Genomic DNA, 46,700 nt, shown 5'->3' on the forward strand with positions numbered 1-46,700 from the left:
CCCTTTCCGGGAGCGCCCGGGCCCGCGGCGGCCGCCCCACGGTGTCCCGTCCGGATATCGCTCCCGCGGCGCCTGCGTGATGATGTCCGTATGGCCGACGACCTCAGAGACGTCCAGGAGTTCTTCGCCGCCCGCGCGGCCGACTGGGACAGCCGCTTCCCCGATGACGGCCCCGCCTTCGCCGCCGCCGCGGACGCGCTCGCGCTGCGGCCGGGCGACGCGGTGCTCGACGCCGGCTGCGGCACGGGACGGGCGCTGCCCGCCCTGCGCGCGGCCGTCGGGTCACGGGGCACGGTGCTGGGCGCGGACGTGACCCCGGCGATACTGGAGGAGGCAGTACGTGCCGGGCGCGACCGCGAGGGGATTCTGCTGCTCGCCGACGTCGCGCGGCTGCCTCTGGGGCCCGGCGTGCTCGACGCGGTCCTTGCGTCCGGCCTGATCTCCCACCTCTCCCGCCCCGGCCCCGATCTGGCGGAGCTCGCCAGGGTGGTACGGCCGGGCGGGCTGCTGGCACTCTTCCATCCGATCGGGCGGGCCGCTCTCGCGGCGCGCCACGGCCGCCGCGTCACCGACGACGATCTGCGGGCCGAGCCCAACCTCCGGCCGCTTCTCGCGCGTGCGGGCTGGCGGCTCGACGCGTACACCGACGAGGACGACGGCTTCCTCGCCCTCGCCGTACGGGCGCCCTGAGCCCGCCCGGCACACGCGCGGTCACTCCGCCGGGGCTCCGGACCCGCGATGGTGCGGGACCGGGCAACCACCGACGCCGGGGCGGGGGAACGTACCCAGCCCGGAGACCTCGTGGCCGTTCGGATAGCCCTTGATCTCCGGGTTCTGCCGGGCGTAGTGCGCGGTGGTGCGCGGCGGCAGAAGCCGCACCGCCCTGGCCCTGAGCCGCAGGGCGCCGCCGGTCAGACGCCGGGCCGTGGCGCCGGGGCGCGGGTAGCGGAAGGCCCGGAGCAGGGAGTCGTCGAGCAGGGCGAGGGCGGCCCTGCGGGCGACGGGGGCCAGCGGTCGCGGATACCAGGAGCCCATCAGGTCCAAGGTGGCGTCGGAGACCCGGCGCGCCCCTTCGTCCCAGCCGAAGTGTTCCGCCTCGTAGTCGTCGAGGGTGCGCTCGAAGTCCTGGTAGGTCGTCGGCAGGTCCTTGATCCCCATGTGCTCGCCCAGGGCCCGGTAGTAGGCGGCGCAGGCCCGCAGCTCGTGATTGGAGAGCCGACGCCAGCCGTAGTCGTCGAGCCAGCGCTTCGGGGTCACGACGAAGGTGCACAGCACATAGCGCATGTCGTCGTTGCTGATGTCGTAGCTGCGGTGCATCTGGTTGATCCGGCGCAGCGCCGAGCGGCCCGATCCGCTGTCGAAGCCGTGCTCCAGGACCGCGTCGAGAAGCAGCGCGGTATCGTCGTAGCGCTTCTGCGAACGATCCGTCAGTTCGGCGGTCTCCGCGAGGAGGCGGCCGATGCTGGGCACGGCATAGGTGCGGTAGAGGGCCAGTTCCAGCGCGCGGGCGATGTCCCAGGGGAACTCGTAGGTCGCCGTGATCCGGTAGATGCGCAGGAAGTCGCGCTCCGGGTCCAGGCTCTGAATCTCCCTCAGCCGGTCGTACCGCTTCACCGTGCTGCCCCCTTTCGTCGGCCGGAGGTCCAACTCTACGTCGGTGGGGAAGACCACAGGAGGGCATGGAAATGCCGCGCCCGCACAGTTGCACGGAATGACGGAAGGCGGTCCTCATGATCGACATAATCGGCGGCCTGCGCCGGGCGGTCACCTTCGAACGCAAGGAGGACCGGCCCGCGCCGCCCGCCAAGGAGGCTCGGCGCAGACAGCCCAATCTCTTCGAGGCGGCCGCCGTCTTCGTCGCGGCGTCCGCGACGGAGGACCAGGCGCGGGCCGAGGAGGCGAGCGGCTGGGTGTCGCCCGAGGCCCTGTCCTTCGGGGTCAGCGAGCTGGCCTGCCGGGCCGTCGTCGCGCTGGCCCGCGAGCGTGGCGAGTCTCCTCAGGACGTGGCCCGTGCGCTGCTCGGCCTCCCCGCCGACCGGGCGGTGCCGGTCGTGGAGCACCGCTCCTGAGGAGGGCGGCACGCCGGGCCACGTGCGTACCCGCTTCGTTTGTCAGGGCCTCGACGAGCGGGTTACTCACTCGTTAAGGTGCGCCGACGACCAACGACGAGGGACGAGGAGGGTGCCGTGGCCACGCCGGACGACATGGTCGCCGACGACGACGCGCTGTACGTGCTTACGGCGGCGCTGCTGACACCGGCGCACTTCCCGACCGTCCTCGGCGACGACTATCCGGCCGCGTGCGCGGTGTTCGGCGTCGAGCCGTACGCCGAGGGGTACGGGCTGGTGCTCGGGCAGGACGGTTCGGGCGCGCGGTGGACCGTCGTCGTCGACGACGTGTCGCTGGTCGCCGTCGCGATCGCGGCCTGGGACTGCGGCATGGAGCACGAGCTGTCCCCCGACGACCGGTCGGTGGTCTGCGCGCTCCCGGGCTGGCCGCTCCCGCTCGCGGTCGCGGCTCCCAATGTGGCGGCGCCGCACGACCCTCCGCCGGACCCGAAGGCCGGGGACACGGCTCCGGTTCCGCTGACGCCGCCCGACACGGAGTCCTGGGGGCCCGCCCAGCGACGCATGGGGGCGGACGAGATCGCGCACCAGTGGGCGGCCTGGCGCGAGCAGATCGACGATTCGGCCGATTTCGCCTCGGCCGCGGGCTCCCCGACCCCCGACTCTCAAGCTGAGGTGAAGGGTGAGGTCGAGGACGGTGCCATGGCCCCGCCGTCCAACGCGCACCCCGGCGTACGGCGCGTGCTCGCGGAGGCCCAAGGCTATGTGGACTCCCCGCCGCCGCCCGGCCGCGTACGGTCCTCCTTCGCCTCCGACGACGCCCGGATGCTGCGCGCCGACGGCCCCGGCTGGTCCCTGGTGGCCCGGACCGACGACATCGCGTTCGTACTGCTGGACGAGGAGCCGGGCGAGGTGCTGCCGGTCGGGCGGGGCGCCGAACTGCCCGGCCTGCTGGCGGCGCTGGACGCGCTCGCGGTCCGCCCGGCCTGACGCCTACGCCGAGGCGCGGGCAGGGCGGGGCCGCGCACGGCCCCGTGGCGCTCGGGGGCCGTCCTCAGCGGCCTATCTCCTTGCGGGTGATCCGGCGGAGCCTGCGCCGCTGCCCGGGGTCGAGCAGCAGATAGGCGACAGCCGGAACTCCGACCAGGACCAGCAGCGACAGCCAGAAGCCGATGAACGGCATCAGGATGACTGCGGCGATCACACCCCCGATGGCGATCTTCGCGCTGTTCGACATCGTCCGTGCCTCCTTCGCGGCCCGAAGCCGCATCTGCTGTGAGAACGCTTGTGCGCTTCCGTCGGTTCCGGGGAGCCGCGACCGTTCAGCGCAGGGGTTCGCCGACCTCGTGCATGTGCCGCAGCGCCTGGCGGTAGGACTCGACCAGCCCGGTCTCGGCGTACGGCATGCCCAGCGCCTGGCAGTGGGCCCGCACCATGGGCTGGGCCAGGCGCAGGTGGGGCCGGGGCATGCTCGGGAAGAGGTGGTGCTCGATCTGGTAGTTGAGGCCGCCCAGGAACCAGTCGGTGAGGATGCCGCCGCGCACGTTGCGCGAGGTGAGGACCTGGCGCCGGAGGTGGCCCCAGCGTTCGCCGTCCGGGTCGGGCATCTCCATCCCCTTGTGGTTCGGTGCGAAGGCCATGCCCAGGTGGAGCCCGAACAGCGCGTGGTGGAGGAGCGCGAAGACGACGGCCTTGCCCGGCGACAGGACGGTGAGCAGCAGGGCTGCGTAGAGACCCAGGTGGGCGACGAGGAGGAGGGCCGACAGCAGGCGTTCCCGGGCGGGCTGCCGGCGCAGGTACTGGAAGCCGGAGATCTTCAGTGCGATGCCCTCGAGAAGCAGCATCGGGAAGAAGAGGCGCGCCTGGTTGCGGGTGAGCCAGCCGGCGAATCCGGCGCGCCGGGCGGCTTGGTGCTGCGTCCAGACGAGCGCACCCACCGCGACGTCCGGATCCTTGTCGATGTGGTTGGGGTTGGCGTGGTGGCGGGCGTGCTTGTCGTTCCACCACGCCTCGTTCATGCCGAGCAGCAGATTGGCGTGGACCAGGCCGATGGCGCGGCCCGCCCGGCGGCCGCCGGTGATCTGGGCGTGCCCGGCGTCGTGCCCGATGAACGCGGTGCGCGCCCAGAAGACCGCCAGCGGCAGCGCGAGGAACAGCGTCCACCAGGTGTCGCCGAGCAGGAACATGCCGGTGATCACGGCGGCCAGCGCGGCCAGGTTGACCGCGATCCCGGTCGCGTACCAGCCGGTCCGCCGGTCCAGCAGGCCCTGCCCCTTCACCGCCCGGAGCAGGGGTGTGAAGTCGCTCCCCTGGGACGGCACGGCTGTTGCGGCACACTCGGTGTCCGTCGCGCCTCCCGCTGCGGTGCGGCAGGCGGCGACACCTTCCGCGACGGCGTCTCCCGCACCGTCCCTGGTGGCTCCCGCCGCGGCGGCCATGGCCTGGGGCATGATGTCTCCGGTCTCTGAAATGCTGCGCTGACCTGGAGAAACGTAGGGCGGCGGAGGGTGCGGCAGCTATGGCGCCAGCACCCGAGATCCCCGGGGGCAAACCCCCTCCCCATAGGGGTGCTGGCTCCACCCCGATGGCCGGAATGATTCTTTCCGGGACTGGCTCGGCACCCCGGGCGGGCAACTATGTCCCAGGTCACAGCGGCTCCGTTCACGTTCCCGGGCAGGGGTGGGGTACCCTCGGCGCCCCCGACGCCCCGACATCCACTAGTCAAATTTGAGGAATTCGGCTTCGCTGTGCACAGACTTCCTGCCGCAACGCTCTCCGAGATTTCCGCCCTCTCCGCCTGTTCCGTGGTGTTCCTCCCCGACGACCCCGCCCGCACCGGCCGAATCGCCTTCTGGCATCCGGACGGCAGCGGTCCGCCCGACGGCCCCGGGTCCGTGGCGGAGCTGACCGTCGTCGGCCCCGACGTCCAGCCGTACGCCGTACCGGCGCGGCTGCTCCCGGTCCGGGACGCGCTGCCCGTGCTGACCCGTGCGCGGGCCTCGGCGCACGCTTCCGGCGCGGCCGCGTTCTGGGGCGCGGCCGCCCTGCTCGCCCTTCAGTTCGCCGCCCGGGGCCTGCTGCTGCCCGGGCTGAGCGCCACCGATCACGATGCCTGGCGGGTCGGGCCGCTGACCGCCGACGACCAGGCCCTGATCCGGACGCTCGCGGCCTCGATGCCGCCGACCGCCCACGCGGTCCCGCTCGACGGGACGGACGCCGAGCCCGTGCTGCTGCCCGAGCCCGAGCGGCTGCTGCGTGCCTTCCTCGACGCGGTGGCGGACGGCCTGCCCCGGACCCCGGCCGCCGCGCTGGCCGGTGGCGGCCCGGCGTTCACCGCGGACGAGCCCCAGCATCTGCCCGACCGACGGGCCTGGGCGGCCGACATCGCGGCGGGGCACGACGCGGGTGTCCGGCTCTCGCTCCGGGTGGAGGTGTCCGGGCTCGCCGTACCGGACGCGCAGGCTCCGGGCGAGGAGGCCGGGACGGGGTCCGGTGGCCCGGCCTTCCGGGTGGTGCTCCAGATCCACAGTGTCAGCGACCCCACGCTGGTCGCCGACGCGGCCGAGGTATGGGCGGGTGACGCGCGCATCGCAGCCGCGTTCGGGCCCCGTGCCCGGATGGACACCCTGCTGGCGCTGGGCCGGGCCGCCCGGGCCTGGCCCCCGCTCTCCCCGCTGCTGTCCGCCGCGGTCCCCGACGCCGTGGAACCGGCCGACGACGAGCTCACCGAGCTCCTCGGCCCCGCCGGACGGGCGCTGGCCGCGACCGGCGTCCAGGTGCACTGGCCCAAGGAACTGGCCCGCAAGCTCACCGCACGCGCCGTGATCGGACCGCCCAACGACGAGCGGGACGGCCCGGCCGCCATGGAGTCCGGGGCCGCCCCGCTGCTGTCCGCCGACGCGCTGCTGGCGTTCGACTGGCGGTTCGCGCTGGGGGATCAGCAGCTCGACCGCGCTGAGCTGGACCGGCTCGCCGAGGCGAACCGGCCGGTGGTACGGCTGCGGGACCAATGGGTGCTGATCGACCCGGAGGAGGCCCGTCGCGCCCGCGAGACCCAGGACCGCAAGGTCGCCCCGATCGACGCGCTGGGTGCCGTGCTGACCGGCTCCGCCGAGGTCGACGGGCGCCGGGTCGAGGTGCAGGCCACCGGCTGGCTGGAGCGGCTGCGCCGGCGCCTGGCCGATCCGGCCTCGGCCGAACAGTGGATCGGCCCGCCCGAGGCCCTGGCCGCCACCCTGCGCGACTACCAGCTGCGCGGTCTGAACTGGCTCCACACCATGACCTCGCTCGGACTCGGCGGCTGCCTCGCCGACGACATGGGCCTCGGCAAGACCATCACGCTGATCGCGCTGCATCTGCACCGCCGGACCGTCGAGTCCGCCGCCGGTCCGACACTGGTGGTCTGCCCCACTTCCCTGATGGGCAACTGGCAGCGGGAGATCGAGCGATTCGCGCCGGGTACGCCGGTGCGCCGCTTCCACGGCGGCACGCGCAGCCTCGACGATCTGTCGGACGGCGAGTTCGTCCTCACCACGTACGGCACCATGCGGCTCGACGCGGCGAAGCTCGCGGAGATCGGCTGGGGCATGGTCGTCGCGGACGAGGCGCAGCACGTGAAGAACCCGTACTCGGCGACGGCCAGGCAGCTGCGGACGATCGGCGCGCAGGCCCGGGTGGCGCTCACCGGCACTCCCGTGGAGAACAATCTCTCCGAACTGTGGGCGATCCTCGACTGGACCACACCCGGTCTGCTGGGCCGCCTCGGCACCTTCCGTACCCGCTACGCACGGGCCGTGGAGGGCGGTGATCCGGCGGCCGCGGAACGGCTCGCCGCACTGGTGCGCCCGTTCCTGCTGCGGCGCCGCAAATCCGATCCCGGCATCGCCCCGGAGCTGCCGCCGAAGACCGAGACGGACCGCACGGTGTCCCTGACGGCCGAACAGACCGGGCTGTACGAGGCGGTGGTGCGCGAGACGCTGACCGCCATCTCGGCCGCCGACGGCTTCACCCGGCGGGGCCTGGTCGTCAAGCTGCTGACCGCGCTCAAGCAGATCTGCAACCACCCGGCGCAGTACCTGAAGGAGGAGGAGCCGCGGATCGCGGACCGTTCGGGGAAGGTCGAGCTGCTGGACGAACTGCTGGACACGATCCTGGCGGAGGGGGCGAGCGTGCTGGTGTTCACCCAGTACGTGCGGATGGCCCGGCTGCTCGAGACACACCTGGCGGCGCGCGGGGTGCGTACGCAGTTCCTGCACGGCGGTACGCCCGTCGCGGAGCGCGAGGCGATGGTCGGCCGCTTCCAGGCGGGCGAGGCACCGGTCTTCCTGCTGTCGTTGAAAGCGGCCGGCACCGGGCTCAACCTCACCCGCGCCGGTCACGTCGTGCACTTCGACCGCTGGTGGAACCCGGCGGTCGAGGCGCAGGCCACCGACCGCGCGTACCGGATCGGGCAGACCCAGCCGGTCCAGGTGCACCGGCTGATCGCCGAGGGCACCGTCGAGGACCGGATCGCCGCCATGCTGGCCCGCAAGCAGGGGCTCGCGGACGCGGTGCTCGGCTCCGGCGAAGCGGCCCTGACCGAACTGTCCGATGCGGAACTGGCCGAGCTGGTGGAGCTGCGAGGGGGCGCACGATGAGCGGCACGCACGAGAGCGACCGTGACGAGTACGAGCACGACGCGTACGCGGGCGACGGCGAGGACTTCCCCGGGCAGGAGCGGACCTTCGCCGCGCTGCCGCCCGCACAGGGCCGGGGCTTCGCCACCACATGGTGGGGCCGGACCTGGCTCAAGGCCCTGGAGGACACCGCCCTGGACGGCCAACAGCTCAAGAAGGGGCGGAAGTTCGCCCGCGAGGGCCGGGTCGGCGCGGTCTCCGTACGCCCCGGCCGGATCACCGCGCTGGTCCACGACGGCGACTCCACGTACCGCAGCGACGTACTGCTCCAGGAGCTGGGCGGGGCGGACTGGGAGCAGTTCCTCGGCATGGCCGTCGAGCGGGCCGGGCACATCGCGGCGCTGCTGGACCGCGAGATGCCGCCGCATCTGGTGGAGGACGCGGCGGCGGCCGGGGTGGAACTGCTGCCCGGGATCGGCGATCTGGACCCGGAGTGCACCTGCGAGGCGTGGGACCACTGCCCGCACAGCGCCGCGCTCTGCTACCAGGTGGCGCGGCTGCTGGACCAGGACCCGTTCGTGCTGCTGCTGATGCGGGGACGCGGTGAGCGGCGCGTCCTGGACGAGCTCCAGATCCGCATCGCGGCCCGTGCGGAGGGCGGGCCCGTCGCGGCGGACAGCGGTTCCCCCGTGCCGGTCGCCGACGAGGGCGTACCGGCCGACGAGGCGTTCGCGGCCCGGGACATCCTGCCTCCGTTGCCCGCTCCGCCGCCGCTGCCCGACGCACCCGGGCCGGCGCCCTCGCTGGACACCGACACCGACCCGCGGGCCGGCATCGATCCGGCGGCGCTGGAACTGCTGGCGGCGGACAGCGCGGCGCGCGCCCACCGGACGCTGGCCGAGGCACTCGCCCCGGGCCACCAACGGCAGCTGCCGCCGACGGCGCTGACGCCACGCCAGGACGCCGTGCGGATCGCTGCCGAGACCCGTCCGGAGCCGTGGATCGCGAAGCGGCTGGCCGCCGGCTCGCAGCGGTGCACCGCCGAGTTCGACGCGGCGGTGCGGGCCTGGCGGTACGGAGGGGTGGCCGCGCTCACCGTGCTGGAGGAGGAATGGGCCCCGGACCCGGAGGCGCTGGCCAGGGCACGTGCCCGGATGGCGGCGGCCTGGGAGGAGGGTGAGCGGCCCCGGCTGCGGGAGGCGGGCAACCGCTGGACCTCGGCGGACGGCGGCGTGCAGCTCCGGTACGGGCCGGACGGGCGCTGGTGGCCGTTCCGCGAGAAGGACGGTCGCTGGGTCCCCGCCGGTCCGGCGGGCGAGGATCCGGCGGCCGCGCTGGGCGGATCGGGTCCGGCGGACGGCTGAGGCCGCGTCAGCGGAGCACGACGACGGGCGGGGCCGCCCGCTCCCCCTGTCCGTCGTCGTGTTCTGCCCGTGCGTTCAACCGGATGTCACCTTCCGTTGAGCACGGACGCGGAACCTGACGGCCGTCAGACCTGTTCGTGCCCCAGGAGGCCCCATGTCCGTGCGTGTTGTCCGTCGTTCCCTCGCAGCCGGCCTGCCGCTCGCCGTACTCGCGACGGTGTGCGTGGCCGGGACCGCGACCGGTGCGCCGAACCGGCACGAGCGCCCGGAGCGTCCGGCGCGGATCACTGGCACGGCGGTCCTGGGCGACGTACCGCTGGGCGGCTTCAGCAACGGGCTGCTGCCCGGCACGGTCCTGGACGACCGCGGGGTGAAGCTCGGCGGCATCGGCAGCGACATCTACCCCGCGGAACGCCGGGGCGAGTTCTGGACGGTCACCGACCGGGGCCCGAACGGACAGATCAAGATCGACGGGAAGAAGCGGCGCACCTTCCCCGTGCCCGGGTTCAACCCGGCGATCGTCAAGGTGCGGGTCGCCGGGAAGCATCTGCGGGTGGTGGACGCGATCCCTGTGACCACCCGCTCCGGCGCCCCGGTGACCGGTCTGTCCAACCAGCAGGGCCGCGACGAGGCTCCGTACGGCTACGACGCGCGGACGCCGCTGACGTACAACCCCAACGGTCTGGACACCGAGGGCATCGTCCGCGCCACCGACGGCAGCTTCTGGCTCGTCGACGAGTACGGCCCCTCCCTGGTGCACGTCTCGGCCCGCGGCAAGGTGCTCACCCGCTATGTTCCGCGGGGCCTGGATCTGACCGGCGCGGACTATCCGGTGGTGGAGGCGCTGCCCGGCGTGCTGCTGCACCGCAAGATCAATCGTGGATTCGAGGGCCTGGCCCTGCTGCCCGGCGGCGATCTGGTGATCGCGGTGCAGAGCCCGCTCTCGCTGCCCGACCAGGGCGCGGGCGAGTCCTCGCGCAATGTGCGACTGCTGCGCTTCTCCACGAAGAAGCAGGCGGTCACCGCGGAGTACGCCTACCGCTTCGACCCGGTGGACGTCGTGGACCCGGGCCAGGACGACACCTCCGAGCTGAAGGTCTCCTCGGTCGTCTCGCTCGGCGGGAACGACCTGCTGGTCGAGGAGCGTACGGACCGGGCGGCCCGGCTGCACCGGGTGACGCTCCCGCAGGGCCGGGGCATCCTCGGCTCCGCGTGGGACGAGCCGGCGACGTCCCCCTCGTACGAGGAGCTCACCGACCCCGCCGCATCGGGCGTGCCGGTGCTCCGCAAGAGCCTGGTCGTCGACCTGGGCAAGGTGCCGGGCGTGCCCGGGAAGATCGAAGGCGTGGCGGTCACGGGCCGGGACACCCTCGCCCTCATCAACGACAACGACTTCGGGATGACCGACGGACCCGAGGCGTTCGACGCCGACGGCCGTCTGATCGACAGCGGCATCAGGACATCGGTGACGCAGCTGAAGCTGCCGCGCCCGCTGCGCGGCTGACCGGAGCGCGGCGCCTGCCCGTGGGCGCCGCCCCGCCCCGGTCCCCGGCGGCCCGTCCCGCCGGGGACCGGATTCCTGTCTCCACCACGCCTGTTCCCCACCCGTGCCGACATCGCCGTACATGCCGGTTCTCTCCCGCCCGCGTTCTCCCCGTCCGCCGGAACGCTTTCGTCCCCGCAGTCTTCCGTGATCCGCGCTGCGACCCGTACGGTAGGGCGCGCGAAAGGCACGGCCACACATCGGACACCGCCTTCCGGTCATCGGACACCGAAGGAGCCAGGGATGTCGGGGGAATCCAGCAGCGGGCTGTTACGCGACGCCATCGGGTCGCGCGAGGTCCTCTTCCAGAGCGTCACGGCGATGGCTCCCGCCGCCTCGATCCCCTCCGGTGCGGCGTTCGCGGGCGGCAGCCTGCCGCTCTCGGTAGTGGTGGCCCTGGTCGCCCGTCTCCCCGGTCATGGGGGTGGCGGCGCAGTTCGTGGTCGCGGTCGGCGCGACGCTCGGGCCGGGGTTCGCCCACGACCCGGTGACCGCGTTCACGCAGCCGGCGACGGTGATCGTCACCGTGATCATCGGTGTGTACATCATCGTGAACCCGTCGTGCGTCGGATACTTCCTGCGCCGGTGCCGCGACGCCTTCGACCCCGTACTCCATCTCCTGTTCCCGGTGCTGGGCATCGCGGCGTTCCTCCCCTCGCTGCTGACGGCCGCCGGGATCCCGGTCCTCGACTTCGTCTCCGAGCTCAGCGCGCCCGTTTCGTACGCCGGTCCGGTGGTCGGTGTCCGGATGCTGACCGGGATCGTTGTGCTGGTGGTGCTGATGCGCCGTCATCCGGAGCGGGTCGCGGAGACCGGGCGGATCCACCTCGACGACCCGGCACCGGCCGGGGACACAGCGACAGGAGCAGAGCAGCGATGAGCGACCCCCGTGTCCTGACCGTCCGTCCCGAGGAGGGCGAGTACGCCTGGACCTTCGGCGGAGCGGCCCCGGTGGCCCGGATCGAGCCGGGCACCTTCCTCGACCTGTACACGGAGGACTGCTTCGCCGGGCGGGTGCGTTCCGAGAAGGACCTGGTCTCCGAGGTCTGTGAGTTCCCGTTCCTGAATCCGCAGACCGGCCCGTTCCATGTGGTGGGCGCGGAGCCCGGGGACACCGTCGCGGTCCACTTCGTCTCGATCGAACCGGCCAGGGACTGGGCCGCTTCGACGACCGTCCCGCTCTTCGGGGCGCTGACCTCCACCCACACCACCGCGTCGTTGCAGGCCCCGCTGCCCGAGGTGGTGTGGATGTGGCAGCTGGACCGGACTCGTGGCACCTGCCTGTTCAGCGCCCGGGACAGTGACGTACAGGTGGAACTGCCGATGGACCCGATGCACGGCACGGTCGGGGTGGCTCCGGCCAATCTGGAGGTCCGTTCCGCTCTGGTGCCGGACGCGCACGGGGGGAACATGGACACGCCCGAGATGCGGGCGGGTGTCACCTGCTATCTGGGGGTCAACGTCGAGGGGGCCCTGCTGAGCCTGGGGGACGGCCACGCCCGCCAGGGCGAGGGCGAGACCTGCGGGGTGGCCGTGGAATGCGCGATGAACACGGTGGTGCTGGTCGAGCTGCTGAAGGGGGTCAGTACGCCGTGGCCGCGCATCGAGTCCGACACCCACCTGATGTCGACCGGATCGGCCCGTCCGCTGGAGGACGCCTTCCGGATCTCCCAGCTGGATCTGGTGCAGTGGGTGTCCCGCGACTACGGCCTGTCCGAACTCGACGCATACCAGCTGCTCAGCCAGGCCGGCGAGGCACCGCTGGCCAATGTGTGCGACACCAACTACACCAGCGTCGCGAAGATCCGCAAGGAGTGGCTGCCCACCGGTGACCCCCACCGCGGTCTCCACCGCCACCTGCGGGAGACCGCGGCGCTGCTCGCCCGCTGACCCGACCGGTCTCTCCTCCCCCGTGGTCCTTCCCCTTCCCCCCACACACAGGAGTGTTCATGCATCGCAGAAGGATTCTCCAGGGCGCCGCCGCCACCGCGGCCGCCGCTCTGCTGCCCGCCTCCGCCCGCGCCGCGGCCGCCACCACGGCGGGCGACACCGACTACCCGCTCGCGCACTGGACGCCCGCCTCCACATCGAACTACACGGCGTCGAGCCGCCCTTCGGCCTATCCCGTGCAGTACGTGATCATCCATGTCACCCAGGAGACGTACGCGAACACGATCAACATCTTCCAGAATCCGGCGAAGCAGGTCTCCGCGCACTATGTGGTGCGCTCCTCGGACGGCTACGTCGGACAGTGCGTACGAGAGAAGAACATCGCCTGGCACGCGGGCAATTGGGACTACAACACCCGCAGCATCGGCATCGAGCACGAGGGCTGGGTGGACCAGCCCTCCTACTTCACCAATGCCCTGTACGAGCGGTCGGCGCTGCTGACGGCGTCGGTGTGCGACCGCTACGGAATCCCGAAGGACCGCGCGCACATCCTCGCGCACGCCCAGGTGCCGGGCACCGACCACACCGACCCCGGCCCGCAGTGGGACTGGGTGCGCTACATCCGGCTCGTCAACCTGTACTCGGCCGGCTGACCCCGGCGCGTCACCCGGTCGCGTCACCCGGACCGGTGCTTGCGGTGCGGGGCGGTTGTCGCGGCGGCCCACCGCGGTGACGATGGGGTCTGCACGATGCCCCTGGACCGGAGGGTGAGTTGAAGGATCCCTGGGTGGCGCTGGCGGCCGGTACGGACCCCGGTGAACGGATCGGCCAGCTGCGCCGCGCTCACGAGACGTTCACCACGTCCGGCCGGCTGGAGCGACCGGTGCGGCCGGTCGTCGGTGAGTCGTGGCGGCGCTCGGCGCGGGCCCGGGTCAGCCCGGACGGCACGGCCCTGATCGAGCTCGGCCCGGACGACCTGGGACCGTACCGCGACGGGCATCCCCTGGCCCCCGTCATGCCGCTGATCCGCGAGCTGACGGGGGCCTACGCGGCGGACGGGGAGCACCTGCTCGCGGTGTGCGACGCGCACGGCAGGCTGCTGTGGGTCGAAGGGCCCGCGGGGCCCCGGCGGGCCGCAGGCCGGATGAACTTCGTGGAGGGCGCCCGCTGGGCCGAGTCGGTGGCCGGGACCAACGCCCCGGGTACGGCACTGGCCGTGGACCGCCCGGTACAGGTCTTCGCCGCCGAGCACTATCGGCGCCCGGTACAGCGCTGGACGTGCGCGGCCGCTCCCCTGCACGACCCGCACACGGGCCGGGTCCTGGGCGCGGTGGACATCACCGGCGGGGACGGGCTCGCGCATCCGCACAGCCTGGCGTTCGTGCAGGCGGTGGCACGCGCCGCCGAGGGCCAGCTCGCGCTGCTCGCCCCGGCGCCGCCCCCGGGTGACACGGTGCGGCTGAGCGCGCTGGGCCGGGACGAGGCGCTGCTGGCGGCGGGCGGCCGCCGGTTACGGCTGAGCCGGCGGCACAGCGAGATCCTGGTGACCCTCGCCCGCCGCCCGGAGGGCATGGGCGGCGACGAACTGCTCGTGGAACTGTACGAGAACGAGTCGGTCACCCCGGTGACGCTGCGTGCCGAGCTCTCCCGGCTGCGCAGGCTGCTGGGACCGGAGCTCCTGCTCTCCCGCCCGTACCGGCTGGCCGCCCCGGTCGACGCGGACTTCGACACGGTGGCACGCAGGCTCGCGTCGGGGGCGGTGGCCGCGGCGATGAACGCCTACTCCGGACCGTTGCTCCCCGCCTCGCAGTCGCCGTCCGTCATCCGCCTGCGCCGCCGGATCGAGGACCAGCTGCGGGCCGCGCTCGTCGCACGCGGCGACCCGGGGCTGCTGGCCGACTGGGCGTACAGCCCCTGGGGCGAGAACGACCTCCCGGTGTGGCGGGCGCTCGCCACGGCCGCTTCCCCCGCCCAGCGCCCGGCCCTGCTCGCCAGGGCCCGCTCCCTGGAGGCCGAGCAGAGCTGACACCCGACGCAACGGGGCTGCAACGTACCGCCTTCTACGCTCACCGCGAGGGCCGCCCAACGGCGGGCGGCACCGGATCCGGGAGGCCACAGAGATGACCCGTTACGCCGCGCCGGGCACCGAGGGTGCCCTCGTCTCGTACGAGTCCCGTTACGACCACTGGATCGGCGGTGCGTACGTGGCGCCCGTCCGGGGCCAGTACTTCGAGAACCCGAGCCCCGTCAACGGCCGCCCCTTCACCGAGATCGCGCGCGGCACGGCCGAGGACGTCGAGCTGGCGCTGGACGCGGCGCATGCGGCGGCGCCCGCCTGGGGTGCCACCTCGGCGGCCGACCGCGCCGGGATCCTCAACCGGATCGCCGACCGGATGGAGGCGCATCTGGAGGAGCTGGCGGTCGCCGAGAGCTGGGACAACGGCAAGCCGGTACGGGAGACGCTGGCGGCCGACATCCCGCTGGCCGTCGACCACTTCCGGTACTTCGCCGGTGCGCTGCGCGCCCAGGAGGGCACGCTCAGCGAGATCGACGCGGACACCGTCGCGTACCACTTCCACGAGCCGCTCGGCGTGGTCGCGCAGATCATCCCGTGGAACTTCCCGATCCTGATGGCGACGTGGAAGCTGGCCCCCGCGCTCGCGGCGGGCAACACGGTGGTCCTGAAGCCGGCCGAGCAGACCCCGGCCTCCATCCATGTATGGCTGAAGCTGGTCGCCGACCTGCTGCCGCCGGGTGTCGTGAACATCGTGAACGGCTTCGGCGCGGAGGCGGGCAAGCCCCTCGCCTCCAGCCCGCGCGTCGCGAAGATCGCCTTCACGGGCGAGACGACGACGGGCCGGCTGATCATGCAGTACGCCTCCGAGAACATCAAGCCGGTGACACTGGAACTCGGCGGCAAGTCGCCCAACATCTTCTTCGACGACGTGTGGAACGCGGACGACGACTTCCGCGACAAGGCCCTCGAGGGCTTCACCATGTTCGCCCTCAACCAGGGCGAGGTCTGCACCTGCCCCTCGCGCGCACTGATCCAGCGCGGCCTGTACGGCGAGTTCCTGGAGGCGGGCATCGCCCGCACCGAGCGGATCGTGCCGGGCCACCCGCTGGACACCGACACGATGGTCGGCGCCCAGGCCTCCAACGACCAGCTCCAGAAAATCCTCTCGTACCTGGACATCGGCGTGCAGGAGGGCGCGAAGATCCGCACGGGCGGGGAACGGATCGAGTACGACGGGGAGCTCGCGGGCGGCTACTACGTCCAGCCCACCATCTTCGAGGGCGACAACCGCATGCGGGTCTTCCAGGAGGAGATCTTCGGCCCGGTCGTCGCGGTCACATCCTTCTCCGACTTCGACGACGCGATCAGGACCGCCAACGACACGCTGTACGGCCTGGGCGCCGGTGTCTGGACCCGGGACACCAACACCGCGTACCGGGCGGGCCGCGCCATCCGGGCGGGCCGGGTCTGGACCAACTGCTACCACGTGTACCCCGCACACGCGGCCTTCGGCGGCTACAAGCAGTCCGGGATCGGCCGCGAGAACCACCGGATGATGCTGGAGCACTACCAGCAGACGAAGAACCTGCTGGTGAGCTACTCGCCGAAGAAGCAGGGCTTCTTCTAGGAGTACGAGGAAAGGCGCCTGACCTGGGCTTTCACCCGTCAGGCGCCTTTCGCTCAGCCGACACTCGACCGAGCCCGACCTGCGCGCCAGTTCCCGTCCCCTCCCACTGCCGCACCCCTCCCGACCAGTGCTTCCGGGCCGGCCACGGACCACACCCCCGGTTCAACCCTCGGGTGCGTCACCTTGGCTGACGCGTTGCCACTCGTTCATGGACTGCTCGATGAGGCCGTGTCACTCCCGAAGGCGCGGTTCTTCCGGCCTTTCGGCGCGCTTCACAGCGGTCCACCAGATCAGCACCGCGCATGCGAACGCCGCCGCCGCGAACACCAGCGGGCGCGCGAGGGCGTCTTCCCGCGCGCTGCCCAGCACCGCGCCGATCGCGGCGACGGCCAGGGCCACGGCCGACAGCGCACCGGGACGCGTGCCGGCCGCCGACCGGGAGGGCCGCGCGGCGAGCGGCCCGGTGGACTGCCCGGTGGACTGCTCGGTAGGCGGCAACATCCGGGTCGCCAGGGCGTGGCAGGCGCAGGCCAGCAGCGTGGCGCCGAGTGCGTCGCTCGGCCGGTGCCAGTAGAGGGCCTGGACGCCGCCGGCGGTGACCGCGAGCCACAGGGCGCCGGCGGCGACGACGTACGGACGGGTGCGCGGGGACGCGACGAGCGCGGCGCCGAGGGCCAGCCCCGCGGCGATGGCGACATGCCCGCTCGGGAAGCTCACCTCGGTGAGCTGGCTCGGCGCGTGCACCAGATCGGGACGCGGCAGCACGGACCTCAGGGCTTCCGCCCCCACGAGCGAGACCACGACGACGCCGACCGCCGCACAGCCTTCGCGCCACCTGCGGCGTACGAGGGCGACCAAGGCGATCAGCGCGATCCCGGCGACGATGGTCGCGTACTCGGCGGTCAGCGGGGGCAGGCCCACCGACTCGTTCACGGCGAGGACGCGGGCCTGATCGGCGTAGCCGACGACCAGGGAGTTCTCCGCCCTCTGCCCGGCCGGTGTCCACACGGCCAGCAGGTAGACCGCCGCGAACGCCGCGAGAAACACCACGGCCGCCGTCGGCAGTGTCCGGCGCGCCAGACGCGGTGCAGGCTCCCCCACTCCCCTCGGGAGGCCGCGTACATCCGGACGGTTCTGCGATTCGCTCGTCATCTCGTTCCTGTGTTCCTGGATCTGTGAAGGGGTCGTACGCGCGGCTTCCACGCCGCTATCGGAGGCGGCCGGCACCGCGCCTGTCCCACGCGGTGACGGCCAGCACCGGGGCCGTGGCGGCCAGGACGAGGACGACGGACGCGAGCGGCAGATGCCGGATGTCCAGGGGAATCGACTCGCTCAGCATCGCGTGGGCCCGGACGACCGCGAACGCGGCAACGGGGATCGACCACCGGTAGTCGCCGGTGACGGCCGTCGCCCACCACGCGGTGAGCAGCGCGGCGGCTTCGAGGACGAACTGGCCCCGCTGGAACCACGGATCGTTCGAGACGAGGTGCAGGCCCCCGGCCAGAAACAGGGCGCCCAGGAGCGGGACGAGCCAGCCGTGGGAGTGGCGGCGCAGGCGGCCGGGCCGACTCGCCGCCAGCGCCGCGCAGGCGACGAACAGCGTCGCCGACAGGACCAGGTCGTTGACCAGGATCGGCGCGGCCAGCCCGTAGTAGCCCGTGCCCACCACGCCCTCGCTGTCGAAGAACGCCGAACTCCCCAGCGCGGCACCGCTGTAGACCATCGCCGCCGACGCCGGGAGCGCGATCCACGGCTTGCCTCGCAGCAGCGCGACCACGCAGACCAGCGGGAGCAGGCCGTACGGCAGCATCCGGGTACGGGTGCCCGGCCCCTGTGCCCAGGGGTACCAGCCCGCGTGGTGGAAGCCGATGGCCCGGCCGCCCGGGTCGACCCGCAGCGCCCAGTCCCACACGTCCTGCAGATACGGCACGAGTGCCAGCGCGGCGAGGACGAGGGCGGCCAGGTGGATGCCGTCCAGCCACCACGGGCGGGCCGGGTCGTCGCAGACGGCCCGCACCCGCGCCCGCGCCCCGCCGCGCAGCATGGCGGCGACTTCGCGCGGCGGCGGCCAGGCGCGGCCGGGGTGCGCCTCAGTCAGGCAGGCCAGCAGTTCGGCCCCGTACCGCTCGCGGTGGCTCTTGGGGTACGGGGCGAGCAGCAGGCGGTTCACGGGTGGGCCACCCCGAGGCTGCCCAGGCGTCCGGTGACCACGGCGGCCGCCTGCCGCATCCGCTGCGCCTCCTGCGTGAGCGTGCGGGCGCCGTCCTGGGTGAGCCGGTAGTACCGGCGCGGCCGTCCGTCCACGACCTCTTCGCGGTCGGCGGCCACCAGCCCGGACCGCTCCATCCGCTCCAGCGCCCCGTACAGGGTGCCGACGGCGAGCGTGAGTCGGCCGTCGGTGGCCTGCTCGGTGGCTTTGATGATGCCGTAGCCGTGCAACGGCCCGTCGAGAAGGGCGGCGAGGATGAAGTATTGCGGCTCGGTCAGGGCCGGCTGGCGTTTTCCCATAGCCGCACCATATATCGACCATCGAAGTATGTGACAATGACGGCTGACCGAACCTGGGCCACTCCGCGAGAGAGGATGCCGCCACACCTCGGCCCGCCCCAGTGCAAGGCCGTGGCTGTGCGCTCTGGTGTTCCACCGCCGCCAGTGGGTGTCTGCGTCGAACCTGCTCGACTCCCTCTACGAGGCGTCCGCTCCCGCCAGCGGCGTCGGCGTCGGCGTGATCCAGAACCACGTGGCCGCGCTGCGCCGGGTTCGACCGCCTGGTCGCCGACGCCGAACGGGCCCGCGACCGGGCCGGCGCCGACCATGCGTACGCCCAGGCGCTGCGGCCGTACAACGGCGAACCGCCGGCCGGCTCCGGCACGGTCGGCCACTGGCGTTTTCTTCTCGAGCCACTCGGATCGGGCCAGAGACGACGAACTCTTCACGCACGGGTCTCGCGGACGATGGGCTGGGCTATTCTCCCCGCATGCGCAGACAGTTCACCGGCTGGCCGCCGCAGGCCATGGATGTGTTGTGGCAACTCCAGGGTGAACCGACCAAAGCGACCAGGGAACGCTACCGCGCGGACCGCGAGCGCCTGGTCCGCCAGCCTATGATCGCTCTGCTCAACGACATCGCTGACACCGACCCCCGGTACGAGGACTTCTCGGTCTGGCACTTCCGTACCGGCTCCTGGTGGTGGCAGCACCAAGGCGCGGTGATCCGGCTCGGCCGCAAGGTCGAGATCGGGCTCCGGTTCTCCCTGGACGGCCTACGGATCCAGGGCGCCTGGTGGTATCCCGACCCCGGCCAGGTGGACATGTTCCGCAGCGCTGTGGCCTCCGAGAACAGCGGCCGCGAACTGTCAGCCATCGTCAACGACGTACGACACAAGGGCTACGACATCTCCGGAGACATGATGAAACGCCCTCCGCGAGGCTATCCGACGCACCACCCTCGCGCGGACCTGCTGCGCCACCGCTCGCTGATCGCCGCCCGTTCTCTGGGCTGCGAGGAGTGGCTGGGCACTCCCGAAGCGGCCGAACGGGTACTCTCGGCGGCCACCGATCTGGATGCCCTGCTGATGTGGCTCGCCCGCCACGTCAATCGCGCCGCCATCACCCCGGCCGACGGACTGACCACCTGAAGCCGCACGGTGGATCAGCGGCGGCTTCACCTCTGTCGCATGCAGGACGGGCAGCCCGTCGTACGTGACATACGGGCTGGCGGCGCAATGACGCTCGGTGGTCATGCTCGTAGGGCGTCCTTGAGGACGTCTTCTCCCGCGGGGCGATGTCCGGGCGCCACGGGGCGACGAACTGGTTCGCGGTCAGGGCCTTGGTGCGGTCCGGGGGTGCCGGCCGCCGCTTGCTGCCCGCCGCAGCAGCGGGCAGCAGGGCAGATACGGAGCGCGGGTTCATCGGGTGATCGGTGTGGCGCCGGTTACGGCGAGAGACATCGACCAGAGCCGGGCCGCCTCGTCGGGATCGATGGCGTAGGCGCGGACTCCGCCGTCGTCCATGGGGGTGCCGGGGGCGGAGACATGCGCAATGTCGCAGTCCTCCAGGTAGAGGCCGCCCCGGTTGTCGAGGAGCGTCGAGGTGGCGGCCCACAGGCCGGTGGCGGCGCCCTGGGAGGAGGTCTTGAAGCCCTCGCCGATGACGTTGCCGTGCTCGTCCACCCAGCCGCGCTCGATCTGTTCCCTCAAAGCCATCTCGCGCTGGAGGCCGGTGATGATCTTGCCGGGGTGGAGGGCGAAGGCCCGGACGCCGTCGCCTTGCCCGACGGCGTCGAGGTGCACGGCGAACAGCGCGTTGGCGGTCTTGGCCTGGCCATAGGCCAGCCACTTGTCGTAGCCGGTATGAAAGTGCGGGTCATGCCAGCGGATGCCGGTCAGGGTGTGTCCGGCGGAGCTGTTGACGACGACGCGCGCGCCGTCCGCGGCGGCCAGGAGCGGATAGAGCTCGCAGGCGAGGGTGAAGTGCCCGAAGTGGTTGGCGGTGAGCTGGCCTTCCCAGCCGGGCCCGACGCGCCTCTCCGGGGTGGCCATCACCCCGGCGACAGCCATCAGGACATCGAGCCGGTCGAGACGGTCGCTCAGTTGCGCGGCGGCCGAGCGGACACTGGCGAGGTCGGCCAGGTCCATGGGGATGACCTCGCAGTTCTTCACCTCCTTCAGAGCATCACGGGCAGCGTCGGGGCGGCGGGCGGGCACGACGATCCGGGCCCCGGCGGCCGACAGTGCCCGGGTGGTGGCCAGACCGAGCCCGGAGTAGCCGCCGGTGACCACGGCTGTCTTTCCGGACAAATCGAGGCCGGCCACGATGTCCTCGGCGGTGGTGGAGGCGGAGAAGGGCGAGCCGATCGGCTGCTGATCAGAAATGGTCATGCCGCGGACGCTACGATCTAGAGCGAGGTCTAGATCAAGTCGAGGGGTGAACGGCATGACGACCGCCGAGGCCGCCGCGCCGTCGCTGAGCATCGGTGAGGTGGCCGAGCGGACCGGGCTGAGCGTGCACGCACTGCGTTTCTACGAGCGTGAGGGCCTGCTCGTCGGACCGGTCCGGCGCACCTCGGGCGGCCGACGGCGCTACACCCCCTTCGACGTCGAATGGCTGCTGATCTGCGTCAAACTCCGCGAGTCCGGGATGCCGCTCGCCGACCTCAAGCACTTCGCCGAACTGGTACGCCGCGGACCGGGCAACGAAACGGAACGTCTGCACCTGCTCGACACCCATCGAGAGCGCGTCGACGCACGGATCCAGGCGCTGGAGGAGTGCCGGTCCGTCATCACCTGGAAGGTCGCCGTCTACACCGAGCACCTCACCCGCGGCGCAACCGACGGGCTCTGGGACCCGACGACCTGAGGCAAGTGCCCTCTGCCCCACTGCGACGGCCGCGGGGCGGTCGGCGGGACGGCGGGCTTCGGCTTCACCGCCCTGAGGACGGCAACGCGGCCTTGCCCGCCATCAGCGCCTGCTCCGCATCCTGAGCGGAACGCCCGGCAGGGGCGGCAGCAGGGCCTTCGCGAGCGCATCCCACCCGTGAAGGCCCTTCCGGCCGGTGTGCACCGGGGCTACGGCGCCTCCATGAGGATCTCCGTCGTGGTGCTCATGTGCAGCCGACGGGTGTGGTCGACCGTCCGTACCGGCCCGGTCAGCGTGACCCGGGCCGTCAGGCGCGCGTCGGTACTCGACGCGCTCAGCCGGAGTTCGAGATCTCCCGGCTCGACGATCCGGTGGCCGTCGCGGCCCGTGAAGGACGCGAGGTCCGCCGGGACCGTCATCCGCACCCTGGCCGCCCGTCCCACCCCCAGGTCGAGGCGTACATACCCGATGAGGCGCTGAACGGGCTGGACCACGGAGGCGACGGGGTCGTGCAGATACACCTGGATCACTTCGGTCCCCTCCCGGGCACCGGTGTTGCGGACGGTGCAGGAGAGCGTGAACTCCCCGTCCGTCGAAGCCTGTCCGTGCTCCACGACGAGGTCGCTCCACCCGAAGGCGGTGTACGTCAGACCGTGACCGAACCCGAACGCCGGGGTCGGGTCGACACTGGACACATCGCTGGAGTGGCCCAGCCTCGCCGCCAGGTACGTGGAAGGCTGGGAGCCCGGGTGGCGCGGCACGCTGACGGGCAGTCGGCCGGAGGGTTCGGTGCGACCGCTGAGCACCGAGGCGATGGCCCTCGTCCCTTCCTCGCCGGGGAAGAACGACTGCACGACCGCGGCTGCCTCGTCCGCCGCCCGCCCGAGGGCGTAAGGACGTCCGGCGAGCAGGGTGACGACGACGGGGGTGCCCGTGTCGATGAGGGTGTCGAGCAGATGCTGCTGGATGCCGGGGAGCGCCAGGTTCTCCGCGTCGCAGCCCTCCCCGCTCGTGCCGCGCCCGAAGAGACCGGCCCGGTCGCCGAGCGCGACGATCACGAGGTCGGCGCTCCTGGCCAGTTCAGCAGCCTCGCCGAACCCGCCGGTGTCCGGGCCGTCGATGTCCGCACCCCGCGTGGTGACGATCTCGCTGTGGGGGAACTCGGCCGCGCACGCCTCGCGCAGAGTGGGCAGTTCGATGCCGAGCGGGGTCCCGGGGTGCCGGCCCCCGACGTGGACGGGAAAGGCGTAGCAGCCGAGAACGGCCGTCGGGATGTCGGCGTTGGGCCCGATGAGTGCGATACGGGCAGGGGCTCCGGCGGCCGCGTCCACCGCCAGCGGCAGGGTGCCGTCGTTGCGCAGGAGCACGACGGCCTGTTCGGCGACACGGCGGGCGAGCGCGCGGTTCTCGTCGGTGTCGAGACGGACGGTCCCGCGCAGCGCCTCCGAGTTCCCGTCCGCCGAACCGTCCGCGCCTGCGGCGAGCACCGGCGGCACCGGCCTCCAGTCCGCGTCCAGCAGCCCCAACTGGGCTTTCTGAACGAGGACTCGGCGCACCGCACGATCCACCAGCGCCTCTGGCACGGCGCCCTCGGCGATCGCGTCGGTCAGCGGGCCGCCGAACGTCTTCACGGTCGGCAGCTCCACGTCCACACCCGCGCCCAGTGCTGCGCCGGCCGCATCCCCGAAGGTCCCCGCCACACCGTGCAGCGTCTTCAGGAACGCGATGCCGAAGTAGTCCGCGACAACGGTCCCGCCGAAGCCCCAGGTGTCGCGGAGCAGACCGGTGAGCAGGGGCCCGTCGGCCGCGGAGGGGATTCCGTCCGTGTCGGTGTAGGCGTGCATGACGGACCGTACGCCGCTTTCGCGTACGGCCATCTCGAACGGGGGCAGGATGATGTCGGCCCGCTCCCGCGCGCCCATGCCGACGGGGGCGAGGTTGCGGCCGGCCCGTGAGGCGGAGTACCCGGCGAAGTGCTTGAGCGTGGCGACGGCCCCGGCCGACTCAAGCCCTTGCACATAGGCGGTGGCGACTGTCCCCACCAGGTACGGGTCCTCGCCGATCGTCTCCTCGACGCGGCCCCAGCGTGCGTCGCGTACGACGTCGAGGACGGGGGCGAGCCCCTGATGCACGCCGACGGAACGCATGTCACGGCCGATCGCGGCGGCCATCTCACGAATCAGCTCCGGATGGAAAGTGGCGCCCCAGGACAGCGGCACCGGATAGGCGGTCGCGCCCCAGGTGGCGAAGCCCGCAAGGCACTCCTCATGGGCGATCGCCGGTATGCCGAATCGGTTCGCCCCGGCGATGCGCTCCTGGGTGCGCGACAGCGAGAGGGCGCCCACGGCCGGGTCGACCGGGGCCGTCCCGAACGGGCGGGTCAGCTGGCCGAGGCCGTGCGGAAGCAGATCGTCGAGGTCGACGACCTCCTCCATGTCGTGCTGGAACGGCGCGACTTCGGCACCTTCGTCGGACGCTCCCACCCAGACGCCGAAGAGCTGGGAGATCTTCTCCCGGAGGGTCATGGCAGCGATCAGGGCGTCGGCCCTGACCTCGGGCGCGAGGGCGGCATCGCGCCAGGGCCCGGTGAGGTCGTCCGGGGCGCCGGACACCGGCGCCCCGGTTCCGGTGGTCTCGGCGGGTGTCCGCGCGCCGGCGTTGTCGATGTTGGCGGTCACTTTCCTCCCACTCCCATCAGCCCTTGCACCAGGGCACGACGTGCGAACAGATAGACGATCAGGATGGGGAGCATGGACAGGACGACGGCGGCGAGCAGACCCGGGGTGTCGACTCCGTGTTCCGTCTGGAAGTCGTAGAGTCCCAGGGTGATCACCTTGGTCTCCGTCGACTGCGTCAGTACGAGGGGGAAGAGGAAGCCGTTCCACGCCTGGAGCGCGGAGAAGACGACGATCGTCGAGATCCCGCTCTTGGACAGCGGCAGCACCAGCTGGAAGAAGACCCGCCGGGACGAGGCGCCGTCCATGGTCATCGCCTCGTACAGATCGGGGGTGATGTCCCGCATCACGCCTGTCAGGATCAACGCGCACACCGGCATGGCGAAGGCCGCCGTCGGCAGGATGACGCCGATCAGGTTGTCGTAGAGACCGGCCTCGCTGATGACGAAGAACATCGGGACGATGACCGCCTGCGAAGGGATCGCCAGCCCCAGGAGGAACAGCCGGAAGACCGTGGTGGTGGCGCGGCCCCGGCTCCTGACGATGGTGTACGCCAGCGGCGGGACGAGGAGGACGACGATGCCCACCACGCACACGGTGACGATGACGGTGTTGAGGAAGTACTGCGCGAAGCCGCCGTTGAGGTCGTTGGCGTAATTGTCGAGCGTGAAGTGCTCGGGGAAGGACAGCGGGCCGTTCGCCGCGTAGTCGGGTCGCGTCTGGAACGTGGCGGCGAGCATCACGTACAGCGGCAGCCCCACCACGAGGAGCCAGACCAGCGAGCCGAAGCCGGCGAAGTAGTTGGGACGGCTCTTCCTCACAGTCCCTCCATGGTGCTGCGCATCCTGTCGTAACCCGAGAGCCGCACCATGATCAGCGAGATGACCGTGGAGACGAGGACCAGCAGGAGGGCCATGGCGGACGCCGCTCCGTAGTCGAAGCTCTTGAACGCCTTCTGGTACATGTAGTACGCACTGATGGTGGTGTCGCTCCCCGGTCCGCCCTGGGTCAGGATGAGCACGGTGTCGAAGGTCGTGAGACCGCCGACCACCATCAGGATCATCGAGGTGATGATCGAATTGCGCAGCTGCGGCAGCGTGATGTGGAAGAACTGCCGTACCGTGCCCGCGCCGTCGATCTGGGCCGCCTGGTAGAGGACCGGCGGCACCGCACGTGCCGCGCCCTGGTAGATCAGTGTGTGCAGTGGGGTGAACTGCCAGGTGCCGACGAAGACCAGGACGCCGATCGCGGTGGCCTGCTTGCCGAACAGGTTGCCGTCGCCGAACAGCCATGTGGCTTGCGCGGGGACACCGAGGTTGGGGTCCAGGACGGCACGCCACAGCACGGACACGGCCGCGACGGACAGCAGCATCGGGACGAAGTAGACGGCGGACAGGACGGCCCGGTTGCGCTGGTGCCCCGCCGCCCAGACCCCGAGCAGGATGCTCAGCGGGGTCTGGACGGCGGCCCCGAGCACGGTGAGCAGGACGCTCAGCCACAGACTCTTGAGCACGACGGGGTCGTCGAGAAGCGTCTTCCAGTTGTCGAGACCCACGAACTCCGGGTCGCTCAGACCGTCCCAGCCGGCGAAGGAGAGTACGGCGACCATGATGAGCGGGACGATGGCGAAGAAGCCGAAGAAGACGGCGGCGGGGACCGCCCAGAGGAATCCCGGGCGGCCCGCTCCGCTCCCGGACGAGCGGGCTCCCCTGTCCGTATCGCCTGCTGCGGGGGAAGGTGCGGTTCGGGTCATGTCATGTGTTCCGGGTCCGGATCTCAGTGGGCTCACGAGGTCGGCAGCGCCTGCATGGCCCTGATGAAGGCGTCCTCGTCCATCGAGCCGTTGAAGAACTGCTGGAGGGACTGGTACATCGTGGTGGCTGCCGACTGGGGGTACGCCTGGTCCCAGGAGAGCTGGAACGCCGGGGCCGCCTTGACCATGTCGTACTGGAACTTCGCGAACTCGGGGCTGGCGGCGGCGTCCAGGAAGCCTTCGGTGTTCGTCGTGGTCGGCAGGTTGCCGATGGCGAGCTGCGCCTTGACGAACTGTTCCGAGTACATGAGCTTAAGGAACTCGGCGGCGGCCTGCGGGTGCTTCGTCTTCTTCAGCACGGAGTAGAAGTTGTTGGTGTTGCCGACGATGTTCGCCTGGTCGCCCTTGCCGCCTGCGACGGAGGGGAAGGCACTGTATCCGAGGTCGCTCTTCGCGAACTCGGGGTACGCGTCCTGCTGCGTCGAGTACTCCCACGAGCCCATCAGCTCGAAGCCGGCCCTGCCGGTCGCCAGGAGCGTGGGGGAACCCTGGTCGGTGAACTTCACCGAATCGAAGTTGGTGCCGAAGGCTCCGGCGTCCACCAATTCCCTGATCCTGCCCAGAGCCTTCCGGCTGTCCGGGCTCGCCCAGGCGTCCTGGTCGCCGTCCAGGGCCTTCCGGAAGAAATCCGGGCCGGCGATGCGGTCGTACAGGTACTCGAACCACATCAGCGTCGGCCACCGGTCGCCGCCGCCCAGCGCGATCGGGGTGACGCCTTCGGCCTTCAGCACCTTGACCGCCGCCAGCAGATCGTCCCAGGTCTTCGGGGGTTCGAGGCCCGCCTTCCTGAGGACCTTGCCGTTGTGGAACAACAGCACGGGCTGCGTACCGCGCATGGGTATCCCGTAGGACGTGCCGTCGACCACGGTGCTGTCGAACACGGACGGCAGGAACTTCGCCTTGAGGTCGGCATCCTTGGCGATGAAGGGGTCCAGCGGGAGCAGCAGGCCGGCGTCGACGAACGGCCTGATGCTGCCGCCGCCCCAGTTGAAGAAGACGTCCGGCGCCTGCTTGCTGTTGATGATCGTCTGCAGCTTGGCCTGGTAGTCGGCGCCCGGCACCGTATCCAGGACTGCCTTCACCTTCGATGTCTTGTTGAAGGTGGCGACGATCTCCTTCTCCACCTTGTTCGCCGCATCCCCGTAGACCAGGACGTGGATGGTGTCGTCGCCGGCCGCATCGGAGTCTCCTCCGCATCCGGACAGGGACAACACCAGGGACAGCACGGCACCACCGACGGCAACGGTCCGCGAGAACCGTGCACGTTGCTTCATCGACACACCTTTCGAAACTCTTTCGGAACAGCGATCGAAACTTCCTGGGTCGGGACGCTAGAACTCCCCGTCTCGAGGGGTCAACCCTCGGTCATCGCGTTATCAAAGCGTTACGCCTGGGCGGCAGTTGCCTTGTGCCCTATGCTCCTCGCCATGCGCGATGACGAGAAAATGGGCCGCATCACCCTGGCTCAAGTGGCCGAACGGGCCGGCGTCTCCATTTCGACAGTTTCGAAGGTCCTCAACGGACGTCAGGACGTGGCGGCCCCCACGAGGGTCAAGGTGGAGCGTCTGCTGGAGGCCCACGCGTACCGACGCACCACGCGGTCGGCCAGCGAGGCGCCGCTCATCGAGATCGTTTTCCACGAGTTGGAGAGCATCTGGGCGATGGAGCTGATCCGGGGAGTGGAGAACGTCGCCAAGGCCCACGGCGCCGGCGTCGTCCTCACCGAAAGCGGAACCCGTCACTCGCCCAGTCCCGATTGGATGGAGGCGATGCTCCAGCGGCGGCCGCTCGGTGTCGTCCTTGTCTTCTCCGCCCTGCCCGGCGAAGTGAAACAGAAGCTCAGGGCTCGTTCGATCCCGTTCGTCATCATCGACCCGGCAGGCGACCCCGACCCCGACGTACCCTCGGTCGGCTCTGCCAACTGGAATGGCGGACTGGCCGCCACCCGCCATCTCATCGAGTACGGGCACCAGCGCATCGGGGTCATCACCGGACCCGAGGACATGCTCTGCTCCCGCGCCCGGCTCGACGGCTACCGGTCGGCGATGACCATGGCAGGGCTGGAGGTGGACCCCGGTCTCATCCTGTTCGGCGACTTCCACGTGGAGGGCGGATACGACCGCGCCGCCGAGATGCTGTCCCGCCCCCAACGGCCCACCGCGATCTTCGCGGGCAGCGATCTCCAGGCACTCGGCGTACTGGAAGCCGCCCGGGTGCACGGCCTGCGCGTCCCCCACGACCTCTCGGTGGTCGGCTACGACGACGTGTCCATCGCCCGCTGGGCCAGTCCGGCCCTGACCACGGTCCACCAGCCGCTGCGTCAGATGGCGGAGGAGGCCGCGCAGATGCTGATGCGGCTACGGGCCCAGGAACCGGTGTCCACGCGGCTGGAGCTGGCCACGAGCCTGGTCGTACGCAAGAGCACGGCGCCACCGCCCGGGAACTGAGCACTGCGCGGAGCCGTGGCCCGTGCCGGTGAAGGGCCGCGGTCCGCGGGCGGGTGGGGGCAGCGTTCCGCGGCGTCATGCCGTCCGGAGCGACGGGCAGCTCTTCGACTGCCCGTCCTCGAGCGGATGTTCCGGGTCCGTGCACCCGTCCCGCCCTGGCCGGCCGGTCAGCCTGTGGGGAACGAGTCGGGGGTGCTGATGCGGTTCTTGATCAGCGCCCCCGATTCGGTCAGCACCCCGCTGCTGCTGTAGTCGCCGCCGTTGCAGGTGCCCGGCCCGAAGGCAGCGCTGCTCTCGTCCGCGTCGGAGTAGGTCCAGTTCGCGTAGCCGATCCTCAGCTGATCCAGCAGGTCCAGCCAGGCCGTCGTGCTCGCTCGGTCCATCGCTCCCCCACCGGTGGCGCTCACCGTGCCGAACTCGGTGACGAACAGTGGCAGCCGGGAGGCCGCGCGGCTCAATGTGGCGCGGTAGGGGTCCTTGTGACTGGCGGCGTAGAAGTGGAAGGCATACATGATGTTGTCCGCCCGGACGGGGTTGTTGACGACCTCGTTCTCGTCGGAGCCGTCCGAGGTGCCCAGTGAGGACCAGCCGCGGGTACCGACGACGATGACGGCATCCGGGTCCGCGGCCCGGATCACCGGAATGACCTGCTCGGCGTAGTCCTTGATGGCCGTCCAGCTCACTCCGTTGGGCTCGTTGGCGATCTCGTAGATCACGTTCTTCTTGTCGGCGTTGCGGGCCGCGACGGACGCGAAGAACGTCTTGGCCCGGTCGAGGTTGTGGTTCGGATCGCCCGGCGTCAGGATGTGGAAATCGACCATGGCGTACATGCCGCGTGCCTCGGCCATGTCGACGAGGCCGTTCACCCGGCCGGTGAAGCCCGCCGGGTCGGTCTCGTAGCCGCCTTCCTGGACGTACATGGCCACGCGCAGCAGGTCCGCGTTCCAGTCCTGTGCCAGCGCGTCTAGGGATGCGGCGTTGTAGCACTTGCTGAACCACTGAATGCCGTGGGTGCTCATGCCCCGCAGCTGGACGGGGCGGTCGTACTGGTTGCACAGGTGCACGCCGCAGACGTGGAGCTTCCCGTTGATGTCCACGGGGGTGCCGGTGCCCGGTGCGGGCGGGTCGACGGGCGGGGGCTCCTCCGCGGAGTCCGTACAGGCGACACCGTTGAGTGCGAACGCCGTGGGTTCCGGGTTGGCGCCCGTGAAGGAACCCGTCATCCCGAGATCGGCCGACGTGCCGGTGGCCAGTGTGCGGTTCGGGTCGACGCCGACCGCGAAGACCGTGGAACCGGACTGCGACCAGGCGGCGTTCCAGCCCTGGACGAGCTTCTGCCCCGGGTCGGGCATCGTGAACTCCAGGGTCCATCCGGTGACGGGCTCGCCCAGGTTGGTGACCTTCACTCCGGCCTGGAAACCACCCTGCCACCGGCTGGTGACCGTGTGGTCGACCCTGCATCCGGCAGCAGCCACCGCCTGGGGGCCGAACAGGGCTGTCAGGCCCAGGACCATCGCGCAGGCGGTCAGTAGAGTCAGAAAACGATTCACTGCGATTCTCCTCGTGCGCAGTAGGACGGGCCGGCCGCTCATCGTCGTGATGCCGTCCCGCAGGCCCTGCCGTTCAGCCTGAAGACCTGGGGGTCGTGCACGAGACCGGTGGGCCGGCCGTTGAAGCCGAACCGCACCGTGTCGCCGGGTGCGAGGGCGGCGTTCCAGCTCAGGGCCTCGGCGGTGACCCGCGGGCCCGACCGTCCGATGACGGCACCCCAGGCGTCGGTCACCTGCTGCTGGTCGGCGAACGTCCAGTCGAGCCGCCAGGGCCGGACCGTGCGGTCGCCGGTGTTCTTCAGCGTGACGTGGGTGGTGAAGCCGTTGCCCCAGCGCTGCGAGGCGTAGGTCACCTCGCACTGTCTCTTCGCGGGCTCGCCATCACCCAGATCGTCCACGAAGGACGCGACCCAGGCGAGCGGAGCGTTCCAGTTGATGGTGATCTCGTTCGTGGCCCAGGACTCGATGTCGTCGATGTAACACATCGCCGGTGCACAGCCCTTCAGCTTGGCCTGCGCGACCGGGTCCTCGATGGATGCGTTCGGACCGCCGGCCAGGGATCCCGGTGCGGGATGCGGCAGGGCGGGGTCGAGCTGGTTGGCCCAGAACCGGTGGTGCTGATTGCGCGAGTCCCGCTCGCCGTACCCGGTGACATAGGACTGGTTCAGCGCGTTGCGGCCCAGAAGGTAGTCGAGTCCGCGCAGTACGGCGTCACGGTAGGCGGTCCTGCCGGTCAGGTCGTACGCCGAGCCCAGGACGACCATGTTGTTGGCGACCTGACTGTTCGATCCCCATACGTAGTGCCCGTCGTCGGGGGCGTACGGAAGGCCGTACGCGGCCCTGTCCGAGTCGGCCGCGTACCCGTCGGCGGCTTCGGTCACCATGCGGCGTGCCGTGGCGAGCTCTTCGGCGGACAGCCCGCCCGGCACGCTCGCGAGGTTCAGGACGCCGAGCCCGGCGACCGAGCCCCAGGACATGCCGCCGCGCGGAAAGACCGCGTCGGTGTCGCCGTGCAGCGGGGAGCGGAGGAATTCCTTGCGGTAGACGTCCTCGCCGGTGGTGAGGAAGAGTTCCGCCGCCGCCCAGTAGAACTCGTCCCGTACGTCGTCGTCGTTGTAGGCGCCGCCGCCCGTGGCGTCCTGCGGATCGGCGAACACGTCCGGGTGGGCCTTGGCCGCTGTCCACGCGGAGCGCGCGGCTGCCCGGCACCGCGCGGCGAAGTCCGCGTCGTAGACCTGGAAGAGGCGGGCGCACTGCGCCGCGGTGGCCGCCAGGTTGAGGGTGGCCGCCGTGGTCGGCGGATGCAGTTCCCGGGGCTGGGGGTCACGGTCCGGCCTGAGTGGCAGTCCGGTCCACGCCCTGTCGTGCAGCTTGTGGTGGGCCATGCCCGCGAGCGGCTCTCCTGCGGGCACCTGCATCCGCATGAGGAAATCCAGCTCCCAGCGCGCCTCGTCGAGGATGTCGGGGATGGCGTTCCCGCGCTCGGGCAGCCGGAGTTCGCCGTCACCGAGCGGCTCGGCGTCGGCGCTCTCCTCGTACAGGGTCCGCTCGAAAACGGACATCAACTGGGCCACCGATATACCGCCGTTGACCACGTACTTGCCGTGGTCACCGGCGTCGTACCAGCCCCCCGCGGCGTCAAGGCGGTAGTCGCACACGCCCGGTTGGCACGGTACGTCGTTGTCGCCCTGGTTGGGGCTCACACCGAGATGGCCGGCCGGCCGCGCGTACCGCTCGCCCACGATGTCCGCGTCGATCTCGATGCCGCTGCGGTTGTGGTAGAAGTACGCGAGCGCGTCGGTGCGCAGCGACGCGTAGAGATCGTCTCCGATGGCGAACGGCTCGCTCCTCTCCCCCGCGACCGTGACGGTGTATCCCTCCCCCGCGGTCGTCACCTCGCTGAAGTCGAAGGTGTGGACGTTCTGCCGTGAGGTGGTGTCCACGCCCGCCGGAGCGGTGGTGCCCTCGGCCACGCGTGTCCCGGCGGCCGAGTCGAGTGTCCAGGGCAGCGGGTCGGTCCCGTCGGTGACGACGGTGCCGGACTTGGGACCGTGCGTGAGGTATCCGACCTGGTTGACCCGGACCGGGGATCCGGTGTCCGGTTCGTACGGTGGCGGCGCGGTCCCGCCGCGCAGCGATACGTCGTCGACGCAGAAGGTGAACGCCTCGGCACTGCCCCCGACCTGGAAGACGAGCTGCGCCGCGTTGTGGTCGGCTCCGGCCGTGAAGGTCTCCGTGACACGTTCGGCGGTCGCCCCGACCGGCTGCGCGGTGGCGAGTTCCGTGGTCCACGGTTCGGTCTCCATCTGGACGTTGGTGCGGATGGTGACCGGCACGGTGGACGTCGCCGTATAGCTCAGGGTGTATCCCTCGCCGGCGGTGAGGGCGAGCCGGTTCTGCCCGACGATGGCGTCCCACGCGTTGGCCGTGCCCCCGGGGACGTCGGCACAGAGGCGTCCGTCCGAGACGGCGACGGGGCTGTTGGCCGTCGACCACCAGGGGGCGGTGCCCGCGGAGAAGTCTCCGTTGACGATGAGTTCGGGGGCCTCGTCGGGGGACTGGGCCGCACCGGCAGGTGCTGCGAGGGTGCCGGCCAGCAGCCCCGCGACGGCTGCGGCACCCACCAACACGCTGACGCGTCTGGAGCGGTCCGGTCGGCGGAACGTACGGGACGTGCGGGGGGCGAGTGACTGGTGTCTCGGCACACCGAAGTCCTTACGGGAGGGGCCGGAACACGCGGCGACTGGGGCACCGGCTTGCGTCCGGCGGGGTACGGACAGGAGTGGGAGCGCTCCCACAAACTTCGGGGCCGCCGGACGCGCCGTCAAGCGATTGGACAGAATTCACCGCTCCACCGGACTCGTGGAGATGACCGCCCGGACCGAGGACACCACGCGACACCGGCCCGGCAGGGTCTGCCGTACGCATGCCGCCACCTCGACAGGAAGCAGGGCCGGCCACCTGTCACGGCCTCCCGGGCGATCAGCCGCGCGCCAGGCGCCAGGCATGTCCACGCGCCGTGCCGTGCGGCGTGCCGCCGACGAACCGGACCACGCACCCACCACGGCCGCCCGTTCACCGAGCGGGCGAGTCCCGGCGCCGTCTCACCGGTGGCGACGAAGGCGGACCGGCGACCGTTCGGGGACCGCCCCTTCGCCGCGTCGGACAGCATGGCCGTCGGCGCGGCGACCGTCCTGCGGGGGCGGGGCAGCGGGGCCACCCTGCAGGGGCGGGGCGGCGACGGCCGCTTCGACGACTTCGGACCGACAGGGCAGACCGGGCCACCACCGCCCGCCCGCCCGCCCGCCCGCCCGTCCGCCCGTCCGTCCGCCCGTCCGCCCGTCCGTCCGTCCGTCGACCGATGAAGGAGAGCGGCCGGATCACGAAGCGTCCACTGCCACAGCAGGCGGACCAGTCGGTGCGGCCCGGCAGTGGGCGACCCGTTGAACGCGACTGGTGACGCGAGTCGGCGTGACGCGCCCGCGCACCCCGCATCGGGTCGGCATCCCCATCCGGTGCCGCACACGGCCACGGACCGCCGGAACCCGACGACCGCACCGACCCCGACTCGCGCCCTCGTCGATCCGCTCGACGCATCTTCCGCGACGGGTTGTCAGGACCACGGCAACACTCTTACAGTCCGAGGTACCAACGGGTGGGAGCGCTCCCATAGTTGAACGGCCGGGCGCTGCCGAATCCGTGATCGCCCCATCCGGTCGTCCCTCCCAGAGAGGCCCCGCATGCGAGCGTCACCGCACTCCCCCACGACCACGCGCAGCCCGATCGTCGCCGCTGTCGGCGTCGGCCCGGCGCGGCGCGGCGCGGCCCGATCGTCGCCGCCGAATCCCACCCGTGCGGGACCGGTCCCCATGGCACGGCCGCGTGTGAAGCGACCCGCGCACGCGCCGGCCCCATCCCCGCCACCCGCCTCTGTACAGGGCGCGGACACCGGTGATGTTCGACGCACCGCGCAGCACCGCGTCCCGGTCCGCGCATCGTCGACTCCTGCGGTGCGACAGCCGGTCCACCCTCTGCGACCGCGGCCGGCTCCGGCCGGTTCGCCTCCGGCGGGACCGACGGCCACGGCGATCCCACCCACTGCGCCCGTTGGGACCAGCGCCCCCCTGGCCCAAGTGGCCCCCAGACTCCTCGCCCGACGGCGGCCGCAGGAGAGAAGCACCAACCACCGGAAGCCCATCCCCACACAGGCACAGGAGACCTCATGGCCCGACGCAAGAAGCTGTTCGCCTCCCTGGCGACGGTGCTCGCGACACTGCTCGGCGGAATCGGCCTGACATTAATGGGCCAGGGCAGCGCGCAGGCGCACGGCGTCACGATGACACCGGGATCGCGCACCTACCTCTGCATGCTGGACGCAAGGACCGACACCGGAGCCCTGGACCCGACGAACCCGGCATGCAAGGCCGCGCTCGACGAGAGCGGTGCGACGGCGCTGTACAACTGGTTCGCCGTGCTCGACTCCAACGCGGGCGGACGAGGGGCGGGTTACGTCCCGGACGGAAAACTGTGCAGTGCCGGTGACCGGTCACCGTACAACTTCACCGCTTACAACGCCGCACGCTCCGACTGGCCCCGGACGCACCTGACGTCCGGGAAGACGATTCAGGTCAAGCACAGCAACTGGGCAGCGCATCCGGGCTCCTTCCGGGTGTACCTGTCCAAGCCCGGCTACTCGCCCAGCACCGAGCTGGGCTGGGACGACCTGGAACTGATCCAGACCGTCACCGACCCGCCGCAGGCAGGCGGGCCGGGGACGGAGGGCGGCCACTACTACTGGGACCTGAACCTGCCCTCGGGTCGCTCGGGTGACGCCGTCATGTTCATCCAGTGGGTGCGTTCGGACAGCCAGGAGAACTTCTTCTCCTGCTCCGACATCGTCTTCGACGGCGGCAACGGCGAGGTGACCGGCATCCGCGGCTCGGGCGGCACTCCGAATCCGACGCCCACTCCGACCCCCACCGACCCGCACACCGGGTGCATGGCCTCCTACAGCGTGACCAACTCCTGGAGCGGCGGCTTCCAGGGTTCCGTCGAGGTCATGAACCACGGCACGACGGCTCGCGAGGGCTGGGCCGTGCAGTGGAAACCCGGCGTGGACACCAAGGTCAGCAGTGTGTGGAACGGTGCGCTGACCACAGCACCCGATGGCACGCTCACGGTCAGGAACCTCGACCACAACCGCACCATCGAACCGGAAGGCAGTGTCACCTTCGGGTTCACGGCGACATCGACCGGCAACGACTTCCCGGTCGGCTCGATCGGCTGCGTCGCCCCGTAGCCGCTGATGCCCGCAGCGCCGGTTCCCGCGGTGCGCGGGAACCGGCCTCCGCCGTGCGTGACACGCACTCGTACGTCAGGCGCCAGGGCAGGCGGGGGCGCCTTTCGTGCGGCACGTCCAGGGGGCCGGAACCGAGCAGACCCGGATCCGTTTCGGTGGCCGGTCGCATGACGCCCGCGCGCGGTGCCGGACGCGGAGGCGATGCGCGAAACCGGCGAGACCTCGCCCGGCCGCTACGGCAGTCGGCCGTATTCGCCGCCCGCGTCGGGATCCTCACCCTGATGGAGGAACCGCAGATTGCAGGGGCCGACGGCCATGGTCCGGTCGGGGCAGCCCCGAGTTGTCCTGCGTACGCGAACGGAGCGAATCGGCGCGTCCGCCGCATCGATCGAGGGGCGAAGTGACAAGCAGCTCCAACGATTGGCAAGCCGGTGAACGGCGTGAACGCCTCTCGCACATGCCTCCGCCCGCTCCGAAACATTTTCGGTAGCCATGCACGAAACGTCACACGCCATAACGACCGATGACTGATTCACATCACACTTGACGCCGGATCGGAGCCTGCACAGCGCGCCCTGACAACTCGGCGGTCCACGCCGGTGCCGACACGGTGAACCGGGGAGCAGACCTCCGACACCCCGCTGCCGCACCGCCCCCTTGCCTCGATCGCAGGACCCCTCCACCCGGCATGGGCACCATGGATCCGCCGATCACTGGCCGCCGCATGGCCTACCGACCCACTGACCGCACCGCGCAGCCCCGGCTGGATCCATCGCTCGACGACCATCCACGCGCTCGCCCCGGCCCCGGTTGCGCGGCACCCACCGACGGCCGCGCCAGGGTTCGCCATGCAACTCAGCATCTTGCATCTTGTTTCGAAACTTTCGAAACAAGATGGGAAACTTTTTCTGTCAGGAGTGTTGACGATGCACCGTCAGCCCCTCAATCATTCCTGTCTGGGCGGCCGGCCACACCGACACTCCGATCACACCGGTCCCGGGGAGTCCGTGCCGCACAGCAGATCCGCGCACCAAAGCACCCGCGCCACCTGTTTCGTTCGTCCCGGTGAGGTTCGCACCGGCGCATCCCGACTCTTCGCACAGTTGGAGAGGTACGCGACGCCGCTTGCTGGTCCCCCGGCTGAGCCTCGATGGAGTACCCCCGTGCCTACGTCGAGAACCGTCCCCTCCCATGCCATGACCGCGGCGTTCGGTGATGCGGTGCTGCCCGGGCTCCGGCCCGCCCCGTCCGTCGACCGGACGCGAGCGGGGCAACCCTTGCCGGCCCTTCAGTGATTTCTACCTTGGAGGCACAGTCATGGGCTCGTATCCCCTTCCCAGACCCCCTGTCCGCCTGAAGATCCGCAGCCTGCTGCTGGCACTGATCGTCGGCGTCCTCGGTGTGGTCACCACATTGGTGGCCCCGCCGGCCTCGCACGCCGCCGAGAGCACGCTCGGCGCCGCGGCGGCACGGAGCGGCCGGTACTTCGGCACCGCCATCGCCTCGGGCAAGCTGGGCGACTCGGCGTACACGACGATCGCCGGCCGTGAGTTCAACTCGGTGACGGCCGAGAACGAGATGAAGATCGACGCCACCGAACCGCAGCAGGGCCGGTTCGACTTCACCTCCGCCGACCGCGTCTACAACTGGGCGGTGCAGAACGGCAAGCAGGTGCGCGGCCACACCTTGGCCTGGCATTCCCAGCAGCCCGGCTGGATGCAGAACCTCAGCGGCAGTGCACTGCGCCAGGCGATGAATGACCACATCACCGGCGTGATGGCCCACTACAAGGGCAAGATAGCCCAGTGGGACGTCGTGAACGAGGCATTCGCCGACGGCAGCTCGGGGGCCCGGCGGGACTCCAACCTTCAGCGCTCCGGAAACGACTGGATCGAGGTCGCCTTCCGCACCGCGCGCGCCGCCGACCCGGCGGCCAAGCTCTGCTACAACGACTACAACGTCGAGGACTGGACCTGGGCCAAGACCCAGGCCGTGTACGCCATGGTCCGGGACTTCAAGCAGCGCGGCGTGCCGATCGACTGCGTCGGCTTCCAGTCCCACTTCAACAGCGGCAGTCCCTACAACAGCAACTTCCGTACCACTCTTCAGAACTTCGCCGCCCTCGGCGTCGACGTGGCCATCACCGAGCTCGACATCCAGGGCGCCCCCGCCTCGACCTACGCCAGCGTGACCAACGACTGCCTGGCCGTCCCGCGCTGCCTCGGCATCACCGTCTGGGGCGTGCGCGACAGCGACTCCTGGCGATCGGAACAAACGCCACTGCTGTTCAACAACGACGGCAGCAAGAAGTCCGCCTACACCTCCGTCCTCAGCGCACTCAATGGCGGCTCGTCCACACCCCCGTCCGGTTCCGGAGAGATCAGGGGCGTCGGTTCGGGCCGGTGCCTGGACGTGCCGAACTCAGGCACCACCGACGGCACGCAGTTGCAGCTGTGGGGCTGCAACGGCAACGCCAACCAACAGTGGGTCTCCACCGCCGCAGGCGAGCTCCAGGTCTACGGCAACAAGTGCCTGGATGCCGCCGGCACCGGTAACGGAGCCAAAGTCCAGATCTACAGCTGCTGGGGCGGCGACAACCAGAAATGGCGCCTCGACTCCGACGGCTCCATCGTCGGCGTCCAGTCCGGCCTCTGCCTCGACGCCGTCGGCAACGGCACCGCCGATGGAACCCTGATCCAGCTCTACTCCTGTTCGCACAGCAGCAACCAACGCTGGACCCGCACCTGACGGGAAACCAGTAGTGGGCCTGACTACGGCGGGGCCGACCAGCACTGTGCTCGGCCGGTCCCGACGCAGGACTCTGTGCCAGTTCGAAACGCAGGGCTCGTACGCCGACACCGCAGATCACGTCACGGGCCAGGATCCGGACAAGTGCGGGCCAGCTCGGCTCCGCAGCAGACGATGCCACCTTTTTCAGCAGGTCGGAGGGGGCGGCAAGCCTGTACCACCAGCAGACGAAGAAACAGCTGGTGAGCTACTCGCCGTAGAAGCGGGGCTTCTTCCAGCGGCACGATGGAAGGCACCTGACCTGGGGATTCTCTGGGGCGGGCGCCTTCTTGGAGCGCCGGTCCTTCTCGTGGGAGAGGTGTCGAAATTCCCCTCTTCTCTCAGTTCATGCCACCCGCATCCCAGTCCTGACCAGCAGTTCCGGGCCGTACACGGGCCAGATTGCGGCTCAGCACCTGGGGCTGCTGACCTCGATGCGCCGGCTCACGGACATGTAGTCCATGAATCGGCCCAATTCGGAGCAGGTTCACGAACTCCCGCCCGTGTAATACGTCCGTATCGACCGGTGGCACGGGGTGAAGATTCGCGGCCTGTGGTACGACGATACGGAGGTACCCGGTCCCTGCCGCGCCGAACGCTCCACCCGCGGCGGCTTTCACCCGGGCAAGTGAGTCGTGCGCCGAGACTCGCGCGACCGCCGGTTCATGTTCTTCCAGAACCCGCTCACCCACGTCTGGCCCCCGTCGGCCTGGACCGGGATGCCATCGGCAGACCGAACTTTGGCCTTCGGCGACGCCCACGTAGAGAAGCTGCTGAAGAAGGCCGAGGCAGTCGGCCCGCGTCCCAGGTCCGACCGGGACCTGCTGCCCGTTCTGCTGGAGATGCTTGCCCAGGTCGCACCGGTGGAGGGCTGGCCAGGCCGGCCCGGCCGTGGCGGACGGACCGGAGGGGCGACTGTGTTCACGCTGCACCGGCCGACGTGCCGAGAAGCCGTGCGCCCGCTGCGGCGAGGTGGCCGGCATCTACGCCCGCCGCCCAGAAGGCGACATCTGCAATCCGTACAGGAACAAGGAGCCGGATGCCAAGCTCATCCTGCGGGCGAATACTGCGCCGAGTCGTCGCCGAACACCTCAGACTCCCACGTGACCGGCTCTTCCTGGCGGAGCTGTCGTGGGCGTCACCTGTCACGTCACCGTCGGCTTCGTACGGATGCCAGTGGACCTCAAGCAGAGTAGGTCAGCGCACCAGGCAAGGGGGCTCTCGCAGTACCTGTATCACCAGGCTCTCCCAGACGTCCAAAACGCCTGTCAACCTGGTTGAGTCGAAAGCGCCGACAACGCTTCATGGACACGCACTGCAGCTTTACGCCCATCAGTTCAATCAGCTGCCCCGAATCCACGACCGCGTCGGCGCATTTTTTCCACGGCGGAAGGGATGGAGACCAATGGCGGACAACCAATGCACCACTCACACAGAACTTTTCGATCTGCGTGGGAAGTACGCCCTTGTCACAGGCGGCACCAGGGGAATTGGCATGATGATAGCGCGCGGCCTTCTCCAGGCGGGCGCCCGCGTCGTCATCAGCTCACGCAAGCCAGACACGTGCGCGGAGGCACAGCGTCTGCTGTCCGAATTCGGCGACGTTCAAGCAATCCCCGCCGACCTGTCCAGACACGACGAGTGCCAGCGCCTCGCTGATCTCGTCAAGGCTGACTCGGGACGCCTCGACATCCTCGTCAACAACGCGGGAGCCATGTGGCGCGAGCCGCTGGAGACGTTCCCGGACGAGGCCTGGGACGCAGTGATCGATCTCAACCTCAAGTCGCCGTTCTGGCTGATACAGGCGCTGCTCCCCGCACTTCGCGAGGCGGGCACCGCCGATGTTCCCGCGCGGATCATCAACATCGGCAGCATCGCCGCCATCCACGTCGCCCAGGCGCCCAACTACTCGTACGCCAGCAGCAAAGCGGCACTCCACCAACTCACCAGAGTGCTTGCCAGAGAGCTGGGCCCACAGCACGTCACGGTGAACGCGGTAGCACCGGGAGTGTTCCCGTCGCAGATGATGGCGTCCACGCTCGATGCCATCGGCGGCACGATCGCCGCGGCGACCCCTCTGCGTCGGCTCGGCCGCGACGACGACATGGCGGGTATCGCCGTGTTTCTCGCCAGCCGGGCCGGGTCCTACCTCACGGGCGCCATCATCCCGGTGGACGGCGGCACCGCGACGACCGCATCGGGTACCCCCTAGATTGCGGGACGGGCCTACGGTAAGGGGATGGCCACCATGGATCCACGCACCGAGATACGGGAGTTTCTCAGCTCGCGTCGCGCCCGCATCACACCCGAGCAGGCGGGCCTGCCCGCTTACGGCGGCAACCGTCGGGTCAAAGGCCTGCGCCGCGAGGAGGTAGCGCTACTGGCGGGGGTATCGGTCGACTACTACGTGCGCATGGAGCGCGGCAGCCTCACCGGTGCTTCCGATGGCGTGCTCGAGGCGTTGGCCTCTGCCCTGCAATTCGACGAGGCCGAGCGTGACCACCTGTTCCACCTCGCGCGTCAATCCGGGGCGCCCAGCGGCCCACGCCGGCGCAGGCCCGCCGTGACGGTGCGCTCGACGCTGCAGCAGGTGCTCGACGCGATCTCCGATGCGCCGGCCTGGATCGGTAACGGACGTTATGACGTGCTCGCCATGAATCAACTCGGTCGCGCACTGTATTCACCGGTGCTGGCCGACCCGCGACGGCCCGCGAACACAGCGCGGTTCGTCTATCTGAACCCCGAGGCAGCCAGAGATTTCTTTGTCGACTACGACCGAATTGCCGGTGACGTGGCCGCGAAGCTACGCATGGAAGCCGGTCGCAATCCGCACGACGAGGAGCTGATCGCCCTGGTCGGCGAACTGTCAACGCGCAGTGAGCTATTTCGGCAGCGGTGGGCATCTCAGGACGTGCGGCTGCACCGGTCCGGCCGCAAGCGTGTACACCATCCGATCGTGGGCCGGCTCGACTTGGACGTCGAGTCCCTGGAACTGCCCGCCGAACCCGGCCTGCACCTCATCGTCTACACAGCACCCGCGGGCGGGCCGACCGCTGACAATCTAGCGCTCCTGGCGTCGTGGGCGGCCACCCAACAGACGCTGGCGACCGAGCTCGAAGCACACAACGGATAGCCCGGCCCCTTCAGCCGTACCAGTCAGCGGACCGCGACGCGGGCCAACATTCTGCGGGCGAACCTCAGTCACCAAGCCGACCATTGCGTCCACCACATTCCAAGGCGAGTGTCCGCTCCGACCGCCGTGGGCCGGCCGTGCTCGGCACCTCGCTGACCGTTACATGGCATCCAAGCCGTCGTCGGCCACCCACCCGGCACCGCGTCCCCGGCGGCTCAGCTACTCACGGACCGAAGCCAGCTGCGCACCGCTCGCCGATTGCGCTCCTCGTGCGCTTGGGTGGTTTCGGCCAGTCGACGCCGGGGGTGTGGTTCGTAAGGCTCAGGGCGGCCTCCGCTTCGGAGCGCGTCAACGCCCAAGCGCGTCAAGCATGGTGAACCCCGGCATATCCAGCCCGACCTCCATGACCTTCTCCGGCACGATATTGATCAGATCCGCCGGACGGTTCTTCAATACGGCCTCGCTCAGCATCACTGCCTCGGCGACCTTCCGGGCCTCCGCCTTGCCGTACGACAGGCCCATCCGCTGGCGTACGGCGGTTCGCTGGCGCTTGGCCGATGTTCGATTGGCGGCTCTCGGCACGATGCCCGAGCGCGGAGCTGTTCGACGTCGTCCTGGTGCGGCCGGACGTCGCGGTGGAAGTGGCGGTGGACGCTTCTGCTGATTCCTCGGGCCGGTGGCGTCACCCCGTCCGGATACGCCGTTTCCTCGCCGACCTGGCCACCGAAGAAGTCGAACGGGCGTGTGCGTCCTGGCCACGGCTTCACTGCATGGGAGCAGCGGGTCTGTCCCGGCCGGTGCTGGACCACCACCTGCGGGAGGCCGTCCGCCTCTCGCAGGTGGTGGGGGACGGCCCGGCAGGGCCGCGACTCGGACGCCGCAGCCCGCCGGCAGGCTCAACAGGGATGACGACGGCGGAAGCCGGCGAAGAGCCGAGGCGTTCAGAGGCCCGGCCAGATGCCTGGGATCACAAATGCGGAGTGATCAGGGCTACCACTCGCGCCTTGTTCGCGGGACCGATCCAGGTCCCGACGATCTTGCCTCCCTTGAACACGTGAAGGGTGGGGATCTGGCTGATGCCGTACTTCTCGGTCGTCGTCGGGCTCTCGTCGATATCGAGCCGAGCTACGGTCAGCCGCCCGGAGTACTCCTTCGCCACATCCACCAGCACCGGGTCGAGCGCCCGGCACACGTCGGACCACTCCGCACGGAAGACCGCCAGTGCCGGCCCGGCCCCCTTTACCACCTTCGCCTCGAAATCCGCGTCAGTCACGTCGATGACAGTGCCTGCCATGGGTCAGTCCTTCCACAAGGGCAAAGGAAGAGGGAAACGTCCCAGGGGACACCGCGCGCCGGCGCCGCACCCCTCGGCATCCGCTCCTCCCTCACGGAATCCGGCCGCAGCAACGAACTGCAGCGACCGGAGACTGCCCACAGCAGCCAGAACCGTGTGAATCCGATGCCAACAGGACCTGATCAAGCCGACATCTGACCGACCGCTCCCCCTTGCGCTCTCCAGCAGCCCCTTCCTCCCGCCCTGCAACGTATGGGCGTGCGAATCCATGAGCAAAGCAGCGAATAGCAGCACACCGCTTCCAGCGAATCCATTCTTCGGGCTTCTGATGACAGTTCAGGTTCAGCGAGTCCGGAGCCGTTTGAAGCGGTGGCACCGCATACCTGATGAAGGACGCGACACCGGAAGGGGGCCAGTCGCCGTACGGCCGACACATCGTTGGCGTCGGCCACAAGGGTCGGGCCCTCCGCCTCTCCGGAAACCCCGCAGGCCGCACTCGCGCACGAACGATCACTCGGCGTGACCTCCATTCGCAGGCAGGGGAGTCCCGCACCAGTCGAATGCGGCAGTCCACCGGTACCGCCGTCCGACGGACACCGTCCGCCACCTGGCTCTCAGGAGCCACCGGAGGAATTGGCTCTGGGGTGTGATTCTTCTCCGGCACGAATTTCTTACGTTCTTCTCAGAGGTCGGAAATCGACGCCACAGAAAAAGGGTGATGAAAATGTCCGTACGCAGCCGAGGAACAGTTTCGATGCTTCTGGCCGGAGTCGTCGCAGCCGGGGTGGCCGCACTGGGTACCGGCGGGGCACAGGAATCCGCCGCCTCGACGACAGCCTCGTCGCCCGCCGGCACGGCAGGGAGCCGGGCGAACGGACTCGCGCTGGCGGATCCGACAGGTCCCTACACCGTGGGCCGCGACTCGCTTCACCTCGTCGACAAGACCCGCCGCGACCCGTGGGTGCCCAAGGCGGGCAACCGGGAACTGATGGCGTCGATGTACTACCCGGCACACAAGGCGTCCGGAAAGACGACCCCGTACATGACCACCAAGGGAGCCCAGGCCTTCCTGGAGGAAATGGGACTGGAAGTACCCGCGAAGACGATCGCCGGTACGAAGACCCACGCCCGCACCGGCGCCAAGCCCGCATCAGGAAAGTTCCCGTTGGTCGTACTCTCCCCCGGCTTCAAGACACCGGGCGCCACGCTCACCGGGCTGGCCGAGGACCTCACCAGCCGCGGCAACGTCGTCGCCGTCGTGGACCACGCCTACGAGGCGGCCGGGGTCTCCTTCCCCGGCAAGGGCATCCTGCCCTGCGCGGCGTGCGGCAAAATCGACTCCACCACTTTCCAGCCCGCCGCCGAGGGCCGGGCCAAGGACCTGTCCTTCACTCTGGACCGACTCCTGTCGCGCACCTCGCCCTGGAAGCACGCCGGCATGGTCGACAAGAAAAAGGTTGGGATGGCCGGACATTCCCTGGGTGGTGCCAGTACCGCCGCCACGATGGAGAAGGACTCGCGGGTACGTGCCGGAGTCAACATGGACGGCCCCTTCATCAACTCGGGGAAGAGCTCCGACCTGTCGGGGCGCCCCTTCATGATGCTGGGCACCAAGGCCGACCACAGCCCCGGTGACGACACGACCTGGGACACCGCCTGGAAGCAGCTTTCGGGGTGGAAGCGCTGGGCCACGTTCACCGGAGCCGAGCACATGTCCTTCACCGACCTGGCCCCGCTGGCCGGACAGCTGGGCGCGGACGACCCCGAGGGGCTGCCCGGCAAGCGCGCGGCGGAAATCACCCGCGACTACGTCGGTGCCTTCTTCGACCGGCACCTGCACGGCAAGCGCGAGCCGCTCCTCGACCACCCCGGCGAAACCCGCCCCGAGGTCACCCTCCAGCACCGCGACTCCCGGGATCCCTCCCCGCGATCCTGACGTCCGCGCACAGCAGGTCCCCGTCCCGCCCCGGTAACGCCGGTGCGGGACGGAACGGGACTGTGCGGGCAGATCGGCAAGTCGTCCACACCTTCGGCACCTTCCCAGCCGAAGCGCACCGCCGCGCCCTGGCCCGTCCAATACAGCCCCACATCGTGGTGAGCCAGTCGGTCAGCGGGCTGTTGACCTCGTCGGGGCGTTCCCCGCTGGATCCAGTGGCCGCAGCCGTCCAGGAGGCGGGAGGCGGACAGGGCGGGGAGGGTGGCGGGGCAGGCGTCGATGGCGTCGGCCATCCAGGTGGTGGACGCGTCCAGAACGCCGCCGACGAACAAGGCGGGCTGCCGGACCAGGGCTCCGCGGTGGGGGCGAGGTCCTCCCGGTCCCGGTCCATGTTGCGGTAGCGGTTGAGGGCACAGGTCAGGCCGGTGCGCTCGGACTCCCCGGCGTAGGCGTCGAGGTTCTCCTCGCTCAAACAGGCCGGGAGGATTTCGCTGCGGCAGAGGCGCGAAACGCGGGGTTCCTCATTGCCTCGCTACCTAGAAGTGATCAGCTCGGGCTATCTAATACAGATTGTCATGATTCTTCGTCAGGTGTCCCGTGGCGCTTTCGTCTTGCCGTGTGGCGGGTGCGGGACGCGTTGCTGTGAGGAGAGGTGAACTCGCGGATGAGCGCTCGTGCGCGTAGAAACGTTGATCTGTCGTGGTATCGGGTCGGCCTTCAGTGGCCCGTGACCGTGTTCCGGGCCCTGGGTGCTGGGGCGGTCCCGGCTCGTGCCGTCGGTGCGTCCGGTCCGGTCGGCTCGGGAGGACGTCGTGGGGGGCGCGGTGTGGGGGTGGTATCGGTGGGGAGCGCGCTGCTGTCCGGTATGGCGCTGCTGGCGGCCACGGCTCCACCCGTGGGCGCCGCGCCGGTCGGGTCCGTGCCGGTGCAAGCGCAGAAGACTGATCCATCGCAGACCTTCACCTTCACCGGCGCCCCGCAGACCTTGACGGTTCCCGCGGGGGCAGTGGTCACGATCACCGCGGACGGCGCCGGCGGCGCCGACAACACCGGCACCCCCTGTACTGTCACGGGGGCCGGTGGGACGGGGGCGAAGGTCGTCACCACCCTCCCGCAAACCACCGCACCGACAACCTTCACCATCAACGTCGGCGGCACCGGCGGCACCGGCTGCAACGGCACCGGGACGCCGGGGGCCGGCGGGTTCAACGGCGGTGCCCCAGGCGGAAGTTTTCCGCTCAGTGGTTTTCATTTCGAGGGTCCGGGTGGGGGCGGAGCCTCCAGCGTCAGCACGGGCGGCTCCTTGCTGCTGGTCGCCGGGGGCGGCGGTGCCGCCGGCGGCACCGGAGCAGGCTCCACGGGAGGCAACGGAGGCAACGGCGGGACAACGCCGGATGCCACCGGCGGTACCGCGGGAAGTGCCACCGGGCCCGGGGCTTCGCCGGGGCAGGGTGGGGGCGGTGGCAGCACCAGCACCAGTACCGGGGGTGCAGGCGGGGCCGCCGGCACCGTTCCTTCCTGTGCGGTCACGAACGGCGGGCCGGGGACCGGGTTCTCCGGCGCCACGGTCGGTACCGGCGGCACCGGGGGCAGCTTCGACGGCGGCTGCGCCGCCACTGCCATCGCCGGCGGTGGCGGCGGTGGGGGCGGGTACTTCGCCGGCGGAGGCGGCGGCAGCGCCGCCGTCAACAACCAAGGCACCTCAGCGGGCGGGGGCGGCGGTGGGGGCGGCAGCAGCTTCGCCACCCCCACGGGTACCGGCACGAGCTATGCGCTGTCGCCGATCGGGACGGCGAACCACAACGGCCAGGTGACCATCTCCTACACGGTCTCGTCATTGACCATCACCAAGACCCACACCAAGCACTTCACCCAGGGACGGGACGGCGTCTACACCATCACCGTCGGCAATGCCGCCGGGGCCGCACCGACCAACGGCACCCCGGTCACCGTGCACGACACCCTCCCCGCCGGGCTCAGCGCCGACAGCATCAGCGGCACGGGATGGAACTGCACCCTGACCACCCTCACCTGCACCCGTAGCGACATCCTCCCCGCCGGAAGCAGCTATCCCCCCATCACCCTGAAGGTCGACGTTTCCTGCCACGCCCCCCGCCGGGTCACCAACACCGCCACCGTCACCGGGGGAGGCGACACCGCTACCCACACCGCCACCGACTCCACCGAGATCAAGAACCACGAGCACGTCGAGCGCTGCGAGCATCACGACCACTGGTAACCCGACCGACCCGTGCCGACGGCGGGGTCCGTCCATGAGGACGTGCCC

35 protein-coding genes and 2 pseudogenes are annotated in these 46,700 nt (G+C 70.4%); 20 read left to right on the forward strand and 17 right to left on the reverse strand.

What is annotated here, in order from left to right; all coding sequences use genetic code 11:
- The first annotated feature begins 90 nt into the window (after positions 1 to 90).
- Positions 91 to 690, forward strand: a complete 600-nt coding sequence (locus tag ACFCV8_RS13030) for a class I SAM-dependent methyltransferase (RefSeq protein WP_376685380.1) — start codon at positions 91 to 93, stop codon at positions 688 to 690.
- A 21-nt stretch (positions 691 to 711) separates the two neighbouring features.
- Here ACFCV8_RS13030 and ACFCV8_RS13035 read toward each other — a convergent pair whose 3' ends face one another.
- A complete protein-coding gene (locus ACFCV8_RS13035; RefSeq protein ID WP_376685381.1) occupies positions 712 to 1,614 on the reverse strand; it encodes an oxygenase MpaB family protein in 903 nt (300 codons plus the stop codon).
- A gap of 116 nt (positions 1,615 to 1,730) precedes the next feature.
- On the opposite strand from ACFCV8_RS13035, the gene ACFCV8_RS13040 reads away from it, so the two are divergent.
- Positions 1,731 to 2,069: a hypothetical protein gene (locus ACFCV8_RS13040; protein WP_376685382.1), complete on the forward strand. Its 339-nt coding sequence runs from the start codon at positions 1,731 to 1,733 to the stop codon at positions 2,067 to 2,069.
- A 135-nt stretch (positions 2,070 to 2,204) separates the two neighbouring features.
- Positions 2,205 to 3,056 carry a hypothetical protein gene (locus ACFCV8_RS13045; protein ID WP_376685412.1) on the forward strand — a complete coding sequence of 284 codons (852 nt, stop codon included), beginning with the start codon at positions 2,205 to 2,207 and terminating at the stop codon, positions 3,054 to 3,056.
- A gap of 64 nt (positions 3,057 to 3,120) precedes the next feature.
- Here ACFCV8_RS13045 and ACFCV8_RS13050 read toward each other — a convergent pair whose 3' ends face one another.
- A complete protein-coding gene (locus ACFCV8_RS13050; protein ID WP_376685383.1) occupies positions 3,121 to 3,303 on the reverse strand; it encodes a hypothetical protein in 183 nt (60 codons plus the stop codon).
- 85 nt (positions 3,304 to 3,388) lie between these two features.
- Entirely contained in the window at positions 3,389 to 4,516 is a 1,128-nt protein-coding gene (locus tag ACFCV8_RS13055) for a fatty acid desaturase family protein (protein ID WP_376685384.1), read from the reverse strand.
- A 297-nt stretch (positions 4,517 to 4,813) separates the two neighbouring features.
- On the opposite strand from ACFCV8_RS13055, the gene ACFCV8_RS13060 reads away from it, so the two are divergent.
- The 8 genes from ACFCV8_RS13060 (at position 4,814) to ACFCV8_RS13095 (ending at position 16,122) form a co-directional block, all read left to right on the forward strand.
- On the forward strand, positions 4,814 to 7,702 hold the full coding sequence (locus tag ACFCV8_RS13060) for an SNF2-related protein (protein ID WP_376685385.1): 2,889 nt from the start codon (positions 4,814 to 4,816) through the stop codon (positions 7,700 to 7,702).
- Entirely contained in the window at positions 7,699 to 9,045 is a 1,347-nt protein-coding gene (locus ACFCV8_RS13065) for an SWF or SNF family helicase (protein WP_376685386.1), read from the forward strand. The genes ACFCV8_RS13060 and ACFCV8_RS13065 overlap by 4 nt, the downstream gene beginning before the upstream one ends.
- A gap of 154 nt (positions 9,046 to 9,199) precedes the next feature.
- A complete protein-coding gene (locus ACFCV8_RS13070) occupies positions 9,200 to 10,549 on the forward strand; it encodes an esterase-like activity of phytase family protein (protein WP_376685387.1) in 1,350 nt (449 codons plus the stop codon).
- 463 nt (positions 10,550 to 11,012) lie between these two features.
- Entirely contained in the window at positions 11,013 to 11,468 is a 456-nt protein-coding gene (locus ACFCV8_RS13075) for a hypothetical protein (RefSeq protein ID WP_376685388.1), read from the forward strand.
- The gene (locus tag ACFCV8_RS13080; protein ID WP_376685389.1) at positions 11,465 to 12,478 is read left to right on the forward strand and encodes an acetamidase/formamidase family protein; all 1,014 of its coding nucleotides are present in this window, start codon (positions 11,465 to 11,467) and stop codon (positions 12,476 to 12,478) included. The genes ACFCV8_RS13075 and ACFCV8_RS13080 overlap by 4 nt, the downstream gene beginning before the upstream one ends.
- Before the next feature lie 59 nt (positions 12,479 to 12,537).
- On the forward strand, positions 12,538 to 13,131 hold the full coding sequence (locus tag ACFCV8_RS13085; protein ID WP_376685390.1) for an N-acetylmuramoyl-L-alanine amidase: 594 nt from the start codon (positions 12,538 to 12,540) through the stop codon (positions 13,129 to 13,131).
- Between the two features lie 119 nt (positions 13,132 to 13,250).
- On the forward strand, positions 13,251 to 14,504 hold the full coding sequence (locus ACFCV8_RS13090) for a GAF domain-containing protein (RefSeq protein WP_376685391.1): 1,254 nt from the start codon (positions 13,251 to 13,253) through the stop codon (positions 14,502 to 14,504).
- 94 nt (positions 14,505 to 14,598) lie between these two features.
- Positions 14,599 to 16,122, forward strand: a complete 1,524-nt coding sequence (locus ACFCV8_RS13095) for an aldehyde dehydrogenase family protein (RefSeq protein WP_376685392.1) — start codon at positions 14,599 to 14,601, stop codon at positions 16,120 to 16,122.
- A 231-nt stretch (positions 16,123 to 16,353) separates the two neighbouring features.
- On the opposite strand, the gene ACFCV8_RS13100 is transcribed toward ACFCV8_RS13095, so the two are convergent.
- The 3 genes from ACFCV8_RS13100 to ACFCV8_RS13110 all read right to left on the reverse strand — a co-directional run bounded on the left by ACFCV8_RS13100 (position 16,354) and on the right by ACFCV8_RS13110 (position 18,630).
- The gene (locus ACFCV8_RS13100) at positions 16,354 to 17,172 is read right to left on the reverse strand and encodes a phosphatase PAP2 family protein (protein ID WP_376685393.1); all 819 of its coding nucleotides are present in this window, start codon (positions 17,170 to 17,172) and stop codon (positions 16,354 to 16,356) included.
- 157 nt (positions 17,173 to 17,329) lie between these two features.
- Positions 17,330 to 18,292 (reverse strand): hypothetical protein, encoded by a 963-nt coding sequence (locus tag ACFCV8_RS13105; RefSeq protein ID WP_376685394.1) that lies wholly within the window; start codon positions 18,290 to 18,292, stop codon positions 17,330 to 17,332.
- Positions 18,289 to 18,630: a PadR family transcriptional regulator gene (locus ACFCV8_RS13110; RefSeq protein ID WP_376685395.1), complete on the reverse strand. Its 342-nt coding sequence runs from the start codon at positions 18,628 to 18,630 to the stop codon at positions 18,289 to 18,291. The genes ACFCV8_RS13105 and ACFCV8_RS13110 overlap by 4 nt, the downstream gene beginning before the upstream one ends.
- A 469-nt stretch (positions 18,631 to 19,099) precedes the next feature.
- Here ACFCV8_RS13110 and ACFCV8_RS13115 point away from each other — a divergent pair, with 469 nt between their 5' ends.
- Positions 19,100 to 19,759: a DUF2461 family protein gene (locus ACFCV8_RS13115; protein WP_376685396.1), complete on the forward strand. Its 660-nt coding sequence runs from the start codon at positions 19,100 to 19,102 to the stop codon at positions 19,757 to 19,759.
- On the opposite strand, the pseudogene ACFCV8_RS13120 reads toward ACFCV8_RS13115, so the two are convergent.
- Both ACFCV8_RS13120 and ACFCV8_RS13125 read right to left on the reverse strand, forming a co-directional pair.
- Positions 19,757 to 19,864, reverse strand: a pseudogene (locus ACFCV8_RS13120) (DUF6420 family protein); the annotation flags it as partial. The gene ACFCV8_RS13115 and the pseudogene ACFCV8_RS13120 overlap by 3 nt on opposite strands.
- 165 nt (positions 19,865 to 20,029) lie before the next feature.
- The gene (locus ACFCV8_RS13125) at positions 20,030 to 21,001 is read right to left on the reverse strand and encodes an SDR family NAD(P)-dependent oxidoreductase (RefSeq protein WP_376685397.1); all 972 of its coding nucleotides are present in this window, start codon (positions 20,999 to 21,001) and stop codon (positions 20,030 to 20,032) included.
- A gap of 55 nt (positions 21,002 to 21,056) precedes the next feature.
- Here ACFCV8_RS13125 and ACFCV8_RS13130 point away from each other — a divergent pair, with 55 nt between their 5' ends.
- Positions 21,057 to 21,479 (forward strand): MerR family transcriptional regulator, encoded by a 423-nt coding sequence (locus ACFCV8_RS13130; protein WP_376685398.1) that lies wholly within the window; start codon positions 21,057 to 21,059, stop codon positions 21,477 to 21,479.
- 209 nt (positions 21,480 to 21,688) lie between these two features.
- Here ACFCV8_RS13130 and ACFCV8_RS13135 read toward each other — a convergent pair whose 3' ends face one another.
- Genes ACFCV8_RS13135 through ACFCV8_RS13150 form a run of 4 tightly spaced genes read right to left on the reverse strand, consistent with a single transcriptional unit; the run spans position 21,689 to position 27,241 of the window.
- The gene (locus tag ACFCV8_RS13135) at positions 21,689 to 24,157 is read right to left on the reverse strand and encodes a glycoside hydrolase family 3 N-terminal domain-containing protein (RefSeq protein WP_376685399.1); all 2,469 of its coding nucleotides are present in this window, start codon (positions 24,155 to 24,157) and stop codon (positions 21,689 to 21,691) included.
- Entirely contained in the window at positions 24,154 to 24,975 is an 822-nt protein-coding gene (locus ACFCV8_RS13140; RefSeq protein WP_376685400.1) for a carbohydrate ABC transporter permease, read from the reverse strand. The genes ACFCV8_RS13135 and ACFCV8_RS13140 overlap by 4 nt, the downstream gene beginning before the upstream one ends.
- Positions 24,972 to 25,907: a carbohydrate ABC transporter permease gene (locus ACFCV8_RS13145; protein WP_376685401.1), complete on the reverse strand. Its 936-nt coding sequence runs from the start codon at positions 25,905 to 25,907 to the stop codon at positions 24,972 to 24,974. Before ACFCV8_RS13145 ends, ACFCV8_RS13140 begins: the two co-directional genes overlap by 4 nt.
- A gap of 32 nt (positions 25,908 to 25,939) precedes the next feature.
- Entirely contained in the window at positions 25,940 to 27,241 is a 1,302-nt protein-coding gene (locus ACFCV8_RS13150) for an ABC transporter substrate-binding protein (protein ID WP_376685402.1), read from the reverse strand.
- Between the two features lie 141 nt (positions 27,242 to 27,382).
- Here ACFCV8_RS13150 and ACFCV8_RS13155 point away from each other — a divergent pair, with 141 nt between their 5' ends.
- Positions 27,383 to 28,414 (forward strand): LacI family DNA-binding transcriptional regulator, encoded by a 1,032-nt coding sequence (locus tag ACFCV8_RS13155; RefSeq protein ID WP_376685403.1) that lies wholly within the window; start codon positions 27,383 to 27,385, stop codon positions 28,412 to 28,414.
- A gap of 167 nt (positions 28,415 to 28,581) precedes the next feature.
- Here the strand turns inward: ACFCV8_RS13155 and ACFCV8_RS13160 are convergent, their stop codons facing one another.
- Entirely contained in the window at positions 28,582 to 29,964 is a 1,383-nt protein-coding gene (locus ACFCV8_RS13160) for a cellulase family glycosylhydrolase (RefSeq protein ID WP_376685404.1), read from the reverse strand.
- A 38-nt stretch (positions 29,965 to 30,002) separates the two neighbouring features.
- Positions 30,003 to 32,591 carry a glycoside hydrolase family 9 protein gene (locus ACFCV8_RS13165; RefSeq protein WP_376685413.1) on the reverse strand — a complete coding sequence of 863 codons (2,589 nt, stop codon included), beginning with the start codon at positions 32,589 to 32,591 and terminating at the stop codon, positions 30,003 to 30,005.
- A 1,595-nt stretch (positions 32,592 to 34,186) separates the two neighbouring features.
- On the opposite strand from ACFCV8_RS13165, the gene ACFCV8_RS13170 reads away from it, so the two are divergent.
- The 4 genes from ACFCV8_RS13170 to ACFCV8_RS13185 all read left to right on the forward strand — a co-directional run bounded on the left by ACFCV8_RS13170 (position 34,187) and on the right by ACFCV8_RS13185 (position 41,183).
- Entirely contained in the window at positions 34,187 to 35,263 is a 1,077-nt protein-coding gene (locus ACFCV8_RS13170) for a lytic polysaccharide monooxygenase (RefSeq protein WP_376685405.1), read from the forward strand.
- Positions 35,264 to 36,580: 1,317 nt separating this feature from the next.
- On the forward strand, positions 36,581 to 38,011 hold the full coding sequence (locus ACFCV8_RS13175) for an endo-1,4-beta-xylanase (RefSeq protein ID WP_376685406.1): 1,431 nt from the start codon (positions 36,581 to 36,583) through the stop codon (positions 38,009 to 38,011).
- Positions 38,012 to 39,455: 1,444 nt separating this feature from the next.
- Positions 39,456 to 40,262, forward strand: coding sequence for an SDR family oxidoreductase (locus tag ACFCV8_RS13180; RefSeq protein ID WP_376685407.1), 807 nt, complete (start codon positions 39,456 to 39,458; stop codon positions 40,260 to 40,262).
- Positions 40,263 to 40,298: 36 nt separating this feature from the next.
- Positions 40,299 to 41,183, forward strand: coding sequence for a helix-turn-helix transcriptional regulator (locus ACFCV8_RS13185; protein ID WP_376685414.1), 885 nt, complete (start codon positions 40,299 to 40,301; stop codon positions 41,181 to 41,183).
- Between the two features lie 348 nt (positions 41,184 to 41,531).
- On the opposite strand, the gene ACFCV8_RS13190 is transcribed toward ACFCV8_RS13185, so the two are convergent.
- Positions 41,532 to 41,765: a hypothetical protein gene (locus ACFCV8_RS13190; protein ID WP_376685408.1), complete on the reverse strand. Its 234-nt coding sequence runs from the start codon at positions 41,763 to 41,765 to the stop codon at positions 41,532 to 41,534.
- A 385-nt stretch (positions 41,766 to 42,150) separates the two neighbouring features.
- Positions 42,151 to 42,477 (reverse strand): thioredoxin family protein, encoded by a 327-nt coding sequence (locus ACFCV8_RS13195; RefSeq protein ID WP_376685409.1) that lies wholly within the window; start codon positions 42,475 to 42,477, stop codon positions 42,151 to 42,153.
- Positions 42,478 to 43,231: 754 nt separating this feature from the next.
- Between ACFCV8_RS13195 and ACFCV8_RS13200 the strand changes: the two genes are divergently transcribed.
- Entirely contained in the window at positions 43,232 to 44,413 is a 1,182-nt protein-coding gene (locus tag ACFCV8_RS13200; protein WP_376685410.1) for an alpha/beta hydrolase family protein, read from the forward strand.
- Between the two features lie 145 nt (positions 44,414 to 44,558).
- Here ACFCV8_RS13200 and ACFCV8_RS13205 read toward each other — a convergent pair.
- Positions 44,559 to 44,897 (reverse strand): annotated as a pseudogene (locus ACFCV8_RS13205) (alpha/beta fold hydrolase); the annotation flags it as partial.
- Between the two features lie 180 nt (positions 44,898 to 45,077).
- Here ACFCV8_RS13205 and ACFCV8_RS13210 point away from each other — a divergent pair.
- Positions 45,078 to 46,652 carry a hypothetical protein gene (locus tag ACFCV8_RS13210; protein ID WP_376685411.1) on the forward strand — a complete coding sequence of 525 codons (1,575 nt, stop codon included), beginning with the start codon at positions 45,078 to 45,080 and terminating at the stop codon, positions 46,650 to 46,652.
- Positions 46,653 to 46,700 lie beyond the last annotated feature (48 nt).

The sequence above is a fragment of the Streptomyces sp. NPDC056347 genome (genome assembly GCF_042262625.1).
GTDB lineage: Bacteria > Actinomycetota > Actinomycetes > Streptomycetales > Streptomycetaceae > Streptomyces.

Bases quoted from the DNA above. Each gene is read 5' to 3' on its own strand.
- ACFCV8_RS13030 (WP_376685380.1), top strand. From the start codon at position 91: ATGGCCGACGACCTCAGAGACGTCCAGGAGTTCTTCGCCGCCCGCGCG.
- ACFCV8_RS13040 (WP_376685382.1), top strand. From the start codon at position 1,731: ATGATCGACATAATCGGCGGCCTGCGCCGGGCGGTCACCTTCGAACGC.
- ACFCV8_RS13045 (WP_376685412.1), top strand. From the start codon at position 2,205: ATGGTCGCCGACGACGACGCGCTGTACGTGCTTACGGCGGCGCTGCTG.
- ACFCV8_RS13050 (WP_376685383.1), bottom strand. From the start codon at position 3,303: ATGTCGAACAGCGCGAAGATCGCCATCGGGGGTGTGATCGCCGCAGTC.
- ACFCV8_RS13055 (WP_376685384.1), bottom strand. From the start codon at position 4,516: ATGCCCCAGGCCATGGCCGCCGCGGCGGGAGCCACCAGGGACGGTGCG.
- ACFCV8_RS13065 (WP_376685386.1), top strand. From the start codon at position 7,699: ATGAGCGGCACGCACGAGAGCGACCGTGACGAGTACGAGCACGACGCG.
- ACFCV8_RS13070 (WP_376685387.1), top strand. From the start codon at position 9,200: ATGTCCGTGCGTGTTGTCCGTCGTTCCCTCGCAGCCGGCCTGCCGCTC.
- ACFCV8_RS13080 (WP_376685389.1), top strand. From the start codon at position 11,465: ATGAGCGACCCCCGTGTCCTGACCGTCCGTCCCGAGGAGGGCGAGTAC.
- ACFCV8_RS13085 (WP_376685390.1), top strand. From the start codon at position 12,538: ATGCATCGCAGAAGGATTCTCCAGGGCGCCGCCGCCACCGCGGCCGCC.
- ACFCV8_RS13095 (WP_376685392.1), top strand. From the start codon at position 14,599: ATGACCCGTTACGCCGCGCCGGGCACCGAGGGTGCCCTCGTCTCGTAC.
- ACFCV8_RS13110 (WP_376685395.1), bottom strand. From the start codon at position 18,630: ATGGGAAAACGCCAGCCGGCCCTGACCGAGCCGCAATACTTCATCCTC.
- ACFCV8_RS13115 (WP_376685396.1), top strand. From the start codon at position 19,100: ATGCGCAGACAGTTCACCGGCTGGCCGCCGCAGGCCATGGATGTGTTG.
- ACFCV8_RS13125 (WP_376685397.1), bottom strand. From the start codon at position 21,001: ATGACCATTTCTGATCAGCAGCCGATCGGCTCGCCCTTCTCCGCCTCC.
- ACFCV8_RS13130 (WP_376685398.1), top strand. From the start codon at position 21,057: ATGACGACCGCCGAGGCCGCCGCGCCGTCGCTGAGCATCGGTGAGGTG.
- ACFCV8_RS13145 (WP_376685401.1), bottom strand. From the start codon at position 25,907: ATGACCCGAACCGCACCTTCCCCCGCAGCAGGCGATACGGACAGGGGA.
- ACFCV8_RS13150 (WP_376685402.1), bottom strand. From the start codon at position 27,241: ATGAAGCAACGTGCACGGTTCTCGCGGACCGTTGCCGTCGGTGGTGCC.
- ACFCV8_RS13155 (WP_376685403.1), top strand. From the start codon at position 27,383: ATGCTCCTCGCCATGCGCGATGACGAGAAAATGGGCCGCATCACCCTG.
- ACFCV8_RS13170 (WP_376685405.1), top strand. From the start codon at position 34,187: ATGGCCCGACGCAAGAAGCTGTTCGCCTCCCTGGCGACGGTGCTCGCG.
- ACFCV8_RS13175 (WP_376685406.1), top strand. From the start codon at position 36,581: ATGGGCTCGTATCCCCTTCCCAGACCCCCTGTCCGCCTGAAGATCCGC.
- ACFCV8_RS13180 (WP_376685407.1), top strand. From the start codon at position 39,456: ATGGCGGACAACCAATGCACCACTCACACAGAACTTTTCGATCTGCGT.
- ACFCV8_RS13185 (WP_376685414.1), top strand. From the start codon at position 40,299: ATGGATCCACGCACCGAGATACGGGAGTTTCTCAGCTCGCGTCGCGCC.
- ACFCV8_RS13195 (WP_376685409.1), bottom strand. From the start codon at position 42,477: ATGGCAGGCACTGTCATCGACGTGACTGACGCGGATTTCGAGGCGAAG.
- ACFCV8_RS13200 (WP_376685410.1), top strand. From the start codon at position 43,232: ATGCTTCTGGCCGGAGTCGTCGCAGCCGGGGTGGCCGCACTGGGTACC.
- ACFCV8_RS13210 (WP_376685411.1), top strand. From the start codon at position 45,078: ATGAGCGCTCGTGCGCGTAGAAACGTTGATCTGTCGTGGTATCGGGTC.